Raw genomic sequence first — 55,219 nt, forward strand, 5'->3', positions numbered from 1 at the left:
TCGCCTGGGCCGCCATGATCGCCGCGTTCGGCTTCGAGAACGACGGCCCCGGCGGCCAGTACGGCCACAACGCCGGCGCCCTCCTCTTCCAGCTCGGCGTGCTCGCCCTGCTGCGGGTCCTGTGGCGCACCAACGCGATCGGCGACGGCAGGCTGGCGCGGTTCGTGCTGCGTGCCGAGACAGTGGCCCTGTCGGTCGCGATCGTCTCGACGCTGTCGGACTTCTTCGGCATCACGAACCTCGACAACCCGGTCTCGCTCGCGATCGACATGTTCTGGCCGCTGTCGATGCTCGGGATGTTCCTGATCGGCATCCGCATCGCGGTCGCCGGTCGGTGGAAGGGCCTGTCGCGGTTCTACCCGATGGTCGCCGAGAGCTGGGCGGTCGTCACCGTCCCGACCCTGGGCATCCTCGGCCCGGGCGTGGCCCGCTGGGTCGGTGCGGCGCACCTCCTCGTCGGGTATGCCGTGCTCGGCCGGATCGTGGCCCGCAAGACCGTGCCGGTCGACGGCACCGAGCCGGTCGAGGCCTGAGGCGGGGGCGGGCCCGGGCCGGGAACCCGCGCAGGAGAAAGGCATCGGGGCCGCGTGCGCAGCGCACGCGGCCCCGGTCCGTGTCGGGCGTCAGCCGACCGCGGTCACCACGAAGCTCACGTAGTGGTTGTCGCTGCCGTCGGCGCTGCGCACGTCCAGCCGGACGCTGCCGTCACCGGTGAGGGGCCCGCACAGGTTCTGGTCGATGATCATTGGCCCGCCGGGGACGAGCGCCTGCACCATCGGGATGGGACAGCCGTTGCCGACGCCTGCGCCCGACGGGAACGTGCCCGGCGGGATGGTGATCGACCAGCTGCCCGGCCCGTTGTGCGTGACCGTGAAGGTGCCGGTCCCGGACCAGATCGCCCCGGTCGAGCCGAGGAACTCACCGGCGAAGGTCTTCGGCGCGTCCTTGCCCGCCGGTCCCTGCGGGCCGGTGGCACCTGTGGCGCCGGCAGGTCCCGCCGGTCCCTGAGGCCCCGTGGCGCCCTGCGGCCCGGCCGGCCCCTGTGGTCCGGTCTGGTTCCAGGACAGGACCTTCTCGTGCGTGCGGCACTTCTGGCCCTGCGGCACGACGCGCAGGTTGCCGTTGGTGGAGTTGTAACAGGCGTTGATGACGCCGTCCGCGCCCGGGATGAGGCCGGCCGCCCAGGCCGTGCCTCCCGTGGCCCCGACGCCGACGACGACTGCGGCGGCCACTGCGGCGCCGCGCTTGCTGATCTGCATGACGAATCCTCCGAACTTCGTGGTACGGGTCGAGCTGGATCGGGCAGGAGCCGGCGCGCGCCGCCCGCAGAGGACCGCTCAGGGGTCGTGGTCCGTCAGGACGAACTCAGGATGGCGAGGACGACGCAGGCTGGTGGCAGGTTTGACGATTTCTTGACGTTTGCCGCGGCATGTCTCCGCAAAGGTCTCGTTGGTCTCGGTTCGCGGTGGTGTGCGGCTCCAGCCACCGGAACCGAGCGCCCGGGACCACCGTCGAGTAGACATGTCCGCATCGGGCGCGACGCGCCCACGGGAGGTCTCCGCATGATCGCCACACTGACCGGCGCCGGGCTGTCGGCCGCTGCCGGGCTCAACGCCTACATCCCGTTCCTGATCGTCGCCCTCGTCGCGCGCTTCACCGACGTGATCACGCTGCCGCAGTCGTACGCGTGGATCGAGTCGTGGTGGGCCATCGGCATCGGCGCGGTGCTGCTGCTCGCCGAGGTGGTGCTCGACAAGGTCCCGGCGGTCGACTCGGTCAACGACGCCATCCAGACCTTCATCCGGCCGAGCATGGGCGGCCTCATCTTCGCCGCGACCTCGGCCGCCTCGGACCTCGACCACTCCACCTGGATGGCCGACCACCCGTTCGTGGGGGTGGTCCTGGGGATCCTGGTCTCCGGCCTCGTCCACACCGGGAAGATGGCCGCGCGCCCGGCGATCAACGCGGGCACCCTCGGCTTCGGCGCGCCCGTCGTCTCGACGGTGGAGGACGGCGCGTCGGTCGGCATCAGCCTGGTGGCGGTGTTCCTGCCGGTCCTCGTGGTGCTCGTGCTCGTAGCCCTGGGGTGGCTGCTCATCTGGCTCTGGCTGAAGGTCCGCCGCTGGCGGCGGCGCCGTCGCGGACCGGCCCTCGCCTCCTGACGAGCGGCGCGGCGACGCTCAGAGCGCCTCGACCCGCACCTGCCCGTCCGCGACGAGCCAGCGGTGGGTCGGCTCCAGCGACTCGACCAGCTCGACGTCGTGGCTCACCACGACGAGCGTGCCGGTGAACGCCTCCAGCGCGTCCTGCAGCTGCTCGATCGCCACCACGTCGAGGTGGTTGGTCGGCTCGTCGAGCACCACGGTGTTGACCTCCCGGCCCTGGAAGACCGCCATCAGCGCCCGGGTCCGCTCCCCCATCGACAGGCTCCGCGACGGGCGACCGACGTGCTGCGGTCCCAGCCCGAACTTCGCCAGCAGCGTGCGGACCTCCCCCGGCTCCCGCTCGCGCCCGGTCCGCCGGTCGGGGGCGAGGGCGGCTCGCACCACGTCGACGACGCCGGTGTCGCTGTCGAGCAGCGAGCGGCCCTGGTCGAGCACCCCGAGCTGCACCCGCGCCCCGAGGGACTGCCTCCCTGCAGTGAGCGGCAGCTCACCGAAGAGCGCGGAGAGCATCGTGGTCTTCCCGCTGCCGTTGTCACCGGTCACGGCGACGCGGTCGCCCCGGCCGAGCGACAGGTCCACCGGCCCGAGCCGGAACCCCTCTCGCTCGACCACCGCGCCCGCCAGGCTCGCGACGACGTCCGACGACGGCGGCCCCTCGGTCAGCGCGTAGCGCAGCTGCCACTCCTTGCGCGGCTGCTCCACCACGTCGAGCCGCTCGACCGCCCGGGTGGCCCGGGCAGCCTTGGCCAGCTGGCGGTCGGCCCGGGCCCGGTGCTTCTCCCGGATGAACTTGTCGGCCTCGCTGCGCGTCACGGTCGCCCGCGTGACCGAGGCGCGCCCCCGGTCGGCCCAGCCCTGCCGCTGGCGCGCCTGGGCGAGCAGGCCGTCCCGGGCACCGGCGTACTCCTCGTACTCCTGCCAGGCCTGCCGCCGGGCGAGGTCGCGCTGGCGTACGTAGTCGGTCCAGCCCCCGGCGTACCGGTTCACCCGCTGCTGGTGCAGGTCGAGCTCGAGGACGTCGGTGGCGACGTCGTCGAGGAAGGCGCGGTCGTGGCTGGCGACCAGGACCGGGCCGCCGTGCCCGAGGACGAAGTCGGTCATGAGCTCGGTCCCGCGGCGGTCGAGGTCGTTCGTCGGCTCGTCGAGCAGCAGCACGTCGTACCGGCTGAGCAGCACCGCGACCAGCGACGCCCGGGCCGCCTGCCCACCCGACAGGCTGCCCAGGGCGCGCCCGGGGTCGACGGCGAGGCCGACGCGCTCCGCGACCTCCGGCAGGCGCTCGTCGAGGTCCGCGGCGCCGAGGGCCAGCCAGCGCTCGAGCGCCACGGCATACCGGTCGTCCGCGCCCGGCGCGCCGGTCGCCATCGCGGCAGCTGCCGACTCGAGCTCGCGGTCGGCCGCCGCCACACCGGTGCGGCGCCGCGCGTAGGCCAGGAGCGTCTCGGTCGGGTCGGGCAGCACCTGGGGCAGCCAGGCGATCGTCGCGTCGCCGGGCGCGAGGCGGACGCTGCCTCGCTCGACCGGCAGCTCGCCGACGAGCACGCGCAGCAGGGTCGACTTGCCCGAGCCGTTGGGCCCGACGACGGCGGTGACGTCCCCGTCGGCGACGACGAGGTCGAGTCCGGAGAACAGCGGACGGGCACCGAAGGCCACGTCGAGGTCGGAGACGGTGAGGGTGGTGGACATGCACATCCTGAGGTCGAGGGAGGACCCGGCGCGGGGGTCAGGGGCTCGGCTGCTCAGGAGAGGTCCACGGCGGCAACGGTAGACAGGTGGCCGCGCGCGGGTCCACCGGATTTCCGCGGGTTACCCTCCCGCTGTGACCGTGGACGCTGCAGGGACCCGCGCCAGGCCGCGCACGCTCGTCACCGAGACCGTGCTCGTGCTCGGGGTCAGCCTCGGGGCCTCCGCGGTGTGGTCGCTGCTGTCGCTGGTCGACAAGCTCACCCAGCACAAGGCGCTCAACCAGCAGACGACCGCCATGAACTCCTCGGTGACCCCGGACCGGCCATGGCTCGACCTGACCTACCAGCTCGTCGGCATCGTCGTCGCGCTCGTGCCGGTCGTCCTCGCCCTGCACCTGCTCACCCGCGACCGCGCCGACGCGCGGCACGCCATCGGGTTCGACCTGCGCGAGCCCGCCCGCGACCTGTGGCGCGGTGCGGCGCTCGCGGCCGTGGTCGGCATACCCGGTCTGGGCCTGTACGCCGCGGCGAAGGCGCTGGGGTTCAACACGACCGTCGCCGCCGCCAACCTGTCGGACCACTGGTGGACGGTGCCCGTGCTCGTCCTCGCCGCGGCGCAGAACGCGGTGCTGGAGGAGGTCGTGATGATCGGCTACCTCTACACGCGGTGGCTGCGGGCGGGGTGGTCGCTGCCGGTGGTGATGCTCGTGTCAGCCGTGGTGCGTGGCTCGTACCACCTGTACCAGGGCTTCGGCGGGTTCGTCGGCAACCTCGTGATGGGGCTGCTGTTCGGGTTCGTCTACACCCGCACCCGGCGCGTGGGACCGCTCGTCGTCGCGCACACCCTGCTCGACGTGGTGGCCTTCGTGGGCTACGCCCTTCTGAAGGACCACCTCGGCTTCCTCACCTGACGGCAGCGTCGTAGAGCGCCTTCTTCGACAGTCCGGTGGCTGCCGCGACGTCGGCGCACACGTCCTTGAGCCGTTCCCCCGCCTCCACGCGTGCCCGTATGCCGGGCAGCGCCTCCTCGACGCTGGTCGCCGCCGCGGTCGCGCCGCCGACGACGACGGTGATCTCGCCGCGGACACCCTCGGCCGCCCACTCGGCGAGCTCGGCGAGGCCGCCGCGGCGGACCTCCTCGTAGGTCTTGGTCAGCTCGCGGCAGACCGCGGCCGGACGGTCGGCGCCGAACGCCTCGGCCATCGCCGCCAGCGTCGCGTCGATCCGGTGCGGCGCCTCGAAGAACACCATCGTGCGCCGCTCGTCGGCGAGGCCCGCGAGCGTGCGCCCGCGCTCCCCCGCCTTGCGCGGCAGGAACCCCTCGAAGCAGAACCGGTCCACCGGCAGCCCCGACACCGCGAGCGCCATGAGCACCGCGCTCGGCCCGGGCACGCAGGTGACCCGCACGCCGGCAGCCACCGCGGCGCCCACGAGCCGGTACCCGGGGTCGGATACGGACGGCATACCGGCGTCGGTCACGACGACCACGCGCTCGCCGGCGACGAGCCGCTCGACCAGCTCGGGCGTGCGGGACGCCTCGTTGTGCTCGTGGTAGCTGAGGACCGCCCCGCCGGGCGACACGCCCAGCTCGGCGCAGAGCCGGCGCAGCCGGCGGGTGTCCTCCGCGGCGACGACGTCGGCCCCGGCCAGCTCCTGCGCCAGGCGCGGTGCCGCGTCGCGGGGGTCGCCGATCGGGGTCGCGGCGAGGACGAGGACGCCGGGGTCGGGGCTCACCCGGCCATCCTGTCAGGGTGGGCCGGGACCCGTTGCATACGATGACGCGCATGACCCGGGTGGACCAGCTGCGATCCCGCCTGCTCGGGTTCCGGCCCACCGACACCCTCTGGGGGTGGCTCGGGCCGCTGTTCTTCGCCGTCGTGGGTGGCATCCTGCGGTTCTGGTCGCTCGACCGGCCGCACCAGCTGGTCTTCGACGAGACGTACTACGTGAAGCAGGGCGTCTCGATGCTGGAGTACGGCGTCGAGATGCGCGTGCCCGACACGATCAAGAAGCCGGACGAGCTCTTCACCAACGGCACGCCCGACGTCTTCGGCACCCAGGGCGACCTCGTCGTCCACCCGCCCGTCGGCAAGTGGATCATCGCCGTGGGCGAACAGCTGTTCGGCCAGACCTCCTCGTGGGGCTGGCGGTTCTCGGTCTGCGTGCTGGGGACGCTGTCGATCCTCATGGTCGGGCGCGCGGCGCGACGGCTGTTCGGGTCCTCGCTGCTGGGCACGATCGCGGCGTTCCTCGTGGCCTTCGAGGGCCACCACTTCGTGCAGTCGCGCACCGGGCTGCTCGACCTCATCGTCATGTTCTGGGCGCTGGCGGCGTTCTGCGCGCTGCTCATCGACCGCGACCGCTCCCGGGCGATCCTCGCCGAGAAGGTCGCGGGCATGTCGGTGCGCGAGCTGGCGACCGGTCAGGGGCCGTGGCTCGGCTGGCGGCCGTGGCGCTGGGTGGCCGGCATCAGCCTGGGCCTGTGCGCCGGCACCAAGTGGTCCGGGCTGTTCTTCCTCGTCGCCTTCGGCCTGATGACGGTGTTCTGGGACCTGGGGGCCCGGCGGGCCGCCGGGGTGCGGCACTGGTTCGCGGGCGCGGTCGTGCGCGACGGCCTGTACGCCGCGGTCGTGATGTGCGGTTCCGCGGTGGCGACCTACCTCGTGTCCTGGGTCGGCTGGTTCCGCTCCTCGGGCGGCTACGACCGGCAGTGGGCCGTGCAGAACCCGGGCCAGGGCGTGCAGTGGATGCCGCCGGCGCTGCGCTCGCTGTGGCAGTACCACCAGGAGATCTACACCTTCCACGTCAACCTGCACGACAACCACCCGTACAAGACCAACCCGTGGTCGTGGGTCGTCCAGGGCCGGCCGACGTCCTTCTTCTACGAGGGGCCGAAGCAGGGGCAGGACGGGTGCGCGGTCGCCCAGTGCAGCAAGGCGATCACGTCCATCGGGACCGTGTCGGTGTGGTGGCTGGGCGCGGTCGCCATCGTGGTCCTGCTCTTCTACTGGCTGTTCCACCGCGACTGGCGGGCGGGCGCGATCCTCGCGGGCCTGGCCGGTGGCTACCTGCCGTGGTTCGGCCTCGAGGAGCGGACCATCTACTCCTTCTACACGGTCGCGTTCGAGCCGTGGATCATCTTCGGGGTCGTCTTCGTCCTCGGCCTCGTCCTGGGCAGGCGCACCGACTCGTGGCGGCGGCGGGAGGTCGGCCTCTACCTCGTGGGTGCCTACTGCCTGCTGACCTTGGCGCTGTTCGCGTTCTTCTGGCCGATCTACACCGCGCAGGTCATCCCGCAGAGCCAGTGGTCGCTGCGCATGTGGTTCCCGAGCTGGGTCTGACCGGGCTGCCGTGACGCGCTTCGAGTTCGCCCCCGGGAGCGCGCCGATGATGCTCGAGGACGAGGACGTCGCGCGGCTCGACGCCGCCAACGCGACGCTGCGGGCCGTCCTGCGCGAGGTGCGCGACACGATGGCCGGTGTGCCGCCAGAGCAGGTGTATGCCGCGCTGCGGGCCGGCATCGCGGCCCGCGAGGCCGAGGGCTTCGTCGTCGACGAGCGCAGCCTTCGCGCCGACGCGGAGGCGATCAGCGAGGGCACCCTCTTCGGCTGACGCCGACGGGCGCGCCCGGCCCACCGCACCCCGGCATCCGGCCCCGGTGGACCGACTCGGAGCCTTCCCGGGGGCGAAACCGCAGGTCAGCGGGGGTGCGAATTCCGCGCAGGGGCGTAGGGTCGCGACGTGGCCACGGCCGAGGCGGCACCACCGCCGCAGGACGAGGGAGGCGCGGGCGACGTCGCGGGCCTCATCCCGATGGTGCGCCGAATCGTCCGGGCCAGGGTCGGCGCCCACCCGCAGGCGGACGACCTCGTCCAGGAGGTCCTCGTCCGCGTGCTGGCCGCCGAGGACCGGATCGAGCCGGGGATGCTCGAGCCCTACGCCATCGCCACCGCACGCAACGTCGTCGCGTCGATGTGGCGCCAGGACGACCGGGCCGCCCGCAACCGGCACCGCGTGCACGACCCCACCGAGCCCGACGCCCCCGACGAGCTGGTCGTCGCCTCCGAGGAGCAGGAGGCCGTCAACGTCGCGCTGGAGCGGCTCACCGCGCGCGAGCGCCAGGTGCTGCTCGCCCACGAGGTCTCCGGCCAGGACACGCACAGCCTGGCCGAGGAGTCCGGCTCGACCGCGGGCGCGGTGGCCGCGCAGCTCAAGCGGACCAGGGCGCGGCTGCGGGTCGAGTACCTCCTGGCGCTCGAGCACACCGAGCCGCCGACCGAGCAGTGCCGCCCCGTCCTGCTCTCGCTGTCGGGGGCGGACCGTCGCCGGCAGCGCGAGGTCGACGCGGCACGGCACCTGCTCGAGTGCGAGCTGTGCGCCCGGCTCAGCCAGCCCCTGCTCGGGCGGGGACCGGCCCGCGACGACGAGGTGCGCGTGCCCATCGGGGCCGACCCCGACGTCGTCGCGGCACGCCAGGCGGCCCGTGAGCTCGCCGCACGGGCCGGCTTCACCGGGTCCGACCTCACCGTCCTGGCGACGGCGGTCTCGGAGATCGCCCGCAACATCGTCCGGTTCACCGACGGCGGCGAGATCGTCGTCGAGCTGCTCGACTCGCCCCGGCGCGGCATCCGGGTCGTGGCGCGCGACACCGGTCCGGGCATCAGCGACGTCGAGCAGGCCCTGGCCGACGGCTACAGCACCTACGACGGCCTCGGCCTGGGGCTGCCGGGGGCCCGCAGGCTGATGGACGAGTTCAGCATCGCCAGCGAGCCGGGGCGTGGCACGACCGTGAGCATGACCAAGTGGTTCGAGAGAGGATGACGATGGACACCGAGAGGGACACCGGGCGCGACCGGCGCGACGAGGACCGGCAGGTCGGCGACGGCGAGCACGGGGACGGCACGCAGCTGCTGCCCCAGCTCGTGGCGCACCTGCGCGAGCACCGGGCGAAGCTGCGCGACGAGTGGGCGTCCCGGATCCGCGAGGCCCACCTCCTCGAGGCGATGACCCCGCAGGAGATGGCGGCCGAGACCACGTCGGTCTACGACAACTACGTCGAGGTGCTCGAGACGGGAAGCGTGGAGGCCCTGCAGCACTACGCGCGTGACCTGTCCGAGCGGATCATCCCCCGGGGCGTGGAGACGCACGAGGTCGTCGGAATCGTGCTGCTCCTGCGCGACGTGCTGGCCCGGTCGCTGTTCGAGAAGTACCAGCGCGACTTCGGGCTCCTGAACTCGGTCCTCGACGCGTACGAGCCGGCCGCGAACCGCATCGCCAACACGGTGGCGGTGAGCTTCGTGGAGGAGCGTGAGCGCGTCATCCGGCAGCAGCAGGACGCGATCCGCGAGCTGTCGACCCCGGTGCTCCCGGTCCGCGAGCGCCTGCTGATCCTGCCCATCATCGGGGTCCTGGACCAGCAGCGGGCCCGCCAGCTCACCGAGCAGCTGCTCGCCGGCATACGCACGCACCGCGCCAAGGTCGTCGTCATCGACATCACCGGCGCCCCGGACGTCGACCACACCGTGGCGAACCACCTCGTGCAGACGGTCGACGCGTCACGGCTCATGGGCGCGAGCGTCATCATCACGGGACTGTCGCCGACGATCGCGCAGACGCTCGTGACGCTCGGCGTGGACCTCAGCAAGATGAACACCATCGGTGACCTGCAAGGAGGGCTCGAGGAGGCAGAGCGGCTGCTCGGGTACTCCGTGACGCGGAAGGACGTGACAACGGGCTCGTGAGCTCCGGACCGGCACTCGTCTCGATCCTGCGACAGGGACACACCCTGGTCGCGTCGATCCACACTGCCCTGGACGACACCGAGATGCTCCGGTTCCGGTCCGACCTCATCGCCGCGATCGGGGAGCACCGGTCCCGCGGCGTCATCATCGACGTGGCCGCCCTGGACGTGCTCGACAGCTTCGGCGCCCGGACCCTGCGCACCATCGCGGAGATGGCGCGCCTGCGAGGCGCGGTCACCGTCATCGTCGGGATCCAGCCGGACGTGGCGTTCGCCATGGTCCAGCTCGGCATGGGCACGGGGAACGTCCCGACGGCCCTCGACCTCGAGGAGGGCCTGGCCTACCTGGCCGAGGCCACCGGGCGTCCCGTGCCCACCGCCGTGCGCGACGACGGGGCGTGAGCGCGTGTATGCCGAGTCGCTGGCCCGCGACTACCGCGCCGCGTTCCTGCGGTACCTGCCGCGCCGCAGCGAGGCGGCGCTCGCAGCCGGGTACGAGCTCGGGCACCGGGCGGTCGAGGACGGGGTCAGCGTGCTCGACCTGGCCCACGTCCACCACGACGTGCTCACCGAGGTGCTCGAGCAGTCCCCCGGCGGGGAGGTCCGCAGCATCGCCACGGCCGCGTCGGAGTTCCTCCTCGAGGTGCTGGCCACGGTGGACCTGGTGCAGCGGGCCCGCACGGGCGGCGCACCTCCCGGCCAGCCTGCCGAGCACGCCGACGGCCCGGACGCCGATCCCCCCGGCGCATGACGCGGGCCGGGCGCGTCGATTTCCGAGGCGCCCACTGGTGCGGAGCCTGACCCGCGCCGGGACCTCCGCGTCACGTCACGGCTGCCGCGGACTCATCACCCTCGTACGGCCCACACGATGGGCTTCCCAGCACGAGGAGTGAGACCCGCATGATGCTACGAACCAAGCTCGTCGGAACCAGCACCGCCGTCGTCCTCGCCGGGGCGTTGGGCCTCGTCCCCGCCGCCACCGCGAACGCCGCCCCCGCACCGCAGGCCGCCTCCGCAGCCGTCCCGGCGGCGACCACGCTCCCGGTGACAGGCACCCTCGCCGACGGCACGGCCTTCACCGGCCAGCTGAGCAACCTGTCGACCAGCGTCGTCAACGGCGTCCTCATGATGAGCGGCACCATCACGGGCACCGGCATCCCGGCAGGGGGCACCACCTTCACCGCACCGGTGCAGAACCTGGCGACCACGAACGGGTGCTCGATCCTGACGCTCGACCTCGGGGCCATCCACCTCGACCTGCTCGGCCTGGTCGTCGACCTCGCGCCGGTGAACCTCGACGTCACCGCGGTCCCGGGTGCCGGCAACCTCCTGGGCAACCTGCTGTGCGCCGTGGCGGGGCTGCTGGACAACAACGGCCCCCTCACCGGGATCTCCGCCCTGCTGAACCGCCTCCTCACGGGCCTGGGCCTCTGAGGTAGGCCGCGGATGCGCCACGGTCCGCTGTTGCCGGGGGGCCGGCGGACCGTGGCCCCGGGCCGGGCAGGCGCCGCCATCCCCTCACCGCGGCGCCTGTCCTCGGCCACCCTGCTGCCACCGCTGGTTCCGCCCTGGCCGCCCCGCTCTGCTCCTTCCACCCTGGTGCGTGCCCGATGATCTTCGTGACCCTGACGCTCCCGTTGGGAGCCCTCCTGCTCATGCACGCCCTGCAGCTCCTGGAGACCTGGGCCCTCCACGAGGCGCCACGCTCGAACGCCGGCCCCCTGGCGACCGCCAGGTCGACCGGCGAGGGAGCCGACCTGCGCCATGGCTGACCCCACGCCCGGCCGCCCGGACGTCGCGGACCCACGTCCACCACTCCCCCACGACCCGCCACCGCCTCCCGGCTGGGTCGACCCCCTCGCGGAGGACAGCGTCCTGTCCGACCTGACGCGGGCCGACGAGACCACCCGGCCGGGGTCGGACGGCGCCGCCGCGGGTGGTTCCACGGCGGCGCCGCGGGCCACGACCCCGTAGACCGATCGAGGATTCGCGCAGGCCGCAGACCTCGGCCGCGGCCCCCGGCAGGCATCGGCCCGGGGGGAGGGAGGAACCTGGCCGAGGGCCGCGACCCCCGGTCCCTGCCCAGCGGTCCAGGAGCTCAAACATCCAGGTCACCCACCCCGCGGGCCTGGGTCGACGGACGTGCGACGTCGTCCCGACCGCCCCAGAATGGGAGGAACGACCGTTCCGGTCGTGACCGCGTCCGGGGTGCCGCAGAAGAGGCCCGACGGAGGATGGCAGCACACCGGCCGCGGCTGATGACACGGCTTCGTCCGACCGCGCGGGCAGGCTCCTCCAGGAGGTCCCACGTGAACGAACTGCCCCCGCCGGCCGTCCCGGCGCCCTCGCCGGCCCCCGGTGCCGCGCCCTCGCCGCCCCCCGGCGCCGCGACCGCGCAGGGCACGCCGCTGGCCCCGTCGGACCGGGTGGGCTGATGGGCAGCTTCGTCCACCACATCCTGGACGCCCCGACGTGGGTGGTCCTGGCGATCGCCGCTGCGGTGGTGTTCGCCGAGGACGCGCTGTTCGTCGGGTTCGTGCTGCCCGGTGAGACCGCCGCGGTGCTGGCCGGCGTCGCCGCCCGCCTGGGCCACGCGCCGCTCGCCGCCGTGGTGGTGACGGTGGTGCTGGCAGCCATCGTGGGCGACAGCGTCGGCTACGAGGTGGGTCGGCAGGTCGGGCCGCGCATCCTGCGCTGGTCGGTGCTCGACAAGCGACGCCAGCGGCTCGACGACGCCCAGGACTTCCTCGCCCGCCGCGGTGGCTCGGCCGTCTTCCTGGGCCGCTGGGTGGCGTTCTTCCGTGCCGTCATGCCCGCCCTCGCCGGCACCGCCCGTATGCCGTACCGCCGGTTCCTCCTCTTCAACGCCGCCGGTGGGCTCGCCTGGGGGGTCGCGGTGGTCGTGGCGGGGTACCTCGCCGGCGCGTCGTACGCCAAGGTCGAGTCGACCATGGGCAACGACGGCGCCCTCGTCGTGCTGGCGCTCGCGCTCGCGGCATACGCGGTGCACCTGGTGCGCAAGCGCCGCAGCGAGTCCCGGCAGGAGCCCGGGGAGCCGGCATGAGGAACGCCGTGGCGACGTCGGGCACCGGGCGCGGCAGCGGCGCTGACGAGGTCGACCGGCAGCTGGCACTGCGCGCGGCGACAGCAGGGCTCTCCGTCGCGGTCGGCTCGCTGCCGGTCCTGCTCCTGCTGCTGTGGGTCGAGACGAAGTGGTCGCCACTGCTGGAGCTGGACGACGGGGCACGCGACGGGCTGCACCGCTTCGCCCTCGGGCACCCGGCGTTCACGTCCGTCATGGAGGCCGTGAGCGCCGTCGCCGGCGGACTCGGCTGGCAGGTCGTCTCTGTCGTGCTCGTCGTGTGGCTGCTGTGGCGGCGCCGCGTGCGGGTCGCCGTGTTCGTCCTCGTCGCCAACGCCGGGTCCTCACTGCTCAACACGGCCCTCAAGGACGTCGTCCACCGCCACCGGCCAGTGGTCGCGCACCCCTTCATCCACCCGCCGGGGCAGAGCTTCCCCAGCGGCCACGCGCAGGCAGCCGCGACCGGCTTCACCGTGCTGCTGTTCGTGCTGTGGCCTCACCTGCGCGCCGGCTGGCAGCGCCGGGCGGCAGTCGTGGTGGCGGTCGGGGCGACCCTGCTCATCGGCTTCTCCCGCGTCGCGCTGGCGGCCCACTTCGTCTCCGACGTCGTGGCCGGGTATGCCGTGGGGGTCACCTGGACCCTCGTCCTCGCCGCCGCCTTCCACGTCTGGCGACCGCCGGCGGCACGCGCGCACAGCGCTCCCCGTTCGCGAGGCGTTTCCCGACAAGGGGATTGACGGCGTCGACCGGACACGCGCACGCTACTCGTGCGGCGACGAGGGACGCCGGTCACCGTGCTGCAGCGAAGGGGCCGCCATGTCCGAGTCCTCACCGTCCTCCCTGCCCGGGTCGTCCGAGGCGCCGCCCGGCCTGGTCCCCGGGCTGACACCCGAGCTGCGCCGACGGCTCGGCTGGGCCGGGGTGGTCGTCGGCGTGTGCAGCGTCGTCCTGGGGGTCGCGGCCATCGCCTGGCCGGGGGTGACCTTGGTCGTCGTGGCGGTGCTCTTCGGGGCCCAGCTGCTCGTCACCGGGATCCGGCGGATCCTGCTGGGGGTGGCGGCGCCGGGGCTGGAGACGTGGGTGCGGGCCCTGCTCGTGGTCCTCGGGGTGATGGTGACGATCGCGGGGCTCATCTGCATGCGCAACCCGTTCACCTCCCTGGCCGTCATCGTGGTGCTCGTGAGCGTGAGCTGGCTGCTCGACGGTGCCGGGGACCTCGTCAGCGCCTTCTCCGGCGGGCGGGAGCCGGGCCAGCGGGCGCTGCTCGCCGTGGGCGGGGTGCTCTCGGTCGTCGGGGCGCTGGTCATCCTGTTCTGGCCCGCCCTGGCGCTGCTCACGCTCACCCGGGTCGGGGGCTGGATCCTCGTGATCCTCGGCGTGGCGCAGGTGGCCACCGCAGCCCGCGCGGTGCGCAGCGGCCACGCCGCGCCGCCCGCGACCGCGGCCACCCCACCGGCCGCGCCCGCCTAGTCGCGCGTCACCCAGGACTCCGCGACGCGCGGTCGCGGCACCTGCGCCCAGGCCTGTCGGAACCGGGCCTGGGAGTCGGCGGCCGCGAGACGCTCCAGCCCGTGCAGCAGTCCGAAGGTGAAGCCGTTCTCGCCCTCGAGGAACGCCTGGGCCCCGAGCCGGCGCAGCACCTCCCGCGCCATGACCGAGTCCTGGTGCCGGCCCAGCTCCTCCTGCACCCGCTTGGCGCGCCGCACCAGCTTCCCGGCGCGGGCCGAGCCGGCGGGGCGAGCCAGCTCCGCCGCGTACCGGAGCCGCTTGGCCTTCTTGCGGGCCTCGTGCAGGGCGGCGTCGCGCTGGTCCGCAGCGGCACGGTCCACCGCCCGCACGGCCCGCCGCAGCCTGCGCGCGTCCCGGCGCACGAGGACCGGCAGGACGCGGCGGGGCGCGCCCTCGGCGGCGGGTGACAGCGGCACGTCCGCGACGAGGTCGTCGAGGCGGTCCAGCAGGCGGTAGTACCGCTCGGAGCGCAGGGCGAGGCGGGCCGCAGCCAGGGCGTCCCGCTCCTGCCTGCGCAGCTCGACGTCGAGACGACGGCGGACCGGACCCAGGACGAGGTCCGGCGGGAGGGTGTCGAGGGAGGCGCGGAGGCGTTCGCGCAGGACCTGGGCGTCGCGCACCGGGCCCAGGACCTGGCCGAACCACCGCAGCTCCTCGCGGAGGTCGTCCAGCGCCACCGCGAGGACCGGCTCGCACGTCGTCAGGGCTGCGCGGATGCGCCGCGCCGCGATGCGCAGCCGGTGCACGGCAGCGGGGTCGCCGGCACGCAGGGCGGCGTCCTGCTGGTGGAGCACCGAGACCTGGTCGGCCAGCCTGCCCCGGACGACGTCGCGTGCCGTTCGTGGCCGTTTCGTCGTGGGGGGACCGAGGTCGGCGGACAGACCCAGCGCACGGTGGACCTTGGAGAAGTCCTCGGACCGCCGGGCCCCGGCGCCGCGCAGGTGGGGGTGCACGGACTTCAGGACCTGCTTGGGCTGCAGGGCGTCCTCGGCGACCTCGAGCTCCCACTCGCGCCAGGTGGTGCGTCCGCCCCCGCCGTGGGCGGAGTCGGCCGTCACCCGGTCGTCGCAGAGCGTGGCCACCACGCCCAGGTCCGTGACGAGCGCGTACTCGGTGCGGTGCGTGGTGACCGTCGCGACGGGCGCGAGGGCGCGGTCGCGGACGATGGCGCGCACCTCGTCGACGACCGCCGACGGGACCGACCGGACCGCCCGTCCGAGCGGGTGCCTCAGCTCGGTCCGGTCTCCCTGCGCCCGGGGCACCTTGACGTGCCACCCCGCGTCCTCGCCGCCGGTGCGCCGTCGCAGCGTGACACCCCGCCGGAGCAGGTCGAGGTCGGGGGTGTCGAAGTAGACCGCCTCCAGCCGCACCTCGACCGGACCTGTCCACCGGGTCCCTGCCGGCGCCCCGTCCACCGGGACGGCGGTCTCGTCGTCGACGACGTACTTCCGCTCGACCTCCCGGTGCCTGCTGCCGTCCATGGCTCATGGTCTCGCCGTCCGCGGCGGCACGCCACGCCGGCTGGGTGCCGGCACGGCATACGCGGTGGGTGCCGGCACGGCACACGCGGTGGGGTCGGCCGGCACGGCACACGCGTCGACGAGCCGGGACGAGCGCGGCCCCGACCCCATCGGGGTCGAGGCCGCGCCGCTGGGACGGTCGGGCGGTCAGCGCCGCTCGGCGCCGCCCGTCACCTCCCAGGTGACGTTGTCGCCGTGCTGCTGGGTCCAGAAGACCCGCCACGTGCCGTCGAAGGGGTGCGGCAGCTTCGCGCCGAGCAGGCCACCGACGCCGGGGTCGCCGTCGGAGACGTGGATGCCGGTGATCTCGTTGTCGCCGTCGTTGTAGCCGGGCGAGGTGGTCGCGTCGTACAGGGCGGAGGCGTCACGGCCCTCGGCCAGCCAGCGGGTCATGCGAGCACCCTTCTTGTCGCCCTGCGCCGCACGCCGCAGGTCGATGCGGTACCCGGAGTCCAGCGCGTTCCGCTGCTGGTGCATCCCGTCGCCGGCGTCCTCGACGACGAGGAGGTCGTCACGGCCGGCGAACGCGATGTTGTCCAGGCCGCTGTGCGCCTTGTCGCCGACCGCCACGATGGACACCCGGCCGGTGTCGGCCGACGGCGAGGACTGGGCGATGCGGAAGACGCCGCCGTTGGCACCGGGCAGGGTGCTGCTGGTGCTCGTGTCGCCCGTCTCGGTGAAGTAGAACTCGCCGAAGCCGGTGCCGGGACGGAAGACGCCGTTCTCGGGTCGCTTGAACGGCGTGGCGTCGGCGGCCGCGGCCGACGCGGTGGCGTCGAAGGCAGCGGTGCCACTGTGGACGTCGACCCACTTCGTGGCGAACGAGCGGCGCGGGTCGTGCAGGGCCACGATGTCGCTCGACGCGGGGTCGGCGGCGAGCTGCGCGGCAGTGATCGGCGAGCCGTCGTGGCGCTGCACCTGCAGCGCCTGCAGGGTGCCGCCGGCGGTCAGGTCGGCCTTGTCGGTCGGCACGAAGCGGTAGACGAAGCTGTTGGGCTTCTTGCCGCCGGACACCGACGCGCCGCCGATGTCCTCCACCAGCCAGACGTTGCCGGCCGAGTCGTTCTGGATGCCCTCGTAGCCGCCGGACCCGAGCGCCGGGAGCCCGACGGCCTTGCCGGTCACGGGGTTGCCGCTGTCGTCGAGGGACAGGGCCCAGACACCGCCGTGGGGCGCCTTGGCCTCGGCCGTGAGCATGAGCTGGCGCGTGAACGGGTTCCAGGTGATGCCGTCGAAGGTGGGCAGCGTGCCGCCGGACGTGTCGCTGTCGCTCATGAGCGCGACCCGCTTGGCCGGGTCGGCCTGGTCGAGGTCGATCCGGGTGACGTAGCCGCGCGGGCCGCCCTCGTGGCCCTGGTACAGGTAGTGGTGACCGGCGAAGGTCAGGTAGACGTTCTTGTCGGGCTCGGTCTTGAACGCCTCCTTCTGGTCCTGCGTGAGCGGGCCGCCGTTCGCCGTGTCGTAGCCGTAGTGGGTGATCCCGGCCGCGGTGTCCGCGTTGGTCAGCCCGAGGGCGCCCCACGCGACCGGCGTGGTGCGGAGCCCGGGGGCCAGGACGTTGTTCTGCACGCCGACTCGCGCGTTGGGCGCGGGCACGTCGCCGCCGACCCAGGTCGACGACTCGGCCGTGGCCGAGCCGGACCCGAGCGCGAGGACGGCGCCGACGATGGCGGTGCCCGCGACCGCGGCGGTGGATGCCTTGGTGATGGTCTTCATGAAGTCCTCCGGTTTTCTGGGCCCCGGAAGGGGCGACGAGAGGACCCAACCGAGCCCCCGCGACGTCCGGGTGACGTCGAGGCGAACTCCCGGCGAAGGGCTGCGGAGCGGTTCCACCGGAGCGGCTCCGCGCGGATGGTTTCGCGGCGCATCCAATCCGCTTCCGAGGGGGTGAACGAACACCCCTGCGTCAGCACCACATTCGACGCGCGGTCGTGGACGGCCGCATCCGACAAAGGAGTCCTGCATGCGCACCACCTCCAAGCTGGCCGGCATCGCGTTCGGCGCGGCCGCCCTCGTCCCCTTCCTCGGCGCCGGCGTCGCCCACGCGGCCGACGGCACCACCACGGCCACCCTGCGCCCGGTCGCGCTCAACGGCGTCCAGGGCAGCGGCACCGCCATGGTCACCGTCACCGGCACCCGGATCGACGTCACCATGCGCGCCAACGGCCTGCTGCCGGACAACCCGCACGCGGCGCACATCCACTTCGGCGCGGACGCCCGGCACGAGTGCCCGACCGCGAGCGACGACAAGGACGGCAACGGCCACCTCAACACCACCGAGGGCGGCCCGGCATACGGACCCGTCGTGGTGTCCCTGACCAAGACCGGTGACACGTCGCCCAAGAGCACGCTGGCGGTCGACCGCTACGACACCGCGCCCGGCGGCAACCTCAGCTACGAGCGCGGCTCGATCAACGTCTCCCCCGACGTCGCGCAGGCGATCGTCGACGGCAAGGCGGTCGTGGTCGTCCACGGTGTCGACTACAACAAGGACGGCAAGTACGACGGCACCGCCAAGAGCGACCTCGACCCCAGCCTGCCGACCGAGGCCACCGACCCGGCCATCTGCGGCACCCTGCTGGCCGCGCCGGCCGGCGGCATGCAGACCGGCGGCGGCGGCACCTCCGGGTCGACCGGCGACGAGCTGATGCTGCTCGGTGGTGGGCTCCTGATCGCCGCGGCGGGCACCGGCACCCTCGCCGCCCGCAAGGTCCGCAACCGGGCCTGACGTCCCCCGCCTGACGTCCCTCGCCTGATGTCACTCATGCGCAGGATCGGTGACCACCACGGCCGCACGGCCGTGGTGGTCACCGCGCTGCTCGCACTCGCCGGCGGTGCGCTGGTCCTGCGGGGGCTGACCGCCCCTGGCCCGCCGCCGCAACCCAGCCGAGCCGCCGCCGTGGCGTCCACCGCCACGTCCCCGGCGAGCACTCCCTCGACGAGCACCGCCTCGGCGGACCCCAGCACCAGGGCCACGGCAGCGGACACCGGTGGCGCGGCCTCGGTGCAGGACGGCTCTCTCGGGCCGATCCTGCGCCCCAGCCCGCCGGTGGCGCTGTCGATCCCCTCCATCGGGGTCCGGACTCGCGGCATCGTCGACCTCCACCGCGACTCCCGCGGGGAGCTCGAGGCGCCTACGGACTTCGACCGCGCCGGCTGGTATGCCGATGGCCCCACCCCGGGCGAGTTCGGGCCCTCGGTCATCGGCGCCCACGTCGACAGCAAGGCCGGGCCTGCCGTGTTCTACCGGCTGGGATCCCTGCAGAAGGGCGCGACCGTGGTCGTGACCCGCAAGGACGGCAGCACCGCCCGGTTCGTCGTCGACAAGGTGGCCCGCTACGCCAAGAAGGACTTCCCCACTGCCGTCGTCTACGGCGACACCAAGGGCCGCGCCGAGCTCCGGCTCATCACCTGCGGCGGGGCCTTCGACCAGAGCACCGGCCACTACGTGGACAACATCGTCGCGTTCGCCCACCTGGTCGCCTGAGGGCGCAGCCACCGCCGTCGGGAGGCGTCGGGCGACAGCAGCCGGCCCTCAGGCCCACACCAGCTCGGTGCCGACACCCTCGGCACGGGCGCGGTCGATCACGAGCCGGGCGGTGACGAGGTCCTGCAGGCCCAGGCCGACGGAGTCGAACAGCGTGATGTCGCCCGGGGACCGCCGTCCCGGCGCCGTGCCCGTGACCACCTCGCCGAGCTCGGTGCTGCAGTGGTCCGCGCTGACGGCGCCCTCGGCGATCGGGATCAGCACGTCGCCCGACTCCTCCAGCGCCACCGCGCGACTGTCCACGACCACCCGGCTCCGGCGGATGCCCTCGGTGTCGACCTCACGGTGGTCGGGTCGCGGCGGCGCACCCACGACGTTGACGTGCTGGCCGGGGTGGAACCACGCGCCACGCACGTGCGCGTCCCGGGACGGGGTGAGCGTGCACACGATGTCCGCCTCCCTGACCACCTGCTCCTCGCCGGCGCACACCTCCACCTGTACACCCTCGGCGCGCAGCTCGCGGGCCAGCCCCTCGGCACGTGCCCGCGTGCGGGACCACACGAGGACCCGCTCGATGGGTCGCACCTCCCGGATCGCCCGGACGTGGGCGAGGGCCAGCCCACCGGCGCCGACCACACCGAGGGTCCGGGCGCCGGGCAGGGAGAGGTGACGGGTCGCCACCGCCGACGCGGCCGCAGTCCGTATGCGCGTGATGGCGCCCCCGTCGAGGATCGCCTCGTGGTGGCCGCGCTCGCCGTCGACGACGACGATCAGCGACTGCTGCACGGGCAGGCCCTTCGCCCGGTTGGCCGGGGTGTCGGTCATGACCTTGACGGCGGCACTGACCGGGGAGGCTGCCACCATCGGCACGAGCAGGGCCTGGCCGCCGGGCACCGCGACCGTCTCGCGCGACGGGTGGACGGCACGACCGGCGGACAGGTCGGCGTGCCCCTGCTCGACGGCGTCGATGACCTCGGCCATGACCAGCAGCGGGAGGATGTCGTCCCGGGTCAGCAGCAGCGTCACGTGACCGCCTCGCGCTCCCGCAGCCCACCGAGCGCGGACCCCGCGGCCTCCCACGACCCCGAGTCCAGGACCTCCGCCAGGGCGTCGACCGCGTCCCACACGTCGACGTGGCGCAGGTACAGCGGGGTGAGGCCGAAGCGCATGAGCTCGGGCTCCCGGTAGTCGCCGACGACCCCGCGAGCGGCGAGGGCTCGCACCACGGCATACGCGTGCGGGTGCCGGAAGCTCACGTGGCTGCCGCGCCGTCTGTGGTCGCGGGGGGTCACGAGGGTCAGGGGGTGCCTCCCGCACCGCTGCTCGACGAGCGAGATGAACAGGTCGCCCAGCGCGAGGGACTTGGCGCGCACGTGTCCCGGGTCAGCCCGCAGGTGCGCGTCGAGGCCCGTCTCGACCAGGCTCAGGCTGGCGATCGGCTGCGTGCCGCACAGGAAGCGTCCGATCCCGCCGGCCGGCTCGTATGCCGGTTCCATCGCGAACGGGCGCGCGTGCCCCCACCACCCCGACAGGGGCTGGGTGAACCGGTCCTGGTGGCGGTGTGCCACCCAGATGAACGCCGGAGCGCCCGGGCCTGCGTTGAGGTACTTGTACGTGCAGCCCACGGCCATGTCGGCCCCGGACCGGCTCAGCGAGAGCGGGACGGCACCGGCGGAGTGGGAGAGGTCCCAGACCATCAGCGCACCGGCGGCGTGCACCGCACGCGTGACGGACTCGAGGTCGAGCAGCCGTCCGGACCGGTAGCTCACGTGGCTGAGCGTGACGACGGCCACCGTGTCGTCGAGCGCCCCGGCCAGGTCTCGGGCGGCGTCGTCGACGAGCCGCAGCGTCCAGCCCCGGTCGAGGAGGTCGGCCAGGCCCTGGGCGACGTAGAGGTCCGTCGGGAAGTTGTCCCGTTCGGAGACGATGACGCGCCGTCCGGGCCTGTCCTCCTCCTGGATGCGCACCGCGGCGGCCAGGGCCTTGAAGAGGTTGACGGACGTGCTGTCCGTGACGACCGTCGTGCCCTCCCCTGCGTCGAGCAGCCGGCCCACCTGCTCACCGAGGCGACGCGGGGGGTCGAACCAGCCCGCGGTGTTCCAGCTCCGCACGAGCCCGTCGCCCCACTCGCCGGTCACGACCTCACGGGCTCGCTGCACCGCAGCCCGCGGCAGGACGCCGAGGGAGTTCCCGTTGAGGTAGACGAGCCCGTCGGGGACCGCGAACTCGTCCCGGAAGCCGCGCAGCGGGTCCTCGGCGTCGAGCGCGGCACACGCCGCCCGCGTCACGGCCACGCTCCCCATCCCGGCCGTCACCTGACCCGTCGCAGGAAGTCGACGGTGCGCTGGTGCCGGGGGTGGTCGAGCACCTCGAGCGCCGGGCCGTCCTCGACGACGCGGCCCTGGTCCATGAAGACCACGCGGTCGGCGACCTCCCGGGCGAAGGCGATCTCGTGCGTGACGACGACCATCGTCATCCCCTCCTGCGCCACCTGCTTCATCACGGAGAGGACCTCACCCACGAGCTCGGGGTCGAGGGCGCTGGTGGGCTCGTCGAACATCATGAGCTGGGGCTCCATGGCCAGGGCGCGGGCGATCGCGACCCGCTGCTGCTGCCCACCCGACAGCTGCGAGGGGTACGCCCCGGCCTTGTCGAGCATTCCGACCTTGCGCAGCAGCTCCTCCGCGCGCCGGGTGCTCTCGGCCCGGCCGTGCCGCAGGATGCGGACCGGCCCGTAGGTGACGTTCTGCAGCACCGTCATGTGCCCGAACAGGTTGAAGTGCTGGAAGACCATGCCGATCCGCTGGCGCGCCCTGGCCACGTCCCGCTCGCGCTGCTCGTACAGCTCCTGGCCACGCAGCTCGTAGCCGACCCGGGCGCCGCCGACCTCCACGACGCCGCCGTCGACGGGGTCGAGGTGGTTGATGCACCGCAGGAGCGTGCTCTTGCCGGACCCCGAGGGCCCGAGGACACAGACGATCTCGCCGGCGCGGACCTCGAGGGACACGCCACGCAGGACGTGGTTCTCGCCCAGCCACTTGTGCACGCCGTCCACCCGCAGCATCGTCGCCGCCGGGGTCGTCCGCTGGGTCGGCGTGGGCTCGGTCGGCGTGGGCTCGGTCATGGTGCTCACGGTGTGCCTCCTTGCTGGGCACCGGCGCGCAGGACGGGAAGGAACCGGCGCGGGTGGCGTGCACCCCGCACGGTCGCAGCCCGACGGCCGCGTTGCGATGCGTTGAAGTGCCGCTCGAGGAAGTGCTGGCCGATGCTGGCGACGGTGACCAGCAGCAGGTACCACAGGGTCGCCACGACGAGCAGCGGCAGGATCTTGAAGTTCTGCCCGTAGATGAGCTGGGTCTTGGTGAGCAGGTCGCTGCCACCGATCACCGAGACGAGCGAGCTGGCCTTGAGCATCCCGATGAACTGGTTGCCGGTCGGCGGGATGATCACGCGGATGCTCTGGGGAAGGACGATCCGACGCAGCGCCTGGCCGCGGGTGAGCCCGAGGCTGACACCGGCGTCGGTCTGACCCGGCGGCACGGACAGCATGCCGCCCCGGATGATCTCGGCCATGTAGCCCGACTCCGCGAGGGACAGCGCGCACAGGCCGGCGGTGAAGCCCGAGATCAGGGTGTTGGTGTCCCGCCCCAGGATCGTCGGGAAGAGGACGGCGAGGTTGTACCAGAGGAGCACCTGCACGAGCATCGGCACGCCACGGAAGAACCAGACGTAGAGGCGGCCGAGCAGGGCCGCGACGCGGTTCTCGCTCTGCGTCATCAGCGCCACGACGAAGGCGAGCGCGATCGAGATCAGCATGCTGAGCACCGACAGCTGCAGGGTGACGCCCACCCCGCGCAGGATCGTGGGGTGGAACATGAACTGGCCGGTCACCGACCAGTCCATGTTCGGGTTGCTGCGTTGGGAGTCGACGAGCAGGGCCAGCACGACGACGGTCACGGCTGCCGTGGCGACCTGCCCGTAGCGCCGTCGCTTGCGCGCCCTCACGGGGACGGCTGCCCCCGGGTCATCGAGGGGAGCCCCCGGGTCGGTGAGGGGAAGTGCGCTCGAGGATGCCACCGCGTCCTTCTCTCTGGCGGTCTGCAGGTCGCTACCCATGACGGCGACTCAGAGCGTGGCGAGGTTGATGCCGGGGGTGGGGAGGTTGATGACCTCGACGTCCCACTTCTTCAGGATGCTGTCGTAGGTGCCGTCGGCGTGGATGGCCTTGAGCGCCTCGAGGAAGGCGTCGCGCAGGGCGGTGTCCTTCTTGTTGAAGGTCATTCCCAGGAAGACCTTGTCCTCGAAGTTCACCGGGAGTGACTCGAGCTTGTTGCCAGTCTCCCGCTGGATCACCGACACCGCCATGTCCGGCCAGAAGATCGCGTCGACCCGGCCCGAGGTCAGCGCGAGGTTCTTGTCGCTGCTGTTCGGGAACGAGATGAGCTGGGTCGGCGGCTTGCCCTCCTTGGTGCAGGCGGCAGCCATGAGGTCGACCAGCCGCTTGGCGTCGCTGCCCTTGACGTCGCCGATCTTGATGCCGCATCCCCCGTCGACCTCGCTGGTGACCCCCTTGGGGTTGCCCTTGGCGACCATGAAGACCGTGCCGGCGTACTGGTAGTCGATGAAGTCGACCTGCTCCTGCCGCGTCTTGCGGTCGGTCATGCCGGCGATCGCGACGTCGAACTTCTTGCTCTGCATCCCGATGAGCAGCTGGTCGAAGGGCACCTTCTGCCAGACCACCTTGACGCCGAGCTTCGCGGCCATGGCGTTCATGAGGTCGACGTTGTAGCCCTTGATGTCCGTCTCACCGACCGGCGTGAAGTTGGCGGGCTCGAAGTCGGGCTGCGTGCCGACCACCACCTCACCCTTGTCGCGGTACTGCTGCGGCAGCTTGGACGCCAGGGGGGCCTTGGCGTCGTATCCGGCGGGGGCGACGGCGGCGGTCGACGTGGTGGGCTCGTTCACCCCGCAGGCGGCGGTGGCGAGCGCGGCCAGGGCGCAGGTGGCACCGATGGCCAGGACGCGGCGGCGGGTGTTCCCGGTGGTACGGAGGGTCATGACGTGTTCGCTTTCGATCGGCGGCCGGCCGGTGGCTGACCGTGGGGGGCACAGCGGGGAGGGTGGAGGTGGAGCGGATCGGTTGCGGGCAGGGGGACTGACGAGTGGATGTGCGGGCAGTCAGCCACAGAGCGCGGCGGGGACGAGGTCCTCGGTGGGCTGGTCCATGAAGGCGTCGGCAGCGTCCATGGCGTCCCACATGCGGGCGACCACGGCACCGGCGCGGCGCAGCAGCTGCGCTTCGTCGACGTCCATGACGACGCCGTCGCGGACCTGCCAGTGGCCGTCGGTCATGACGTTGCGCACCGAGCTGCCGTGCGCGTACAGGAGGTGGTTCAGCGGTTCGCGCGGGACCGTGCCGACACCGACGAGCGGTCCGGTGACGTCGATGCTGGTGAAGTCCGCCTTGGCCCCCACCTCGATGCGCCCGAGGTCGGGACGCCCGAGGCCGCGAGCCGCGGACAAGGTGGCCGCCTCGACAGCGGTCCACACCGACGGCCGCACGAGGGGCACGGGCGTGGTGTCGCCCAGGAAGTCGGCCCTGATCCGTCCGTAGATGACGGCCAGCTTGAGGTTCTCGACGTAGTCGTTCGAGTGTGTGTCGAGCCCGATCCCGGAGTTCACGCCGGCGCCGAGCGCCTCCGGCCACGGCCACTGGGCGGGGGTGACCCCGGCTCCCGTCCCGGACGGGCAGTTGGCGAAGGTGAAGTGGTCGCCGGCGAGGATGGGCAGGTCACGGGCGAAGTCGATGCCGAGGAGGTGCGCGCCGAAGACCCGCACCGAACCGTCGAAGATCCCGAGGCTGTCCAGCCACGGCACCTCGTCCAGGCCCCAGAGGCGGTTGAGGGCGACCGTGTCGGGCTGGGGCGCACGGCCGTAGCCGGCCTGCAGGTGGATATGCAGCCCGTGCAGGGCGCCGGCCGCCTCCTTCATCGCGGCATACGTCTCGGGCGTGTGCACCGCGTTGGTGGCAGGCGCCATCATCGGCAGGATGCGACCGTCGTCCACGCCGTCGACGGTCCGGGCGTACGCCAGGTTCTCGGCGATCTCCGCGAGCGTCTCGTCGACGGAGTCGAACAGCACCGTGTCGTCCTCGCCGCGCTTCCAGATCGGAAGGATGCGCTTCATCCCGGGCACGGCTCCGGACGGGTAGCCCCGGACCCCCAGCTCGCGCGCCACCCGCACGTAGGACTGCATCTGCTTGAGGCTCTTGGACATCTCGACCTGGGTCGTGCACCCGCCGCGCAGGATCTCGACCAGGTTGAGGCCGGTCATGACGTCGAGGTCCTCGCTGTCCAGGTCGTCCAGCATCACCATGGCGTGCAGGAACTGCCTGCCCTGGCGGAGCTCTGCGCCCCGGCTCATCGGCGTGAGGTTGCCCTCCACGTAGCCGCGCGTGGCCGTCCCGCCCGCGACGTGGCTGTGCATCGAGATCAGACCCGGCAGCAGCAGCTGGCCGCCGAGGTCGACCCGCTGGTCGACAGAGCCGGTCTGGGGCCGCACGGCGTCGATGGTGCCGTCGACCACGACCACCTCGTGGTCGCGCAGGAGGGCCAGGCCGCCGGAGGGAGTGGTGGTGACCATCCAGCTGGGGGCGAGGACGAGCGGCTGGCCCGCGCGCGGCCGGTCGGTGGGGCGTCGCAGGCTCCGCAGGGCTGCTGAGCGCTCCTGCGTCCACGCCTCCAGGACCGCGGTCTTCTCGTCGATCGACATGGGAGCCCTTTCGCTCACCGGCCTCGTTGCCGGTCTGCAGTCTATGGTCGACCATTTACCAAAAGCAAGAGTCCACGACTCGCGATCGCGACCTACCGGCCGGGAGCGGCCGGCTCCGCACCCCCGGCGTCGGTCGCGGCGTGGCCGGCGGCAGCGACCGGGACGGCGCCCATGCCCGCACGTGCCACCACCCGCCCGCCCTTGACGACGAGCCGCCTCGGCGGGCGCACGGCGACCGCCTCGGCCACCCCGCTGGCGTCCACCAGGACGAGGTCGGCCGCGCCCCCCACGGACACCCGCCCCTCGGGACGGCCGAGCACCCGGGCGCCGCCGCGGACCACCGCGTCCAGGGCCGCCTCGATCTCGTCGTCCCGGCGAAAGCCGTTGCGGTAGGCCATGAGGAACGCACGCTCGAGCATGTCCCCCGTGCCGTAGGGACCCCAGAGGTCACGGATCCCGTCGTTGCCGGCGGCCACCGTGACGCCATGACCCGCGAGCCAGCCCAGGGGCAGGACGGGCGTGTTGTAGACGGTCGCGGTGACGAGTGCGATGTCGTGCTCGGCCAGGCCGGCGGCCAGCCGATCGCCATGAGGTCGCTCGACGTCGACGATGGCCACGGCGTGCGAGAGGGCCACCCGGCCCTGCAGGCCGTGTCGCTCCGTCCGCTCGATGACGAGCTCCATGGTGTGCGCCCCGAGCGTCCCACGTTCGTGCAGGTGGATGTCGAGACGGGCTCCGTGCTCCGCGGCCAGCCCGAAGACGAGGTCCAGGTGGCGGACCGCGTCGCGGTCCACCGCCGCCGGGTCCAGCCCACCCACGCAGTCGGCCAGGCCGGTCGCCAGCGCCTCCCTCAACAGCTCGGAGGTTCCCGGCCGCATGAGCAGCCCACCCTGGGGGAAGGCCACCTGCTGGACGTCGATCGCCCCGCCCATCCCTGCTGCCGCCTCGGCAACTGCCTCCAGACCGGCCAGCCCCACCTGGGGGTCGACGTCGGTGTGGGTGCGGATGGCGGTCGTGCCCTGCGCCACCATCTGGGCGAGGAGGGCCTGCGCACTCGCCGGGTCCGGCAGGCCCAGCTCCGCCCGGCGCGACTCACCGTTGGCGATGCGGTCGGCCAGGGCCGGGCCAGCGGAGTGCGGCACCCATGGGCGCCCCCACAGCGACTTGTCGACGTGGCAGTGCGCGTCGACCAACGCAGGGAGGACCAGGGCGCCGCCACCGTCCTCCACCACGACCCCCTCGGCTGCCACGCCGGTCCCGGCCGGGACCAGGTCGGCCACCGCGCCGTCCGCGACGACCAGGTCGACCGGCGCCGCCCCCCAGGCGGTGCGCACGTTCCTCAGCAGGAGGGGGGCTGGTTTGGGCGCTTTCATGCGGTCCTCCGGTTCGTCATGGTCTATGGTCGACCATCAAAGCATCCTGCCGCCCCATTCCTCATTAGGAGTCACGTGATGGTCTCCCCCGCGGGCTCGTCCCTCGGTTCGCGTTTCCGTTCCCTGCGGGACGAGGTCGCCGACAACCTGCGTGAACGCATCGTCGAGGGGGAGCTCCCGGCGGGTCACCGGCTCGTGGAACGCGACCTCGCCGACGAGCTCGAGGTCTCGCGGATCACCCTTCGCGAGGCACTGCAGCTGCTCACCTCCGAGGGGCTCGTCACCCTGCTCCCCCGGCGCGGGGCGGTAGTCACCGCCTTCGGCGCCGACGAGGTGAGGCACCTCCTCGAGCTGCGGCTCGCCCTCGAGTCGCTCGCGGCGCGGCTGGCCGCGACCCGGCACACGGACGACGAGACCAGGGCCCTGCGCGAGACGGTGAGCCGCGCACGGGCGGCCATGGAGGCGAAGGATCCCCGAGCGGCCTCGACCGCCAACCTCGACTTTCACGAGGTCGTCGCGCAGGCCAGCGGGAACCCCCTCCTGCGAGCTCACATCGGCAGCCTGCACAGCCAGCTGCGTCGTCTGTTCCGGATGACGCAGCAGCTCCAGGGCGACCACGTGGAGGACCACGACCGCATCCTCGAGGCCATCCTCGCCGGGGACGCCGAGCGCGCCGAGCAGCTCTCCCTCGACCACCTGCGCGCGGCCATGGACCAGACCCTCCAGCAGCTGGCCGAGGAGACGGGCGGGGCGCCGAGCGCAGCCCGGTGATGAGCGTGCAGCGCGCGGTCTCCGCACGCGACGGTCAATGCACTCGGCAACTGCACCCGGTGGGCACTGGATGCGGGGATGGGGCGCGCGCGGGCTAGAGTCCCGAGGTGCTCGCCGTGCTGCTCTTCGTCGTGGCAGCCCTGCTCGTGGGCTTCGCCAAGACGGCAATCGGCGGCCTGGGGAGTGTGGCGGTGGCGATCTTCGCCAGCCTCATGCCTGCTCGCGAGTCCACGGCCGCGATCCTCGTGCTGCTGCTCGTGGGCGACGTGGTCGCGGTGTGGCACTACCACCGTGACGCCGACCTGGGCCTGCTGCGCCGGCTGATCCCGGCGGTCCTGCCCGGCCTCGCCGTCGGGGCGCTGTTCCTCGCGGTGGTCGACGACACCGTGCTGCGTCGCAGCATCGGCGTGCTGCTGCTCCTGCTCGCGGCGATGCAGCTCGTGCTGGCGCGCCGCTCCTCCGCGGCCCCACCCATCGGCCACTCCACGGCTGCCGGGCTCGGCACGGGCCTGGCCGCCGGCTTCGTGACGATGACCGCGAACGCCGCCGGAGCGGTCATGACCCTCTACCTCGTCGCCCGGGGCGTGGAGAAGAAGCGGTTCCTCGGCACGAGCGCCGTCTTCTTCTTCGGCGTCAACCTGTGCAAGGTGCCCTTCAGCGCCGCACTCGGGCTGTTCTCGACCGCGACGCTGGCGCGCACCGCCCTGCTGGCACCGGTCGTCGTGCTCGGCGCGTGGGCCGGGCTGCACTCTGCGCGCCGGCTGAGCCAGGCCCGCTTCGACCAGGCGGTCCTCGCCGCCACGGTGGTCTCCGCGCTCGCCCTGGTCGTGCGCTGACCGGCCGGCCCGCGCGGCATACCGACAAGCGGGTATGCCGCCACGGTCGCCCGCGCGTGCGGTAACGTCCGCCGCGGTGGAGGGGAGTACTCCCTGACCCGGACGTCGTCAACACGGTCAGCACGGCTGACCCGGTGCCCGGGGCCGCGACGTGCGGCGGAGGAGACCTCCGGAGATCCGTTGTGCCTCCGGAGGTTTCGTCATGGTCAGTTCCGTGCCCGCGTACGCCTGGGCGTTCACCCTCGCCCTGCTCACCCTGGTCGTCGTCGTCGACCTGCGCGTCATCGCCCGACGCGGCGGTGAGGTCGGCATGGCCCAGTCCGTCCGCTGGGTCACCTTCTACGTGGCGCTCGCCGTGGCGTTCGGGGTGGTGGTCGCCCTGACGGTTGGCGGTCGCACCGGCGCGGAGTTCTTCTCCGGCTACATCACGGAGTACAGCCTGTCCGTGGACAACCTCTTCGTCTTCGTCATCATCATGACGAAGTTCGCGGTCCCCCGCGCCGCCCAGGACAAGGTCCTGTACCTCGGCATCGTGCTGTCGATGCTCCTGCGCGCGGTGTTCATCTTCGCCGGAGCGGCTCTCATCGCGGCGGCGTCGTGGACCTTCTACCTCTTCGGGCTGCTGCTGATCTACACGGCCGTGACGCTGCTGCGCGAGGACGACGACCCGGACTTCGAGGAGTACCGCCTCCTGCGGGTCCTGCGCCGCGTGCTGCCCATGACGCCGCACTACCACGGCGACCGCCTCGCGGTGCACCACGAGGGACGGCGGCACTGGACGCCGCTGGTCATCGCGATCAGCGCCATCGGGCTGGCGAACGTCGTCTTCGCCCTCGACTCGATCCCCGCGATCTTCGGCCTCACCCAGGACGCGTTCGTGATCGTGGCGGCCAACGCCTTCGCGCTCATGGGCCTGCGCCAGCTGTACTTCCTCGTGGGCGGGCTGCTCGAGCGGCTGATCTACCTCAACATCGGGCTGTCGGCGATCCTCGCGTTCATCGGCGCCAAGCTCATCATCGAGGCGCTGCACGGGTCGCACATCGACCACCTGGGCTCGATCCCGTTGCCGCAGATCGGCATCCTCACCTCGCTCGGCTTCATCGTCGTCGTGCTGGTGACGGCCGCCCTGGCCAGCCTCGCCAAGAACTGGCTGGACCAGCGCAGCACCTCCGCCTGAACAGGTCGAGCGTCCGGTCCGTGGCCACGACTGGACAGGCCGGCGCCCCATCACCATCATCTGAGCATGCGTTCAGATGAGAAGGTGGTCGCCCTCGAGGCCTGCGCGGACCGGTGCGTCCACCCGGACAAGGTGGAGATGGTCCGCCGAGCCGCGCTGTCGACGGAGGCGCTCACCCGGTCCGCATCGTTGTTCAAGCTCTTGGGCGACCCGACACGGGCACGGTTGCTGTACGCGCTCCTGGAGGCCGGAGAGCTGTGCGTGTGCGACCTCGCCGCGGCCACCGACCAGCAGGAGACGACCGTGTCGCAGTCGTTGCGGATGCTGCGGGCCTCGGGCGTCGTGACGGGACGGCGGCAGGGGCGGCTGGTCTACTACCGGCTCGCCGACGCGCACGTGCGGATGCTCCTGGACCTCACGCGCGAGCACGTGCACCACGAGCAGGCACGATGAGCGGGCACTCGCACGGGCACAGCCACGGGCACGCCGGCGCCACGCACCGGTGGCGCCTGCAGCTCGCGTTCGTCCTGATCGCCGCCTTCTTCGTCGTCGAGCTGGTCACGGCGCTGACGTCCGGCTCGCTGGCGTTGCTGTCCGACGCCGGGCACATGGCGGCGGACGTCGTGGCGCTCGGCGCGGCACTGGTGGCCACGCGGATCGCCACCCGTCCGGACAGCACCGGACTGCGCACCTTCGGCTCCTACCGGGCCGAGGTCTTCGCCTCCGGCCTCGCGGTCCTGCTCATGATCGGGGTGTCGGTGTACATCGCCGTCGAGGCGATCGGGCGCATCGGGTCGACGCCGGAGATCGCGTCCGGCGCGATGCTGGTCGTCGGCGCCATCGGGCTCGTGGTCAACGTGGCGGCCCTTCTGCTGCTGCGCGGCGGGGCGAGCGAGTCGCTCAACGTCAAGGGCGCCTACCTCGAGGTCGTCGCGGACACCGTCGGCTCCCTCGGCGTGATCGTCGCCGGAACGCTGGTCCGCACCACCGGGAACCCGTGGTGGGACACCGGGATCGCTCTGGCCATCGCGGCATTCGTCGCCGTGCGGGCCGTCATGCTCGGCCGGGAGGTGCTGCTCGTCCTGGGCCAGCACGCCCCTTCGGACACCCCGCCCGAGACCGTCGCAGACGCGCTGGCCGCGGTGCCGGGCGTGACCGACGTGCACGACCTGCACCTGTGGACCCTGACGTCCGGCATGAACGTCGCGACCGCCCACCTGATGACCGATGCCAGCGCCGACCCGCACACCGTCCTCGACGAGGCGAGCCAGGTCATGCGGACGCGGTTCGGCGTCGAGCACGCCACCCTCCAGGTCGAGCCCGACACCCACACCGGGTGCAAGGAGGTCGCCTGGTGAGCACCACCGCGGCCACCCACCCGTGAGCCGTGGCCGCGGGGTGCGCCCGGCCAGGTGGTCACGCGGCATACCCCCGCGGCCTCTCGGACGAACCCCTTGACAGCCCGGCACGGCCCCTCCATTGTTGGTATACCGCATACCAGTGTTCCGCCCATCCCCGCGGAACGGGATCAGTCAGCACCCCGCAGTGATCCACCCCTGGAGTTCCCATGCCGAACGTCCCCCACCCCCACCTGGCGGCGCTCGACCCCGAAGGTCGGCTCTACAACGAGGACCTCGCGCCCTCGACCGAACGTCACTGGCACTCGTACAACTACTTCGCCGTCTGGATGTCCGCCATCCACAACATCGGCACCTACACCTTCGTGGCGGGGATGTTCGCCCTCGGCCTGACGGCCTGGCAGGTGCTCCTCTCCCTCGCCATCGGCATCACGGTCCTGTACTTCGGGCTCCTGCTCGCCGGACGCATGGGCGTCGAGACCGGCGTCCCCTTCCCCGTCATGGCACGACTCAGCTTCGGCATCTGGGGGGCGAACCTGCCGGCGCTCGTCAGGGCCGTCATCGCGATCGCCTGGTACGGCATCCAGACCTACCTGGCGTCCCTGGCCGTCGTCGTGCTGCTGCTGCGGATCGACCCGGGGCTGAGCGCGTGGCAGGAGCGCTCGTTCCTCGGCCTCTCGCTGCTCGGCTGGGCGTGCTTCCTCCTGCTGTGGCTGCTCCAGATGTTCGTCGTGACGCGAGGGATGGAGGCCGTCCGCCGGTTCCAGGACTGGGCCGGCCCGCTGATCTGGGTGGTCATGCTGGGCATGGCGGTCTGGCTCTTCTCCCAGGCGAACTGGCACCTGCCGATGAACCGGTCCGTGCAGCCGGTCAAGGGTGGGGCTCCCCTGGCCGTGATCGGCGGGGCATTCCTCCTCGTCGCCACCTACGCGACGATGATGCTCAACTACTGCGACTTCACCCGTTTCGGCAAGGACAAGAAGGCCGTTCGCTTCGGGACCTTCTGGGGGATCCCGGTCAACTTCGTCGCCTTCGCCGCCGTCAGCGTGGCGACGACGGTCGGCGCCCTCACGGTGTTCGGGGAGACCATCACGGACCCCGCGCTGATCATCGCCAAGGTGCCCAACACCGCCGTCCTCGTCGTCGGCGCCGTCATGTTCATCATCGCCACGGTCGGCGTGAACGTCGTGCTGAACTTCGTCTCCCCGGCATACGACCTGGCCAACATCTGGCCCAAGAAGATCACCTTCAAGCGTGGCGGCCTCATCAGTGCCGTGCTCGCCCTGGTCGTCATGCCGTGGAAGCTGTACTCCAGCCCGGTGGTCGTCAACTACTTCCTCGGCGGGCTCGGCGCCCTCCTCGGGCCGCTCTTCGGGATCCTGGCCGTCGACTACTTCCTCGTCCGCCGCGGCCACATCGTCCTCGACGACCTGTACCGGGTCGACGAGGGCGGCGCGTACCACTACTCCCGCGGTGTGAACCGCACCGCCATCGCGGTCTTCGTGCCCACCGCGACGGTCTCGGCGATCATCGCCCTCGTGCCGGCCTTCTCCTCGGCCGCACCCTTCTCCTGGCCCCTCGGTGTCGTGCTCTCCGGGGTCGCGTACCACTGGGCCATGCGCCGGTCGGCCGCCTCCACCCGTCAGGTGGCGGTGTCCAGGACCATCGCACCGCAGACCGTCGACGCGCTCGACTGAGAGAGGGACGAACCATGAGCAAGGACATCAAGATCTGTCTCGGTGTGGACGTCGACGCAGTCGCGGGCTGGCTGGGGTCCTACGGCGGGCAGGACTCGCCGAACGACATCCAGCGTGGGGTCTTCGCAGGGGAGGTGGGCTCTCCCCGGCTGTTGCGGCTGTTCGAGAGGTACGAGCTGCAGACCACCTGGTTCATCCCGGGGCACTCCATCGAGTCCTTCCCCGCGCAGATGCAGGCGGTGGCCGATGCCGGCCACGAGATCGGCGCCCACGGGTACTGCCACGAGAACCCGGTGGCGATGAGCCTCGAGCAGGAGCGGGAGGTGCTGCTCCACAGCATCGAGCTGGTGCACAAGCTGTCCGGCCAGGCCCCACGCGGGTACGTCGCCCCCTGGTGGGAGATGAGCGAGCACACGGCGGCGCTGCTCCTGGAGAACGGCTTCACCTACGACCACTCGCAGAACTACAACGACTTCGTCCCGTTCTACGCACGCGTCGGCGACGACTGGACGAAGATCGACTTCTCCGCCAAGGCCGACGCCTGGATGAAGCCGATGGGCCACGGCAGCGAGGTGGACCTCGTCGAGTTCTGCGGCAACTGGTACGTCGACGACCTGCCTCCGATGATGTTCAACAAGCACGCCAGCAACAGCCACGGCTACGTGAGTCCCCATGACATCGAGCGCCTGTGGAACGACCAGTTCGACTGGGTCTACCGCGAGCTCGACTACGCGGTGTTCCCGGTGACGCTGCACCCGGACGTCTCGGGGCGGCCGCAGGTCCTGCTCATGCTCGAGCGGCTGATCGAGTACTGGCGCTCACACGAGGGCGTCACGTTCACCACCTTCGACACCGCAGCAGCCGACTTCCGGCAGCGATTCCCCTTCGCGCAACCGGAACGACCAGACTGCGTCGGACGCTGACCCGACGCACCACCGGCTGCCCGCCAGACCGTCACCCCGGCGCGGCGGGCAGCCGGCAACCACGACCGGAGGAGACCCGAATGCAGAGTCCAGCCGAACGAGCGCCGCTCGGGATGCTCCACACCCCGCTGCGCGACCAGGTCCGTGACGAGCTCCGGCGCAGGATCGCCGACGGTCGGCTGCAGCCGGGCAGCAAGATGGTCGAGCGCGAGCTCGCCGAGGAGTTCGGCGTCTCGCGGGTCCCCGTCCGGGAGGCGCTGCGGACCCTCGAGACCGAGGGCTTCGTGCAGGTCGTCCCCCGCAAGGGCGTCGTCGTCCGCCACCTGTCCCGGCGCGACGTGGAGGAGCTCTTCGACGTCCGCGAGGCCCTCGAGTTCCTGGCCACGCGCCTGGCCACGGAACAGGCCACGAACGAGGAGCTGGCGGCGCTGCGACACGTACTGGCCGAGGGTGAGGCAGCCCTGGCCCGAGGCGACGCCGCCGGTGCACAGGAGTCCAACGAGGCCTTCCACGACGCGATCGTCCGGTTCGCCCACAACGACCTCCTCGCCAGCCTCCTCGAACCGCTCCAGGGGCGCCTGCACTGGCTGTTCCGCCAGAACGAGGACGTCTCCGAGCTGCTGCACGAGCACGAGGGCCTGTTCGCCGCGATGGCGTCCCGCGACTCCGAGCACGCGGCCACGCTCGCCCTCGAGCACGTCCGCGTCAACCGGCAGATCGCCCTGCGAATCCTCTTCGGTACCAAAGACGGCGAGGCCGCCGAGCAGGGCGCCTGACCAGCACCGGGCACCAGGCGCCGATGTCGGTGTCGGTGTCGGTGTCGATCGAATGGTCCAGGCCCACCGTCTCCGCAGCGTGGGGTGTTCAGTCGTGACGGCTCCGCGCCCGCCACACGGCTCGGTCCTCCCTGGGGGGCCCTCAGCAGGGGACGGTCGACGGAGCGACTGCGGTCGCGCCGAGGTTGCGGCAGACGCCGAGTCCACGGGCGTTGAGGCCTGCCTTGATCTGCGCAATGGCGTTGCCGTTGAACGCATGCCAGCCCATGTGCATGAGGACGGTGCTTCCCGCGCGGGCGTACGTCACGGCATACGACACGACTGCGGACTGGGACTTCCCCGTCCAGTCGCGGGTGTCGACGTTCCAGGTCCACACGCGCATCGCCTTCACCGCGTAGGCGTTCAGGACGGTCAGCGTGTTGTAGTTGCCACCCGGCGGCCGGCCGAAGGTCGTCACGACACCGGGCGGACCGAGCTGCTTCAGGACGCCGGCGTAGGTGAGGGTGGTGAGGTTCGGGTGGGTGATCGTGTGGTTGAAGACCCAGTGGCCGTGGCTGCGCGCGTATGCCGGGCTGAACTTCCCGGACGCGATGCACGTGCCGGTCGGGAACAGCACGAGCGCGATGCCGAGCCTCTGGGCTGCGAGGACCGTGCTCTGGAATGCCGCGAGGCTCGTCGGGCAGTCGTCGTAGCTCAGGACGACCCGGCTCGACCGGTTCGGGCCGGTGCTCCGCGCGTACCGCGTGCCACCGTTGATGAGCGTCCGCCAGGTCTGCTGACCGACGATGCCGTCGATGGTCACGCCGACGTAGTCGGACTGGAAGCGCCGCACCGCGAGGTAGGTCGCGTTGCCGAAGGCCCCGTCGGCACCCCACACGCCGACGGAGTAGCCCTTGGCGACCAGGGACCGCTGCAGGACCTTGACGCAGCTTCCCGTGTCCCCGATCCGCAGGGTTGGCCGGTAGGCGACGGGCGTCGTGGACGAGCACGACCGGACTGCAGCCCGGGCAGGCGGAGCAATGCCTTGCGGCGCCAGGGCCGGGGCGAGCACGAGGCCGAGCGTGAGGGCCAACGTACCTGCCAGGATCGAGATGCGGTGTCGCCGAGCTGGGCGGGTCCCGGACATGGTCGCCTCCGAGGTGCGCCTGTGTGCAACGTTGGCGCTGCCCCGAGAGGCGGGCGGGAACGTCTCCCTCACCCTGCACCCGTGACGGTGAGGACAAGTTCAACTCTCGTTCCGCTGGGATGGGGTGGACAGGGACCATCGGCCCCCGCGCTAGCGAGGATCTCGGTCTCCCTTGAGGCTCACGGGTTTCCGGTACCCCTGTGCAGTGCCACGATGAGGGCATGACCGCAGAGCTGACCGTGCTGACGGCGGGCTACGCCGGCGACCGGGTCGCCAGCACCGTGGTGCTCGTCCGCGAGCCCGGCCACACCGTCGTCGTCGACCCCGGCATGGTCGCGAACCGCGCCATGATCCTCGACCCCCTGTCGTCCCTCGGCCTCGACCCCACGGACGTCGCCGACGTGGTCTTCAGCCACCACCACCCCGACCACACCCTCAACGCCGCCCTCTTCACGAAGGCCCGGTTCCACGACTTCTGGGCGATCTACCAGGACGACACCTGGGTCGACCGGCCGGCCGACGGGTTCGAGCTGTCGCCCTCGGTGCGCCTGATGGCCACCCCCGGGCACACCGCCCAGGACATCACCACGCTGGTCGACACCGCCGACGGCCTCGTCGCCTGCACCCACCTGTGGTGGTCGCAGGACGGCCCGGTCGTCGACCCGCTGGCGGAGGACCAGCAGGCGTTGGAGCGCTCACGCGCCGCCCTCCTGGCCCTCGAACCCGTGCTGATCGTGCCGGGCCACGGTGCCCCCTTCCGCCCCGAACAGCTCGCAGAGGGCTGACGCAACACAGTCGGGCACAACGTGGACGCTGCTTCGACCGGGAGCGCTCGTGACGAGCGCGCAGCACCCGTGATTCGGCGAGGCAAACCCCATGGGGTCGACGTGGTCCGATGACCGTCCACGTGGACAGCTCTTGCGCTGACCGGGCGCAACACGTTGACTGGCGTCACATTGTCGACAATCGGACGGTTGAATCATGACGAGTGGCGAAGACGCGAAGAAGCGCCTGCTGCCCGAGTTGACCGGGCTACGTCATGAGTTGCACGCCATCCCGGAGCTCGGGCTGGAGCTGCCGGCCACCCAGGGCCTGATCCTCGACGCCCTGTCAGGTCTCGATCTCGAGGTGCGGACTGGCACACGCTGCTCGTCGATCACCGCGGTGCTGCATGGTTCGGGGACGACCCACGGGGAACGCCCGGTCACGCTCTTGCGCGCGGACATGGACGGACTTCCCATCGAGGAGCGGGCCGAGGTCGACTACCGCAGCCGTCACCGGGGTCGCATGCACGCCTGCGGCCATGACCTGCACATGGCGATGCTCGTCGGTGCGGCGAAGACGCTCTGCTCGCGTCGAGAAGAGGTGAAGGGGGACGTCATCTTCGCGTTCCAGCCGGGCGAGGAGGAGGGCGGCGGCGCGGAGGTGATGCTCAGTGAGGGACTTCTTCAGGTGGCAGGTCGAAGGCCGGATGTCGCATGGGCCCTGCACGTCCTCAGTGGGACCGTGCCCCGCGGTCAGGTCCTTTCCCGCCAAGGGCCCTTGATGGCGGCGAGCAACCAGCTGCACGTGACCGTCCGCGGGATGGGTGGGCACGGGTCCGCGCCGCATCGCGCCAAGGACCCGGTGCCGGTGGCGGCCGCGATGGTCGGCGGCCTGCAGACCATCATGACGCGGACGGTGTCAGCCTTCGCCCCAGCCGTTCTCACCGTAGGGAGGTTCAACGCCGGCAACGCCGCCTACATCATCCCCGAGTCGGCGTCCTTCGCCGCCACGATCCGATGCTTCGACTCCGAGGTGCTTGACGGTCTTGAACACGACGTCGTGCGCTTTTGTCGTGGTGTCGCGGACTCTCACGGGCTGGACGCCGACGTCCGCTTCGAGCGGCACTACCCGGTGACCGTGAACGCCGGCGGCGCCGTCACCGTCGCCGAGGAGGTCGTCGGCACGGTTCTCGGGCAGCGTCGCTGGGAGTGGATGCCGGACCCGACGATGTTGGCCGAGGACTTCTCCAGGATCCTGGAGAGGGTCCCGGGCGCGATGCTCCTACTCGGCGCGTCCACAGGCGGCGAGGCGTGGCAGACCTCCGCTGACAACCACTCCCCCTACGCGACCTTCTCCGACGAGGTCCTCGCAGACGGAGCGGCGTTGCACGCGGCTCTCGCCGTGCGGTCCCTCTCCGACATGGTGTCGTCGCGAGCCTGACTGGCCCCTGCGAGACTCGGCGTCTCGAACAGGGCCACGAAGCCGGGTGGTCCCCGGCGCACCTCGTGTGCTGATACTGGCCTCCGCGATCGGCGACTGCGCCGACACTGGACCTCGACAGCAGAAGGAGTTGGTGGACGGGTGGCCAGCGCTGAGTCTCTCGGGGGACCGGAACTCGGTGAGCGCCCCCCACCTGCTCGAGTCGCGTGCCGCCACCCGTCGTCGGAGCACCTCCATGAACACGCCTGAACCGCTCTCCCCCCAGACGCTCCGAAACCAGAACCTGTCGCTGCTGCTGCGCGCCCTCCTGCGTCGTGACGAGGTGACTCGCAAGCAGCTGGAGGAGGAGACAGCGCTCAGCAAGGCCACGGTCTGGCGACTCGTCGACGACCTGCTCGACGTGGGCGCAGTGGTGATGGAAACGTCCGAACCGGTCGACCCTTCCGCGCGCGGGCGCCGCCCGGGGTCGCTCCGCGCCACGAGTGCGCTCGGCGCGAGCGCCGGCCTCAGCCTCGGGCTGCGGAGCTCGAGGGTTCTGGTGACCGACCTGCTCGGAACCGAGCTCGCCCAGGAGCAGCTCCAGACGCCCACCTGGAGGGACCTCGGCGATGCTGTGGACTGGGCTGCCGGCGTCGTGACGGCGGCACTGGAGCGCGTGCACCCGAGGTTGAGGCGTCTCGTCGTGGCGGTCCCGGCCCGAGCCATCAACGGCCAGGTCGGGGCCCGCCTGCCCTTGTTCATGGGCGTCATCGAGGGTCCCGAGTTCGGGCGGCTGCTCGCGGACAGGCTCGGCTGCCCTGTCCGGATCGAGACCGATGCCGCGATGATCCTTGCCGGGCTCGAGGCGCTGAGGCTCCTTGATCGCGAGGCCTTCCCCGTGCTGCTGAACTTCGGCTCGGTCCTGACGATGTCCCTGCGGCGAGCCGACGGGACCATCGCGGAGGGCAGGAGCTCGTCCTTCGGCGACTTCGGCCTCATCCCCGTGGAGACCGAGCTGGGGCGCCTCCGGATCGGCGACCTGCTCGGCGCGCACGGGCTTTTCGAGGCTTCCAGGCGGCTGGGACGCGAGCTGCCCGCGATGGAGGACCTGTGGCAGACGGACTCGGAGGAGGTCAAGCGCTTGGGCCGCGCCTTCGCGGTCGCCCTCGAGCACGCCCTGCGCGCCATCGTCGTGATGTCGGATCCCAAGGAGATCGTCTTCACCGGCAGACTCGCGCCCCTCGTCGAGCGGAGCCTCGCCGAGGTGGAGCGGCACCTGGCGGACGAGGTCGCCGAGCCTCCCCGGCTTCGCGTGGTCGACTACACAGAGGAAGGCCACGCGGCAGCCGTCGGCGCTGCCGAGGAGGCCCGCTGGGGCGCCACCATCGAGCTCCTTGATCGCGTCGCCAGACAGGGCGTCGAAGCGCTCCGGTGACTGCGCGAGGTGTGCTCAACCCGCCGTGTAGCCCCCATCGATGGGCAGGACGACGCCCGTGACGTACGAGGAAGCCGGCGAGGCGAGGAAGTAGATGGGCTCGGCGATCTCGCTGGGCTCGGCAAGACGTCGCAGTGGGATCGTCGAGGCCCGCTGCGCGGTGTAATCCGCTGGGTCGTCCTTCCGCGCGAAGCTGGTCCGTATCGCCGGCGTCAGTGTCAGGCCGGGAGCTGCGACGTTGACGCGGATGCCCTGCGGGGCCAGCTCGATCGCGGCGGCCCTCGCGAACATGATGAGGCCGCCCTTGGCGGCCGAGTAGAGCACCTGGCCGGCCATCCCCACCATCCCCAGCCGAGAGCTCACGCAGACGATGGACCCTCGTTCGCGGCTCATGTGCGGTATCGCGTGCTTCACGACCGTGAAGACGCTGAGGAGGTTGGCGTCGATGACCTCAGCAGCGTCCTCGACCGCCATCTCGGTCAGCCCGGCGTCTCGCTGCAACCCGTGGCAGAGAACAAGGCTGTCGATCTCACCGAACCGTGCGACCGCTTCGCCCAGGATGTGCCTGGCCTGGGACTCATCACCGAGATCAGCGGGGATGTACTGGTCGCGGGGTCCCAGTCCGGATGGCGACTGTGTTCGACGCCCGGTCAGCAGGAGCTCGGCGCCATCCCTGCGGAACCGTTCGGCCACGGCCTCACCGATGCCACTGGAGGCGCCCGTGATGACCACGCGCAGGGGCCTGCTCATGAACCGGCCTCCGTCTGGCATGCGTTGCGGATGTCGCTGTACTGGCAGCCAGCTCGCGCTCGAGGGGACGGGAGACAGCCCTGCCCGGGCATCACTGCGCGACCTCGACGACCAGCTGGACCTCCACGGGGCTGGTCCGCGGGAGGGCAGCGACACCGATCGCGGTCCGTGCATGCCGCCCGCGCTCACCGAGGACCTCGACGAGCAGCTCGCTGCCTGCGTCCGCGACGTTCGACTGACCGCCGAACCCTGGTGCGCTGGCGACGAGTGCGAGCATCTGCACGATCCGGAGTCGTCCGATGCCTCCCGTGGCCTGAGACGCCACGGCCAAGGCGTTGACCGTCGCGGTACGCATCAGGTCCCGGGCCGTCTCCACGTCCACATCGTCTCCGACGGCCCCTGTCCGGGGCAGGACCCCGTCCCGGTAGGGCAGCTGTCCGGCGACGAAGATGAGGCCGGCGGCGGAGGCGCGCCAGCTGGTGTACTTGGGGTCCTCGGCCACCACCGGGAGTGTGATGCCGAGCTCCCGCAGTGCCTCTTCAGGCGTTCTGTCCGTCACAGCGCATCCTTACTGGTCGATTGAGGTGTTTTGTCGATCGAGGTGTGTCTCGTCCGACGTATGGAGGTGCGGTGGCTCAGCTGAGCTGGCCTTGGGCGTCGACTCGCCAACGGTCCAGGAGGCTGCCGGCGCTGTCGGTGACCAGGAGCTCGTCGAAGCTGTTGACGACCGGGCAGACGTGGTGGGGCACGACCGCGATCCGCTCCCCGACCCGGGGCCTAGCGCCTCCCGGGGGCAGGCGCAGGAAGCCGTGGTACTCGTTGAGCTTCGCCAGGTAGCCGCCGTAGCTCGGGACCTGGCCGTAGCCCCGGTCAGGATTGCCCTCACGCGCGAGGGCCTTCGTGCCCGCATCGAGGATCACGTGCTCATGACCTTGGTCGCTCACGACCGTGCTGGCAAGGAACAGACCGACATCCTGGGTCGCGCAGTCACCGAGCCGGAAGTTGTCGTAGTCGTTGAAGACGTACTCCCCGGGCCGGATCTCGGAGATGACCGGGTCGATGCTGAACTCCGCGGTCGGCGTCGACCCCGCGCTCACGACCTCCGCCTCGATGCCGTTCTCGGTCAGAGCGTCCACGGCCTCACGCAGCGCCGCAGCCTGGTCGCGTGCGGCGTCCTCTCGCGCACCCACGGTGCCGCCATGGCCCGGGTAGGTGAACACGCCCCGAGCGTGGAGACCGCGTGACCTCGCGTATGCCGCGAGCGCGCCCGCCGCGTCCGGGCGCACACCCGAACGCCTGGCGCCACAGTCGACCTCGACGACGACTCCCAGTCGGCTGCGAAGGGTTCCCATCGCGTCGGCGAGCGCGTCGACGGCCTCACGGCTCTCGATGCCGACGCTGAGGTCCGTGCGTTGCACCAGGCGCTGGAGCCGTTCGCCCTTCGACCCGGCCGGCCACACCGGGTACGCCAGCAAGATGCTGTCGCACCCGGCTCCGGCGAAGATCTCCGCCTCGCTGAGGGTGCCGGCAGTCAGCCCGCAGGCACCTGCCGACAGCTGCAGACGCCCGATCTCGAGGCTCTTGTGGGTCTTGACGTGGGGGCGCAGCTGCTTGCCGTGGGTCTGCGCAAAGGCCTGCATCCTGTTGATGTTCTCCTCCACGACGTCGATGAGGACGATGGGAGCCGGCGTGCTGACGCGGTCGCCGAGGGACGCGATGACCGATGGGAACTGGTGCACGAGAGGCCGTCCGCGTCTCTAGGCGCCGACCAGGTCCGCCACGCCTGCGAGCGTGGTGCGTCGGACGCCGGCGTAGTCGAGGGGCTCGTCACCGTGGTCGATGTACGCGATCTCCTTGATCCCCATCGCGGTGGCTGGGATGACGTCGTACCAGATGTGCGCCGACACGTGCAGCAGGTCGGCCGGGTCGGCGTCCAGCTCGTCGAGCATGTACTCGAACGCACGAAGGCGTGGCTTGTAGGCCCCCGCCTGCTCGGCTGTGAACACCCGGTAGAACTCCACGCCGAGCTTCTCGACGTTGCCGTTGACGAGGTGGTCGGAGTGGTTCGTCAGGATCACCAGGGGGTACTTCTTCGCAAGCCGCTGCAGCGGCTCCACGACGTCCGGGTGCGGCCCCCAGGTCGGGATGGCGTCGACCATCTGGTCGACGTCGGACTGGCGGAACTCGATCTTCCACCGCTTGCACGTCCGCTCCCAGGAGTCACGGATGACCTGGGGGTAGGGCTTGTACTCGCCCAGCACCTCGTCCTCGCGGTAGCTGCTGAAGTGGTCCCGAAGGAGGGAGTGGTCATCAGGCGGCACGACCCCGTCGAGAACGGAGGTGACGATCGGAGCGAGCTGGAAGTTCGTGAGCGTGCCCAGCATGTCGAAGGTGATGAACCTGGGGGTGAGGATGTCGCTCATTGGTCGGTGCCTCCATCGGCAGTCAGCTGTCTCGGGATGTGGTGCTGCGAGCGTACACATTAGATTCATGTTGAATCAATTGTTTCCAGCGATCATTCTCGGTTTTCTGCGTCGCCAGCGGCTGCACCCAATTGCGTTGGAGCACAACGACATACAAGTTGATGCCGCCCTCCTCGTGTGCCGGTGCTGCACCACTCGCCGGCCCCACCACCGCCGCCCGGGGTGGGGCGCTCGCGGCCGTCCTCAGGCCGGCACCCTCCGGGCCGCAGCGACGCGTCTGAGCTCTGCGAGACATCGCCGGGTCACCTGCTCGGGGGTCCCGCGCCCGTCCACCACGGCGAGGAGGCCCCGGGCCTGGAACCAGGACAGCAACGGCCCGACCGTGTCGTCGAAGCCCACGACCCGTCGCCTCAGCCGGTCGCCATCGGCCGGGAGCCGGCGCAGTGCCTCCTGGTGCGGTACGCCCAGCAGGATGGCCAGGTCGAGCGTCTGCCCGCAGTCCGTGCACCATCGCTCGAGGTGCTGGGCCTGCTCAGGGGTGCGGGGGAACCCGTGCAGCAACCAGCCTCGTCGGGTGTCACGGTGGGACAGCCGCTCGCGGACCAGGGCCACGCAGTCGACGTCCGTGGGTTCCATCCCCGCGGCGAGTGCCGCCCGCACTCGCGCTCCGAGGGGTGTGCCCGCCGCGTGGACGCGCAGGACGTGGTCGCCACCGACAGCGGGCAGCCCCAGCGACTCGGACAGGAGGCCGGCCTGGGTGGCTGCTCCCGCGCCCGGCGCTCCCAGGAGCACGACCCTCACGACGTCGCTCGACCATCGGCCGTGACCGCGGGCGGCGGTTGCCGGCGCACCGCGACGATCTTGGGTTCGGTCAGCTCGCGAACGACCAGCTCGGGCCCCTCCCGTCCGATCCCCGAACGCTTGAAACCGCCGAACGGCATGGCGTCCACGCGGAAGTCGGAGCTCTCGTTGATCATCACCGCCCCTACTCGCAGGTCCGCGGCGACGGAAAGGGCCACGTCGAGGTCGCGGGTGAAGACACCGGCCTGCAAACCTGTCTCGACCGCGTTGGCGGATGCCACGGCCTCGGTCAGGTCCTCGAACGGCTCCAGGGACACCACCGGTCCGAAGACCTCCTCGAGGCGGAGCCTCGCGTCCTCGGGCACGCCGGTCAGGACGGCAGGCGTCAGGAAGGCTCCGGTGCGCACGCCACCGGTGTGCAGTGTCGCCCCGGCCCGGACCGCCTCGTCCACCCAGCTGCTGACCCGGGTCGCCTCCTCCACCGAGATGAGCGGACCCACATCCGTGTCCTCGCTCCGTTTGCTCCCGACCCTCAGTGCCTGCGCCCCGGCCACGACTCGGTCGAGCACGGCATCGAAGAGCTCGGCCGCGATGAAGACGCGCTGCACCGACAGGCAGTTCTGCCCCGCGACACCGAAGGCACCCTGGACGACCGCGTCGGCCACCTGGCCGGGGTCTGCGTCCGCACATGCGATCAGGGCGTTGTTACCGCCCAGCTCCATCAACAGCTTTCGAGCCGGGCCGCCGGCCGCGATGCGGTCGGCCGTGCGCGGCCCCCCGGTGAAGGAGATGACCTCCACCCGGCGGTCGGCGACGAGCGCCGGCCCGGCGTCCGCGCCGCTCACCACCGCCAGGAACGATCCCGGCACCCCGCACTCCAGGAGGAGGTCGACCAGCGCGTACGCCGACAGCGGGGTGGGGGCGGCGGGCTTGAGGACCACGGGGTTCCCGGCGATCAGAGCCGGACCGAGCTTGTGGGCCACGAGGTTGAGCGGGTCGTTGAAGGGAGTGATGGCCCCCACCACGCCGATGGGTTCACGGGTGTACCAGCCGAGCCACCCAGTCCCGCGAGCTGTGTCGTCGAAGGGCACCGTGCCGCCTGCCAGCTCGCCTGCCGCTCGCGCCGAGACCCGCAGGGTGTCCGTCGCCCGCAGGACCTCGCTCCGCGCCTGGGCGAGTGTCTTACACCCCTCCGCGGCGATGAGATGGGCGAAGCGCTCGACGAGGTGCGTCAGCCGGTGCGCGGCACTCTCCAAGGTCTCTCGGCGCTGCCACAGCGGCCACGAGGTGGACTGCCAGTTGCGAGCGAGGTAATCCACCGCACGCCGAACCTCGTCCTCCGTGGCGTCCATGACGCGCCCGAGCTCCGCACCGTCCTCCGGGTCGTGGACGCTCAGCCAGCGGGCACCGTCCTGCCAGCGACCCTCCCAGAAGCCACCAGCAAGTGGCTGCCACACCTCGACCTCGGACGAGGTGCGCGTGCCTTCCTCCACCGGGCTCATGCGTTCGCCTCCTCTTCGTGCACCAGGAGCTGTCGCGACTCCTCCCATCGGTGGCACCTGACCTGGTGCCCGTCCCCGACCTCGCGGAGCTCCGGCATCACCGTGCGGCACGTGTCGGTCGCCAGGGGACACCGCGTGTTGAACCGGCATCCGGAAGGGGGGTTGATGGGTGACGGGGGCTCGCCGGCGACGACCGTGTCGCCGGCCGTGACGGAAGCCGACAGGAGGGCGATCGTGTACGGGTGGAGGGCTCCTTCGAACAGGTCCTCCCGCGGCGCCGTCTCCACGATCTGGCCGAGGTACATGACGGCAACGCGGTCACTCACGAACCGGACCACGCGCAGGTCGTGCGAGATCACGATCATCGAGAGGTGGTGGTCTCGGCGCAGCCGGTTGAGCAGGTTCAGCACCTTGGCCTGCACGGAGGCGTCCAGGGCCGACGTGGGCTCGTCACAGACCAGCAGCTTGGGGCTGGTGAGCAGCGCCCTTGCGATCACGACCCGCTGGAGCTGGCCACCCGAGCACTCGCCGGGATACCTGTCCACATAGGTCGGGTCCAGGCCCACCTCCTCCAGGGCTGCCACGACCCGGTCACGACGATCCGCCCTCGTCCCGATCGCGTGGGTGGCCAGGACGGCCGCCAGGCTCGCCCCGAGCGTCATCCGCGGGTCCATGGCCGCATGCGGGTCCTGGAAGACCAGCTGGGCCTTGGTTCGCAGTTCCCTGACCGTCGCGCCGGAGCCCCTCGTGACGTCGGTGCCGTCGACCGAGACCACTCCCGAGTCGATCCGCAGCAGGCGCAGGACCACCCGGGCCAAGGTGCTCTTGCCCGAGCCCGACTCGCCGACCAGTCCCAGCACCTCGCCCTGCCCCACCCGCAGGGACACGCCATCGACGGAGTGCACGACGTCGGGCTTGCCCAGGAGGTGACGACGACCCACGCGGAAGTGCTTGACGACGTCGCGCAGGACGACGATGTCCTCCGCGGTCGGCTGGACGGTCGGCGTCGACGGGGCCGCTTCCACCATGCTCATCCCGCCTTCTCCGTCACTGCCGTGGCCCAGCACCGTGCCGTGTGCTGCACCGAGCCACAGTCCGCCAGCGCCGGCTCCTGGGTCTCGCACTTGACCTCGATGTGCTCTGCCGTGCACACCAGGCACCGTGGGCGGAAACGACACCCGTCACCGACCGCCCGTGCCGTGTTCGCGTCACCGGGGATCATGAAGAGGTCGCCGTCTCGCTGCGGCTCCAACAGGGAGCACTGGATCAGGGCCTTGGTGTACGGGTGCTGCGGCGCCTTCAGGATCTCCTGCGCAGGCCCGGTCTCGACGATGCGCCCGGCATACATGACCGCGATCCGGTCCGCGATCGAGGAGACGACGCCGAGGTCGTGGGACACGAAGAGGACGGACATCCCCGTCTCGGCCTGCTTCGCCTTGATGAGCCTCAGTATCTGCACCTCAACCGTGACGTCGAGGGCTGTTGTCGGCTCGTCGGCGATCAGGACGTCCGGCTGGCCGGCCAGCGCCATGGCGATCATCACCCGTTGCGCGATCCCGCCCGAGAGCTGGTGGGCGTAGGAGCGCGCCCGGCGCTCCGGTTCGGCGATGCCCACGTCCGCCAGCAGCTCGACGACGCGCGCGTGGGCCTGGCGCCGGCTCAGCCCGGCGTGCCGACGAAGGGGCTCGGCGACCTGGGCCGCGACGGTCGAGGTGGGATCGAGCATGCGCTTGGGTTGCTGGAACAGCATGCTGATGCGCCCGCCACGGACCTCGTTCATGGCACGTTCGCTGGCGTTGAGGACATCCACGTCCCCGAGGCGCAACGTCTCGGCGCTCATGCGGGCCCCAGGAGGGAGCAGCCGCATGATCGACAGGGCCGTCATGCTCTTGCCGGACCCCGACTCCCCCACCAGGGCCAGCACCTCCCCCGGAGCCGTGGACAGCGACACGCCGTCGAGGACCGGGGCCGAGTCCTGTCGGCCCAGCCTGACGGTGAGCCCCTCGACGGTCAGCGCGTCACCCATGGCCGTCTCCCGCGTGAACCACCCCGGTGCCGTCACCCGGGGCGATGGTCATGAGCGTGTTCAGCCCGGTCTGCAGGTGGCCCTCGAGCTCCTTGATCAGCGCCTCCCTGTCCCCGGCCACGAGGTGCTGGAAGATCTGCTGGTGCTCCTCCACGTAGTCCGTCCGCCCCTCGATCGTCGACAACAGCAGGTTGATTCCGAGCCGGGACTCCCCCAGCAACGTGGCATACATGCGGGAGAGCCGCGGTGACCCTGCGGCCTCCACGACCACCTCGTGGAACCGGAGGTCCGCGGCTGCCACGGCTCTCCAGTCCTCGTCCCTGATCCCCGCCGCCATCTGGCCTAGCGCCTGCTCGAGGGCTGCGATGTCAGCCGCCTTGAGGCCGGACTCGACGATCCGGATCATGGCTGCGCGCTCGATGGCGGCCCGTGCGAAGTAGACGTCCTTGAGGTCCTCCTCCGTGAGGACCGGCACGAACACCCCACGGTGGGGCTCGCTGATCAGGAGTCCCTCCTGGACCAGGCGTTGCAGGCCCTCGCGCAGCGGTCCCCGGCTCGTCGCGAACTGCGTGGCGAGGTCGACCTCGTTGAGCTGCATCCCCGGCGGGTAGGTGCCGTCAAGGATCCGCCGTCGGACCTGGGAGGTGATGACGGACGACAGCGTCCGCTTCCGCACGTCCGGTTGCCCCTGCTGCCGCCTGCTGCTCACTGGTACTCCTGTCCGGTCACTCTCGCCAAAACCTCGCCTCATGATGGCCTCATTCCTGCCGCCGTCGTCGCACGTCGATCCCCTGGCCGATCAGGGTCACCGAGAGGGCCGTCAGGAAGATGGCCAGTCCCGGGAAGACGACCGGTCCCGCCGATCGGCTCATGTAGGGGAGCCCGGCTGCGAGCATGGATCCCCAGTCCGCCGCCGGCGGTTGCACTCCCAGGCCGAGGAAGGACAGGGCGCCCACGGTGATGAGCATGTGCCCGAACCTGAGCGAGGCGTGCGCCAGCAAGGGACCCGAGGCGTTGGGCAGCACGTGCCGCAGCACGATGAACCGCCGGGAGAAGCCCAGGCTCTCGGCCGCCTCGATGAAGTCGCGAGAGCTGATCTCGAGCGCAAGCCCGCGCGCGAGCCGGGCGAAGGGTGTCCAGCCCCCCACGACCAACGCGATGACCAGCGTGCCGTAGCCCGGGCTCAGGATCGCCACCAGGAACATGGCGACGATCATCTCGGGGAAGGCGAGCAGGACGTCTGACACCCGCATCACGAACTCGTCGAACGCTCCCCTGACCCGGGCGCAGACGATTCCCAGAAGCGTGCCGAGGACGGCGGAGATGACGAGCGTGACAGCGGCTATCGAGACCGAGAACCGCCCTCCCCACATGATGCGGCTCAGCACGTCACGGCCCAGCTGGTCGGTGCCGAGCCAGTTCCGGGCACTCGGCGGCTGCAACCGACGCGCCAGGTCCTGGGCCGCGGGGTCGTGGGGAGCGATCCACGGCGTCAGCAGCAGGACCACGACCACGAGCCCCAGGCCGACGAGTCCGACCCGCAGGCTCCATGGCCAGGTGCCGACCTGGCGCCACCCCCTCGACATCGCACCGCCTCCCATGGGGACCACGTCATGGGTGCCGTCCAGGGCCGGGGAGGCAGGGTTGTCAACGAGCGACATGCGAGGACCTCACCGTCGGGTTGATGAGCGCGTAGAGCACGTCGGTGAGGGTGGTGATCAGCACTGTCAGCCCCACGATGCAGACGATGGCCGCCTGGATGACCGGGATGTCGCCGTTGGTCACGGACTCGTAGAGCAGCCGCCCCATACCGGGAACGGCGAAGATGACCTCGACGACCACGGACCCGCCGAGCAGACCAGCCAGCCACACCGAGAAGAGAGTCACGACCGGCAGCACGGCGTTCCGGAGCCCGTGCCTCACCATGGACTGGGCGAAGCTGAGGCCCCGGCTCCGTGCCGCTGTGATGTGGGGTGACTCGAGCACGTCAACCATCGACGCGCGGGTGACCTGCGTGAAGTAGCTCAACGGCCGCAGCGCCAGGGTCGCGCAGGGCAGGACCATCGAGGCAGGGTTCGTCCAACCGGCCGAGGGCAGCACCGCCAGGTTGAGCGCGAAGACCAGGACGAGCACCGGCGCCATCCAGTACTCGGGGATCGCCACGAATCCCTGCGTGACGGTGGTGATGGCGCGGTCGGTGACGGTTCCCCGCTTGACTGCCGCCAAGGACCCCAGTGGCAGCGCGACCAGCAGCGCGATGAGCAGTGCCACCGCCGCAAGGCTGGCCGTCACCGCCAGGGCGCTGCCGACCATCTGCACCACCTCGGTGCGACTGATGTAGGAGAGACCGAGGTTGCCGTGGAGGACGTTGTCGAGCCACGTCCAGTACTGGGCCAGCACCGGCTTGTCCAGGCCGTACTTGATCCGCGCGGCATCGACGGCGGCCGGGTCGAGGTTCGGGTCGCCCGTCCGCGCCCTGAGGATCTTGCGCGTGGGGTCCCCGGGCGTCACGTAGGGAAGCAGGAAGACCAGGAACGACACCGTCACCAGGGTCGCGAGCAGGACGCCGAGGCGTCTCAGGAAGAAGAACACGGTTCTCTCCTCAAGCGGTCGTGGGGCAGCGGGCTGAGGTCACTTCACAGCGTCGAGCACCTTGTAGTAGGCGCCGGCAGGCGGCAGGAACCAGGGCGGCCCGAAGTGACCCGGCACCGCCGGGAACGACAGGTTGCGCCAGGTGTTCGAGGACGAGTCTCCGGCGACCATCTCGGCGAGGACCTTCCCCATGTGCGTAGCCATCTGCACACCATGACCGCTGTACCCCACGGAGTACAGGACCCCGTCACGTTCGCCGGCATGCACCATCTGGTCGAGGGTCATGTCCACGAGGCCGCCCCAGCAGTAGTCGATGCGGGTGCCCCGCAGCTGGGGAAAGACCTTGGTCATGCCCCGCTGCAGGATCCGACCGCTCTTGACGTCGGACTCCTGGCTTGACATGGCGAAGCGGGCACGACCGCCGAAGAGCAGGCGGTTGTCCGGCGTGATGCGGAAGTAGTAGAGGAGGTTGTTGCTGTCGGACGCCATGCGACGGTGCGGGAGGAGCTCGTCCACCACCTCCTGGCTCAGCGGCTCGGTGACGATGATGAAGCTGCCGATCGGCACGACCCGTCGCCGCAGCCATGGAGTCACCGAACCGGTGTACCCGCTCGTGGCGACGACCACCTGGTCGGCCCGCACGACGCCCTGGGAGGTCTGCACGTCATGGACCCGGCCGCCTATCCGACGCAGCTCGCTCACCTCGCAGCTCTCGTGGATCGACACACCCCTCGCGTCGCCCGCCCGGGCCAGGCCTGCGCAGAGCTTGCCGACGTGGGCCCCGGCAGCCATCGGGTCCACCATGGCGCCGTGGTAGTGGTCGCTGCCGATCTCGCTGCGGATCGCCGAGCGCGGGACGAGCTCCACCGCGTGGCCCAGGTCCTGGTGCAGGAGTCTGGCCGAGGTCTCGAAGTGCTCGTAGTGCGACGGCTTGCACGCGAGGGTCAGCTTGCCGGTGCGGGCGAAGTCGCAGTCGATCCCCTCGTCCTGGACCACCTTCTCGACGGTGTCGATGGCGTCGTTGTATGCCGTGAACATGCGGGCGGCTTCCCGATGGCCGTAACGCTTCACGGCCTTGGGGTAGGAGATCGCCAGACCAGTGGTGGCCATGCCGCCGTTGCGCCCGGACGCGCCCCATCCGACCGTGTTCGCCTCGAGCAGCACCACCTCGGCTCCCGACCGGGCCAGGTGCAGTGCGGTCGACAGACCGGTGAGGCCGGCCCCAATCACCGCCACGTCTGCCCTGGAGGGCAGCTCCCGGCGGCGGAAGTCGCCGGCGGGCTCAGCGGTGTCGAGCCAGTACGAGCGCAGCTTCATGAGTCCCTACTTCCTTCGCCTACAGTCCCAGCAGCTTCGGGACGCCCGCCAGGTCCTCTGTCTCCGCGTAGCCGTAGTACGGGGTCGAGGGGTCGTAGCCGCGGTTCACGTAGACCTTGTGCTCGATGCGCAGCTCGTTGCAGGGGATGATGTCGTACCAGATGTGCGAGGAGACGTGGAGGATCTCGTCCCTTCCACACCCGAGCTGGTCGAGCATGTACTCGAAGGCCGCGTACCGCGGCTTGTACGCACGGGCCTGCTCCGCCGTGAACACGCGGTGGAAGTCGACTCCGAGCTTCTCCACGTTCCCCTCCAGCATCGCGTCGTCGGCGTTCGAGAGGATCACCAGCGGGTACTTCTCCGCGAGCCGGGCCAACGGTTCCGGGACGTCATCGTGCGGGCCCCACGAGCCAACGGCCTCGACGATGGCGTCGACGTCGCTCGACCGGTACTGCAGGCGCCAACGGTTGCAGGCACGCTGCCAGGAGTCCCGAAGGACCTGCCGGTAGGGCTTGTAGGCACCCAGCACCTCGTCGATGCGGTACGCCCTGAAGTCCTTGAGGAAGACCGCGGTGTGCTCCTCGGGCACGACGTCGGCGACGAGGGGGCGGACGGCCGCCTCCATCTGGTAGTTGGTCAACGTGCCGTAGCAGTCGAAGGTGATGTACTTCGGTTCGAATCCGTTGAGGTCCATGCGAATGCTCTCCTTGGTCGAGCGGGTGCGTCAGACGGTCACTTGCCCAGGGCAAGGGCCGAGGTGATGGCCACCCGTGAGAGGGGGTCGTTCTGGAAGTTCTTCACGGTGCTGCGGGTCGCCGTGATCGTCTGCGGGTGCACGAGGTAGACCGTCACGGCGTCGTCCTGCAGCTTCTGCGCGACCTTGGCGTAGACGGCATACCGGCTCTCCGCCTTGTCCATGGTCGCGGCGCCTGCCAGTTCCTGGTCGACCTGCGCGTCGCAGTAGTGGCTGATGTTGTAGGTCCCCTTGCAGGTGTAGTCGGCCGTGAGGGCACCGATCGGGTCCGGGATGTCGATGGTGTAGTTCCGCGACAGCAGGCTCATGTCGTAGTTGCCGGAAAGAAGATCGGGCTCGATGGCGGCGTAGCTCGTGGACTTCACCTTCACGGTGATGCCGATCTTCGCCAGGTCGGACTGGATGACGGTCGCGAGGTCGGCGAACTCCGGCTGGTCCGTGTAGGCGAGCAGCGTGAAGGTGCGCTTCTTGGGGTCCACCCCCGACGCGGCCAGGAGGGACTTCGCCTTCGCGAGGTCCTGCTTCACCGGGTCTCCCTTGGGCGACCAGGGCTGGTTGGCCGAGAAGGGACCGATCGCCGGCTGGGCTGTCCCGTCGTAGACCTGGGAGGCGATGCTCGACGTGTCGATCGCGGACTGGATGGCCTGACGCAGTGCCTTGTTGTTGAAGGGCGCCTTGGACACGTTGAAGTACAACGCGTTCGTCCGGGTGGACTCCGCCTTGCTCACCACCACGCTCTTGTCGGCCGTCAGGTCCGTCAGGCTGGCGGCGGGGATGCCCATGGCGATGTCGGACTCACCCGTGCGGACCTGCGTGGCCCGCGTGGCGCCGTCAGGGACGAACTTGGCGGTCACCGAGGAAATCGCGGCCTTGGGGCCCCAGTAGCTGTCGTTGCGGACCAGCGACATGGTCTGTCCGGGGGTGTACGAGGTGGGCTTGAACGGGCCTGTGCACATGCCGATGGGGTTGACCCCAGTGCCCTTGAACGCCTCGGGGGCGAGGATCCCGGTGTTCACACTCGACAAGCGGGCTGGGATGAGGGGGCTCGGGCTGGGGGTCGTGATGCGGACCGTCTTGTCGTCGGGTGCCGTCACGGAGGAGATGAAAGCCGGCTTGAACGCCTTCGCGGGGGTCTCGACCTTGAGCGCGCGGGTGAGGTCGTCGACGACCACCTGCGCGGTGAGCTTGGTGCCGTTCTGGAAGGTGACTCCAGGCCGGAGGGTGAAGTCCCACTGCTGGGGCGAGGTCTGCTTCCACTCCGTCGCCAAGGACGGCTCCAGCTTGCCCGCCTGGCTGTCGTAGCGAACCAGCGTCTCCAGGCACCCGACCTGGCTGAGGACGAATGCATCGTCCGTCTCGAGGGCGAAGTTGGCCCGCGGGCTGAACTGCATGCTGATGTTGAGTCCGTGCCCGTCCGCGGCCGAGGCGCTGGAACCAGCGCCCCCCGAGAACGAACACGCACTCAGGCCGACGGCCAGGAGGAGGGGGCCAGCGCCGACGAGGACTGTCTTGTTGCTTCGCATTTCGGGACCGCCTTGTTCACGGGGGTTCGGCTCCACGGCCGACCAGGGCTGCCGTTCAGGCTGACAGCGGTCCCCGTCATTGTCAACAATTTCTCCCATCACATTTTCTTGACGACAAGAGCGCCTGGCGGCCGCCTGCCCCGACCACGGTCCGTGGGTGCCGGCTGGCCTCGGCACAGCGGCCGAGGTAAGCCTTCCCTCACTTAAAGTGAGCACGGATTGACCTCGCTTGCTGCCCACGCTCTTCCCGCGACCAGACCCCGGCGCCTGTCTGCCGAACCGCCAGGCTCGCCTGACGAACAATTGTCGACAATGTGTTGACCCCTGTGCGGTTGGTGTCATACGGTCCCCCTGCACGAGCGACCCAGCGCCCCATGCCGGGCACCGCCAAGAGGGGACTGTCGATGAGCCAGCAGACGAGCGTCGGTTACCAGGTCACCGAGCTGCGCCCGGAGGACGTGGAGCAGGCACGCGAGGTCATGTTCCGGTCGATCGCCGAGGACTTCGGGTCCGACTACGACCCGGTGGTGCACGCGGACATCGACGACCTCGAGGGTTGGTACTCGAAGCCGCAGGGGCCCTTCATGCTGGTCGTCCGGGACGACGCCACGGGGCGCGTGATCGCGACCGGCGGCATCCGCGGAGGCGAGCTCAAGGAAGGGCGGAGCCCGCAGCACCTCGTGGACCGCTACCGCGACCGACGGACCGGACAGGTCGTGCGGGTGTATGTCCTGCGCGAGGAACGGCGTCGCGGGATCGCTCGAGCGCTGGTGGGCGCGATCCTGGACCGGGCGCGGTCGGAGGGGCACTACGACCGCATCGTCCTGCACACCTACCTCCACTCGCCCGGGGCCGTCGCCTTCTGGACGTCGACGGGTGCCGTCCTCGTCGAGGACGACACCGAGGGGGTCTCGAACGCGATGTTCTACGAGTTCGACAGCTCCCCAGTCGCAGCACCCTGAGGGCTCCGGCCCCTGTCTCACCACCCCTTCGACCTGCCGGCAAACCCAACGAGAACAAGCAAAGGACGCACACCATGACCAAGCGCCGTGACCTCTTCATCTTCGTCGCCGACCCGGAGAAGGGCGACGAGGCCCGCGCCTACCTCAGCGACTGGCTGCGCGAGCTCGACGGGCACCCCGGCTACCTCGGAGGTGCGGTGCTCAGGGAGTCCGCAGGTGAGCTGTTCGACAACACCCTGGTCCTGGCCCTCGACTTCGAGTCGACCGAGGCCGCGCGCGCACTGTGGCCCAAGATCGAGAACACGGTGAACCCGCTCTACCCGGACGACAAGTCCGACAAGAGCCCCGACCAGGGCACCGCGTTCTACGACGGGACGGCCAAGGCCGTCGCCGAGGGCGCTCCCCTGCCGCTGAAGTTCACGCGTGGGAACGGCCTGCTTGCCCGGATGCTGCACATCCACGCCGAGGCCGTCGACGAGTTCGCCACCGCGTCCTGATCCGCCCGCCGGCTCACGCCGACGTCGCCGTCCCCTCCCCAAGCAGAGGAGCACGAAAGTGAAGCCCATCGGCACCCTGTGGCACCCGCAGACGTCCATGCCCAGCGCCGTGGAGCGCCGGCTCGTGATCACCTCCGGTGAGGGTGCGTGGGTCACCACCGAGGACGGGCAGCGCCTGCTCGACCTGCCTGCAGGTCTCTGGCACGCCAACGTTGGGCACGGCCGCCGTCGGCTGGCCGAGGTGGCGGCTCGTCAGCTGTCCACCCTGGAGACCTACCACCTGTTCGGGGCACACGCGAACCGCCCCGCACTGGAGCTCGCGGACCGCCTGTCGGACATGGTGCCCATCCAGGACGCCACGATCTTCTTCACCTCCGGCGGCTCGGACTCCATCGACACGGCCTGTAAGCTCGCCCGCCGCTACTGGCAGGCGGTGGGCGAGCCCGACCGGAAGGTC

58 protein-coding genes (2 of these 58 only partly in view) are annotated in these 55,219 nt (G+C 71.1%); 31 read left to right on the forward strand and 27 right to left on the reverse strand.

Translation table 11 applies throughout. The features are described 5' to 3' along the window. Positions 1-533, forward strand: the 3' portion of a protein-coding gene (locus RKE38_RS05020; RefSeq protein ID WP_316006346.1) for a hypothetical protein. Its footprint begins 124 nt before the window's first position; 533 of the gene's 657 nt are visible here — the last part of the coding sequence; its start codon lies beyond the left edge, outside the window; its stop codon occupies positions 531-533. Positions 534-623: 90 nt separating this feature from the next. On the opposite strand, the gene RKE38_RS05025 is transcribed toward RKE38_RS05020, so the two are convergent. Then, positions 624-1,259 (reverse strand): hypothetical protein, encoded by a 636-nt coding sequence (locus RKE38_RS05025; protein WP_316006347.1) that lies wholly within the window; start codon positions 1,257-1,259, stop codon positions 624-626. Between the two features lie 303 nt (positions 1,260-1,562). Here RKE38_RS05025 and RKE38_RS05030 point away from each other — a divergent pair, with 303 nt between their 5' ends. After that, positions 1,563-2,162, forward strand: a complete 600-nt coding sequence (locus tag RKE38_RS05030) for a DUF4126 domain-containing protein (protein WP_316006348.1) — start codon at positions 1,563-1,565, stop codon at positions 2,160-2,162. A gap of 18 nt (positions 2,163-2,180) precedes the next feature. Here the strand turns inward: RKE38_RS05030 and RKE38_RS05035 are convergent, their stop codons facing one another. Further along, complete coding sequence (locus RKE38_RS05035; RefSeq protein WP_316006349.1) at positions 2,181-3,851, reverse strand: ABC-F family ATP-binding cassette domain-containing protein; 1,671 nt, start codon at positions 3,849-3,851, stop codon at positions 2,181-2,183. Between the two features lie 133 nt (positions 3,852-3,984). Here RKE38_RS05035 and RKE38_RS05040 point away from each other — a divergent pair, with 133 nt between their 5' ends. Beyond that, complete coding sequence (locus tag RKE38_RS05040; protein WP_316006350.1) at positions 3,985-4,761, forward strand: CPBP family intramembrane glutamic endopeptidase; 777 nt, start codon at positions 3,985-3,987, stop codon at positions 4,759-4,761. Here RKE38_RS05040 and rsmI read toward each other — a convergent pair. Continuing rightward, positions 4,754-5,584, reverse strand: a complete 831-nt coding sequence (rsmI, locus tag RKE38_RS05045) for a 16S rRNA (cytidine(1402)-2'-O)-methyltransferase (RefSeq protein ID WP_316006351.1) — start codon at positions 5,582-5,584, stop codon at positions 4,754-4,756. The two genes, RKE38_RS05040 and rsmI, sit on opposite strands and share 8 nt — an antisense overlap. Positions 5,585-5,634: 50 nt before the next feature. Here rsmI and RKE38_RS05050 point away from each other — a divergent pair, with 50 nt between their 5' ends. The 12 genes from RKE38_RS05050 (at position 5,635) to RKE38_RS05105 (ending at position 14,142) form a co-directional block, all read left to right on the forward strand. Next, positions 5,635-7,191 (forward strand): dolichyl-phosphate-mannose--protein mannosyltransferase, encoded by a 1,557-nt coding sequence (locus tag RKE38_RS05050; protein ID WP_316006352.1) that lies wholly within the window; start codon positions 5,635-5,637, stop codon positions 7,189-7,191. 10 nt (positions 7,192-7,201) lie between these two features. Next, positions 7,202-7,462 (forward strand): hypothetical protein, encoded by a 261-nt coding sequence (locus RKE38_RS05055; protein ID WP_316006353.1) that lies wholly within the window; start codon positions 7,202-7,204, stop codon positions 7,460-7,462. Positions 7,463-7,591: 129 nt separating this feature from the next. Next, a complete protein-coding gene (locus tag RKE38_RS05060) occupies positions 7,592-8,671 on the forward strand; it encodes a sigma-70 family RNA polymerase sigma factor (protein WP_316006354.1) in 1,080 nt (359 codons plus the stop codon). A gap of 2 nt (positions 8,672-8,673) precedes the next feature. Beyond that, positions 8,674-9,591 (forward strand): STAS domain-containing protein, encoded by a 918-nt coding sequence (locus RKE38_RS05065; RefSeq protein WP_316006355.1) that lies wholly within the window; start codon positions 8,674-8,676, stop codon positions 9,589-9,591. Next, positions 9,588-9,992: an STAS domain-containing protein gene (locus RKE38_RS05070; protein ID WP_316006356.1), complete on the forward strand. Its 405-nt coding sequence runs from the start codon at positions 9,588-9,590 to the stop codon at positions 9,990-9,992. The genes RKE38_RS05065 and RKE38_RS05070 overlap by 4 nt, the downstream gene beginning before the upstream one ends. Positions 9,993-9,996: 4 nt before the next feature. After that, positions 9,997-10,341, forward strand: coding sequence for a phosphatase RsbU N-terminal domain-containing protein (locus RKE38_RS05075; protein WP_316006357.1), 345 nt, complete (start codon positions 9,997-9,999; stop codon positions 10,339-10,341). A gap of 149 nt (positions 10,342-10,490) precedes the next feature. Next, positions 10,491-11,024, forward strand: coding sequence for an ABC transporter substrate-binding protein (locus RKE38_RS05080; RefSeq protein WP_316006358.1), 534 nt, complete (start codon positions 10,491-10,493; stop codon positions 11,022-11,024). A gap of 176 nt (positions 11,025-11,200) precedes the next feature. Beyond that, entirely contained in the window at positions 11,201-11,362 is a 162-nt protein-coding gene (locus RKE38_RS05085; RefSeq protein ID WP_316006359.1) for a hypothetical protein, read from the forward strand. A gap of 537 nt (positions 11,363-11,899) precedes the next feature. After that, positions 11,900-12,025 (forward strand): hypothetical protein, encoded by a 126-nt coding sequence (locus RKE38_RS05090; RefSeq protein ID WP_316006360.1) that lies wholly within the window; start codon positions 11,900-11,902, stop codon positions 12,023-12,025. Beyond that, positions 12,025-12,654, forward strand: a complete 630-nt coding sequence (locus RKE38_RS05095) for a DedA family protein (protein ID WP_316006361.1) — start codon at positions 12,025-12,027, stop codon at positions 12,652-12,654. Before RKE38_RS05090 ends, RKE38_RS05095 begins: the two co-directional genes overlap by 1 nt. Then, on the forward strand, positions 12,651-13,409 hold the full coding sequence (locus RKE38_RS05100; RefSeq protein WP_316006362.1) for a phosphatase PAP2 family protein: 759 nt from the start codon (positions 12,651-12,653) through the stop codon (positions 13,407-13,409). Before RKE38_RS05095 ends, RKE38_RS05100 begins: the two co-directional genes overlap by 4 nt. Positions 13,410-13,488: 79 nt before the next feature. Further along, positions 13,489-14,142, forward strand: coding sequence for an HdeD family acid-resistance protein (locus RKE38_RS05105; RefSeq protein WP_316006363.1), 654 nt, complete (start codon positions 13,489-13,491; stop codon positions 14,140-14,142). Here RKE38_RS05105 and RKE38_RS05110 read toward each other — a convergent pair. Both RKE38_RS05110 and RKE38_RS05115 read right to left on the reverse strand, forming a co-directional pair. After that, a complete protein-coding gene (locus RKE38_RS05110) occupies positions 14,139-15,662 on the reverse strand; it encodes a CYTH and CHAD domain-containing protein (RefSeq protein ID WP_316006364.1) in 1,524 nt (507 codons plus the stop codon). The genes RKE38_RS05105 and RKE38_RS05110 overlap by 4 nt on opposite strands. Positions 15,663-15,848: 186 nt before the next feature. Further along, complete coding sequence (locus RKE38_RS05115) at positions 15,849-17,417, reverse strand: alkaline phosphatase PhoX (RefSeq protein ID WP_316006365.1); 1,569 nt, start codon at positions 17,415-17,417, stop codon at positions 15,849-15,851. Positions 17,418-17,664: 247 nt separating this feature from the next. Here RKE38_RS05115 and RKE38_RS05120 point away from each other — a divergent pair, with 247 nt between their 5' ends. Continuing rightward, positions 17,665-18,429 carry a CHRD domain-containing protein gene (locus tag RKE38_RS05120; RefSeq protein WP_316006366.1) on the forward strand — a complete coding sequence of 255 codons (765 nt, stop codon included), beginning with the start codon at positions 17,665-17,667 and terminating at the stop codon, positions 18,427-18,429. A 36-nt stretch (positions 18,430-18,465) separates the two neighbouring features. Continuing rightward, positions 18,466-19,188, forward strand: a complete 723-nt coding sequence (locus RKE38_RS05125; RefSeq protein ID WP_316006367.1) for a class F sortase — start codon at positions 18,466-18,468, stop codon at positions 19,186-19,188. A 48-nt stretch (positions 19,189-19,236) separates the two neighbouring features. Here the strand turns inward: RKE38_RS05125 and RKE38_RS05130 are convergent, their stop codons facing one another. The 7 genes from RKE38_RS05130 to RKE38_RS05160 all read right to left on the reverse strand — a co-directional run bounded on the left by RKE38_RS05130 (position 19,237) and on the right by RKE38_RS05160 (position 27,332). Beyond that, positions 19,237-20,214, reverse strand: a complete 978-nt coding sequence (locus RKE38_RS05130; RefSeq protein ID WP_316006368.1) for an ornithine cyclodeaminase family protein — start codon at positions 20,212-20,214, stop codon at positions 19,237-19,239. After that, positions 20,211-21,491 (reverse strand): kynureninase, encoded by a 1,281-nt coding sequence (kynU, locus tag RKE38_RS05135; protein ID WP_316006369.1) that lies wholly within the window; start codon positions 21,489-21,491, stop codon positions 20,211-20,213. Before kynU ends, RKE38_RS05130 begins: the two co-directional genes overlap by 4 nt. Before the next feature lie 8 nt (positions 21,492-21,499). Beyond that, the gene (locus RKE38_RS05140) at positions 21,500-22,312 is read right to left on the reverse strand and encodes an amino acid ABC transporter ATP-binding protein (protein WP_316007600.1); all 813 of its coding nucleotides are present in this window, start codon (positions 22,310-22,312) and stop codon (positions 21,500-21,502) included. Between the two features lie 5 nt (positions 22,313-22,317). Further along, on the reverse strand, positions 22,318-23,265 hold the full coding sequence (locus RKE38_RS05145) for an amino acid ABC transporter permease (protein ID WP_316006370.1): 948 nt from the start codon (positions 23,263-23,265) through the stop codon (positions 22,318-22,320). A 48-nt stretch (positions 23,266-23,313) separates the two neighbouring features. Continuing rightward, a complete protein-coding gene (locus RKE38_RS05150; protein ID WP_316006371.1) occupies positions 23,314-24,246 on the reverse strand; it encodes an ABC transporter substrate-binding protein in 933 nt (310 codons plus the stop codon). 120 nt (positions 24,247-24,366) lie between these two features. After that, positions 24,367-25,959 carry an amidohydrolase family protein gene (locus RKE38_RS05155; protein WP_316006372.1) on the reverse strand — a complete coding sequence of 531 codons (1,593 nt, stop codon included), beginning with the start codon at positions 25,957-25,959 and terminating at the stop codon, positions 24,367-24,369. Positions 25,960-26,051: 92 nt separating this feature from the next. Next, entirely contained in the window at positions 26,052-27,332 is a 1,281-nt protein-coding gene (locus RKE38_RS05160) for an amidohydrolase (RefSeq protein WP_316006373.1), read from the reverse strand. Between the two features lie 78 nt (positions 27,333-27,410). Between RKE38_RS05160 and RKE38_RS05165 the strand changes: the two genes are divergently transcribed. From RKE38_RS05165 to RKE38_RS05200, 8 genes are all read left to right on the forward strand, one after another. Next, positions 27,411-28,103 carry a GntR family transcriptional regulator gene (locus RKE38_RS05165; RefSeq protein WP_316006374.1) on the forward strand — a complete coding sequence of 231 codons (693 nt, stop codon included), beginning with the start codon at positions 27,411-27,413 and terminating at the stop codon, positions 28,101-28,103. 107 nt (positions 28,104-28,210) lie between these two features. Continuing rightward, positions 28,211-28,939, forward strand: a complete 729-nt coding sequence (locus tag RKE38_RS05170; RefSeq protein ID WP_316006375.1) for a sulfite exporter TauE/SafE family protein — start codon at positions 28,211-28,213, stop codon at positions 28,937-28,939. A gap of 202 nt (positions 28,940-29,141) precedes the next feature. After that, positions 29,142-30,116, forward strand: coding sequence for a TerC/Alx family metal homeostasis membrane protein (locus tag RKE38_RS05175; RefSeq protein ID WP_316006376.1), 975 nt, complete (start codon positions 29,142-29,144; stop codon positions 30,114-30,116). A gap of 66 nt (positions 30,117-30,182) precedes the next feature. Continuing rightward, complete coding sequence (locus tag RKE38_RS05180; protein ID WP_410055431.1) at positions 30,183-30,569, forward strand: ArsR/SmtB family transcription factor; 387 nt, start codon at positions 30,183-30,185, stop codon at positions 30,567-30,569. After that, positions 30,566-31,474 carry a cation diffusion facilitator family transporter gene (locus RKE38_RS05185; protein ID WP_316006377.1) on the forward strand — a complete coding sequence of 303 codons (909 nt, stop codon included), beginning with the start codon at positions 30,566-30,568 and terminating at the stop codon, positions 31,472-31,474. Before RKE38_RS05180 ends, RKE38_RS05185 begins: the two co-directional genes overlap by 4 nt. A 209-nt stretch (positions 31,475-31,683) precedes the next feature. Then, positions 31,684-33,171, forward strand: coding sequence for an NCS1 family nucleobase:cation symporter-1 (locus RKE38_RS05190; protein ID WP_316006378.1), 1,488 nt, complete (start codon positions 31,684-31,686; stop codon positions 33,169-33,171). 14 nt (positions 33,172-33,185) lie between these two features. Beyond that, positions 33,186-34,094: a polysaccharide deacetylase gene (locus RKE38_RS05195; RefSeq protein ID WP_316006379.1), complete on the forward strand. Its 909-nt coding sequence runs from the start codon at positions 33,186-33,188 to the stop codon at positions 34,092-34,094. 80 nt (positions 34,095-34,174) lie between these two features. Further along, a complete protein-coding gene (locus tag RKE38_RS05200) occupies positions 34,175-34,870 on the forward strand; it encodes a GntR family transcriptional regulator (protein WP_316006380.1) in 696 nt (231 codons plus the stop codon). Positions 34,871-35,012: 142 nt separating this feature from the next. On the opposite strand, the gene RKE38_RS05205 is transcribed toward RKE38_RS05200, so the two are convergent. Beyond that, a complete protein-coding gene (locus RKE38_RS05205; protein ID WP_316006381.1) occupies positions 35,013-35,996 on the reverse strand; it encodes a peptidoglycan-binding protein in 984 nt (327 codons plus the stop codon). A 221-nt stretch (positions 35,997-36,217) separates the two neighbouring features. Here RKE38_RS05205 and RKE38_RS05210 point away from each other — a divergent pair, with 221 nt between their 5' ends. The 3 genes from RKE38_RS05210 (at position 36,218) to RKE38_RS05220 (ending at position 39,615) form a co-directional block, all read left to right on the forward strand. Then, a complete protein-coding gene (locus RKE38_RS05210) occupies positions 36,218-36,781 on the forward strand; it encodes an MBL fold metallo-hydrolase (RefSeq protein ID WP_316006382.1) in 564 nt (187 codons plus the stop codon). Positions 36,782-36,977: 196 nt separating this feature from the next. Then, positions 36,978-38,201, forward strand: a complete 1,224-nt coding sequence (locus tag RKE38_RS05215) for a M20 family metallopeptidase (RefSeq protein ID WP_316006383.1) — start codon at positions 36,978-36,980, stop codon at positions 38,199-38,201. A gap of 235 nt (positions 38,202-38,436) precedes the next feature. Further along, positions 38,437-39,615, forward strand: a complete 1,179-nt coding sequence (locus RKE38_RS05220; protein WP_316006384.1) for a hypothetical protein — start codon at positions 38,437-38,439, stop codon at positions 39,613-39,615. Positions 39,616-39,630: 15 nt separating this feature from the next. Here the strand turns inward: RKE38_RS05220 and RKE38_RS05225 are convergent, their stop codons facing one another. From RKE38_RS05225 to RKE38_RS05290, 14 genes are all read right to left on the reverse strand, one after another. After that, the gene (locus RKE38_RS05225) at positions 39,631-40,365 is read right to left on the reverse strand and encodes an SDR family NAD(P)-dependent oxidoreductase (protein WP_316006385.1); all 735 of its coding nucleotides are present in this window, start codon (positions 40,363-40,365) and stop codon (positions 39,631-39,633) included. Positions 40,366-40,456: 91 nt separating this feature from the next. Next, on the reverse strand, positions 40,457-40,924 hold the full coding sequence (locus tag RKE38_RS05230; protein ID WP_316006386.1) for a RidA family protein: 468 nt from the start codon (positions 40,922-40,924) through the stop codon (positions 40,457-40,459). Between the two features lie 76 nt (positions 40,925-41,000). Then, entirely contained in the window at positions 41,001-42,104 is a 1,104-nt protein-coding gene (locus RKE38_RS05235; protein ID WP_316006387.1) for an alanine racemase, read from the reverse strand. Positions 42,105-42,122: 18 nt separating this feature from the next. Next, entirely contained in the window at positions 42,123-42,788 is a 666-nt protein-coding gene (locus tag RKE38_RS05240) for a haloacid dehalogenase type II (RefSeq protein ID WP_316006388.1), read from the reverse strand. Between the two features lie 243 nt (positions 42,789-43,031). Further along, entirely contained in the window at positions 43,032-43,589 is a 558-nt protein-coding gene (locus RKE38_RS05245) for an adenylate kinase family protein (RefSeq protein ID WP_316006389.1), read from the reverse strand. Further along, the gene (locus RKE38_RS05250) at positions 43,586-45,091 is read right to left on the reverse strand and encodes an aldehyde dehydrogenase family protein (protein WP_316006390.1); all 1,506 of its coding nucleotides are present in this window, start codon (positions 45,089-45,091) and stop codon (positions 43,586-43,588) included. Before RKE38_RS05250 ends, RKE38_RS05245 begins: the two co-directional genes overlap by 4 nt. After that, the gene (locus tag RKE38_RS05255; protein ID WP_316006391.1) at positions 45,088-46,125 is read right to left on the reverse strand and encodes an oligopeptide/dipeptide ABC transporter ATP-binding protein; all 1,038 of its coding nucleotides are present in this window, start codon (positions 46,123-46,125) and stop codon (positions 45,088-45,090) included. The genes RKE38_RS05250 and RKE38_RS05255 overlap by 4 nt, the downstream gene beginning before the upstream one ends. Further along, entirely contained in the window at positions 46,122-47,117 is a 996-nt protein-coding gene (locus RKE38_RS05260) for an ABC transporter ATP-binding protein (protein WP_316006392.1), read from the reverse strand. The genes RKE38_RS05255 and RKE38_RS05260 overlap by 4 nt, the downstream gene beginning before the upstream one ends. Further along, entirely contained in the window at positions 47,110-47,826 is a 717-nt protein-coding gene (locus RKE38_RS05265) for a GntR family transcriptional regulator (protein WP_316006393.1), read from the reverse strand. The genes RKE38_RS05260 and RKE38_RS05265 overlap by 8 nt, the downstream gene beginning before the upstream one ends. 49 nt (positions 47,827-47,875) lie before the next feature. Continuing rightward, a complete protein-coding gene (locus tag RKE38_RS05270) occupies positions 47,876-48,778 on the reverse strand; it encodes an ABC transporter permease (RefSeq protein ID WP_316006394.1) in 903 nt (300 codons plus the stop codon). Beyond that, a complete protein-coding gene (locus RKE38_RS05275) occupies positions 48,765-49,709 on the reverse strand; it encodes an ABC transporter permease (protein WP_316006395.1) in 945 nt (314 codons plus the stop codon). The genes RKE38_RS05270 and RKE38_RS05275 overlap by 14 nt, the downstream gene beginning before the upstream one ends. A gap of 39 nt (positions 49,710-49,748) precedes the next feature. Then, positions 49,749-51,026: an FAD-binding oxidoreductase gene (locus RKE38_RS05280; RefSeq protein WP_316006396.1), complete on the reverse strand. Its 1,278-nt coding sequence runs from the start codon at positions 51,024-51,026 to the stop codon at positions 49,749-49,751. Between the two features lie 19 nt (positions 51,027-51,045). Further along, complete coding sequence (locus RKE38_RS05285; protein ID WP_316006397.1) at positions 51,046-51,720, reverse strand: haloacid dehalogenase type II; 675 nt, start codon at positions 51,718-51,720, stop codon at positions 51,046-51,048. Positions 51,721-51,758: 38 nt separating this feature from the next. Further along, positions 51,759-53,171: an ABC transporter substrate-binding protein gene (locus tag RKE38_RS05290; protein ID WP_316006398.1), complete on the reverse strand. Its 1,413-nt coding sequence runs from the start codon at positions 53,169-53,171 to the stop codon at positions 51,759-51,761. Between the two features lie 536 nt (positions 53,172-53,707). Here RKE38_RS05290 and RKE38_RS05295 point away from each other — a divergent pair. The 3 genes from RKE38_RS05295 to RKE38_RS05305 all read left to right on the forward strand — a co-directional run. Then, positions 53,708-54,265: a GNAT family N-acetyltransferase gene (locus RKE38_RS05295; RefSeq protein WP_316006399.1), complete on the forward strand. Its 558-nt coding sequence runs from the start codon at positions 53,708-53,710 to the stop codon at positions 54,263-54,265. A gap of 74 nt (positions 54,266-54,339) precedes the next feature. Continuing rightward, positions 54,340-54,762, forward strand: a complete 423-nt coding sequence (locus tag RKE38_RS05300) for a hypothetical protein (protein ID WP_316006400.1) — start codon at positions 54,340-54,342, stop codon at positions 54,760-54,762. A gap of 58 nt (positions 54,763-54,820) precedes the next feature. Next, positions 54,821-55,219: the 5' portion of an aspartate aminotransferase family protein gene (locus RKE38_RS05305; RefSeq protein WP_316006401.1), read on the forward strand. Its footprint extends 855 nt past the window's final position; the window shows 399 of its 1,254 coding nt (coding positions 1-399); it begins with the start codon at positions 54,821-54,823; its stop codon lies beyond the right edge, outside the window.

The organism is Phycicoccus sp. M110.8, from assembly GCF_032464895.1.
In the GTDB taxonomy this organism is placed as follows: Bacteria; Actinomycetota; Actinomycetes; order Actinomycetales; family Dermatophilaceae; genus Pedococcus.

Excerpts from the sequence above, each read along its gene's own strand:
- RKE38_RS05025 (WP_316006347.1), bottom strand. The coding sequence starts at position 1,259 with ATGCAGATCAGCAAGCGCGGCGCCGCAGTGGCCGCCGCAGTCGTCGTC.
- RKE38_RS05030 (WP_316006348.1), top strand. The coding sequence starts at position 1,563 with ATGATCGCCACACTGACCGGCGCCGGGCTGTCGGCCGCTGCCGGGCTC.
- RKE38_RS05035 (WP_316006349.1), bottom strand. The coding sequence starts at position 3,851 with ATGTCCACCACCCTCACCGTCTCCGACCTCGACGTGGCCTTCGGTGCC.
- RKE38_RS05050 (WP_316006352.1), top strand. The coding sequence starts at position 5,635 with ATGACCCGGGTGGACCAGCTGCGATCCCGCCTGCTCGGGTTCCGGCCC.
- RKE38_RS05065 (WP_316006355.1), top strand. The coding sequence starts at position 8,674 with ATGGACACCGAGAGGGACACCGGGCGCGACCGGCGCGACGAGGACCGG.
- RKE38_RS05080 (WP_316006358.1), top strand. The coding sequence starts at position 10,491 with ATGATGCTACGAACCAAGCTCGTCGGAACCAGCACCGCCGTCGTCCTC.
- RKE38_RS05085 (WP_316006359.1), top strand. The coding sequence starts at position 11,201 with ATGATCTTCGTGACCCTGACGCTCCCGTTGGGAGCCCTCCTGCTCATG.
- RKE38_RS05095 (WP_316006361.1), top strand. The coding sequence starts at position 12,025 with ATGGGCAGCTTCGTCCACCACATCCTGGACGCCCCGACGTGGGTGGTC.
- RKE38_RS05100 (WP_316006362.1), top strand. The coding sequence starts at position 12,651 with ATGAGGAACGCCGTGGCGACGTCGGGCACCGGGCGCGGCAGCGGCGCT.
- RKE38_RS05105 (WP_316006363.1), top strand. The coding sequence starts at position 13,489 with ATGTCCGAGTCCTCACCGTCCTCCCTGCCCGGGTCGTCCGAGGCGCCG.
- RKE38_RS05110 (WP_316006364.1), bottom strand. The coding sequence starts at position 15,662 with ATGGACGGCAGCAGGCACCGGGAGGTCGAGCGGAAGTACGTCGTCGAC.
- RKE38_RS05115 (WP_316006365.1), bottom strand. The coding sequence starts at position 17,417 with ATGAAGACCATCACCAAGGCATCCACCGCCGCGGTCGCGGGCACCGCC.
- RKE38_RS05120 (WP_316006366.1), top strand. The coding sequence starts at position 17,665 with ATGCGCACCACCTCCAAGCTGGCCGGCATCGCGTTCGGCGCGGCCGCC.
- RKE38_RS05125 (WP_316006367.1), top strand. The coding sequence starts at position 18,466 with ATGCGCAGGATCGGTGACCACCACGGCCGCACGGCCGTGGTGGTCACC.
- kynU (WP_316006369.1), bottom strand. The coding sequence starts at position 21,491 with ATGGGGAGCGTGGCCGTGACGCGGGCGGCGTGTGCCGCGCTCGACGCC.
- RKE38_RS05140 (WP_316007600.1), bottom strand. The coding sequence starts at position 22,312 with ATGACCGAGCCCACGCCGACCGAGCCCACGCCGACCCAGCGGACGACC.
- RKE38_RS05150 (WP_316006371.1), bottom strand. The coding sequence starts at position 24,246 with ATGACCCTCCGTACCACCGGGAACACCCGCCGCCGCGTCCTGGCCATC.
- RKE38_RS05155 (WP_316006372.1), bottom strand. The coding sequence starts at position 25,959 with ATGTCGATCGACGAGAAGACCGCGGTCCTGGAGGCGTGGACGCAGGAG.
- RKE38_RS05160 (WP_316006373.1), bottom strand. The coding sequence starts at position 27,332 with ATGAAAGCGCCCAAACCAGCCCCCCTCCTGCTGAGGAACGTGCGCACC.
- RKE38_RS05165 (WP_316006374.1), top strand. The coding sequence starts at position 27,411 with ATGGTCTCCCCCGCGGGCTCGTCCCTCGGTTCGCGTTTCCGTTCCCTG.
- RKE38_RS05175 (WP_316006376.1), top strand. The coding sequence starts at position 29,142 with ATGGTCAGTTCCGTGCCCGCGTACGCCTGGGCGTTCACCCTCGCCCTG.
- RKE38_RS05180 (WP_410055431.1), top strand. The coding sequence starts at position 30,183 with ATGCGTTCAGATGAGAAGGTGGTCGCCCTCGAGGCCTGCGCGGACCGG.
- RKE38_RS05185 (WP_316006377.1), top strand. The coding sequence starts at position 30,566 with ATGAGCGGGCACTCGCACGGGCACAGCCACGGGCACGCCGGCGCCACG.
- RKE38_RS05190 (WP_316006378.1), top strand. The coding sequence starts at position 31,684 with ATGCCGAACGTCCCCCACCCCCACCTGGCGGCGCTCGACCCCGAAGGT.
- RKE38_RS05195 (WP_316006379.1), top strand. The coding sequence starts at position 33,186 with ATGAGCAAGGACATCAAGATCTGTCTCGGTGTGGACGTCGACGCAGTC.
- RKE38_RS05200 (WP_316006380.1), top strand. The coding sequence starts at position 34,175 with ATGCAGAGTCCAGCCGAACGAGCGCCGCTCGGGATGCTCCACACCCCG.
- RKE38_RS05205 (WP_316006381.1), bottom strand. The coding sequence starts at position 35,996 with ATGTCCGGGACCCGCCCAGCTCGGCGACACCGCATCTCGATCCTGGCA.
- RKE38_RS05210 (WP_316006382.1), top strand. The coding sequence starts at position 36,218 with ATGACCGCAGAGCTGACCGTGCTGACGGCGGGCTACGCCGGCGACCGG.
- RKE38_RS05215 (WP_316006383.1), top strand. The coding sequence starts at position 36,978 with ATGACGAGTGGCGAAGACGCGAAGAAGCGCCTGCTGCCCGAGTTGACC.
- RKE38_RS05220 (WP_316006384.1), top strand. The coding sequence starts at position 38,437 with ATGAACACGCCTGAACCGCTCTCCCCCCAGACGCTCCGAAACCAGAAC.
- RKE38_RS05225 (WP_316006385.1), bottom strand. The coding sequence starts at position 40,365 with ATGAGCAGGCCCCTGCGCGTGGTCATCACGGGCGCCTCCAGTGGCATC.
- RKE38_RS05240 (WP_316006388.1), bottom strand. The coding sequence starts at position 42,788 with ATGAGCGACATCCTCACCCCCAGGTTCATCACCTTCGACATGCTGGGC.
- RKE38_RS05250 (WP_316006390.1), bottom strand. The coding sequence starts at position 45,091 with ATGAGCCCGGTGGAGGAAGGCACGCGCACCTCGTCCGAGGTCGAGGTG.
- RKE38_RS05255 (WP_316006391.1), bottom strand. The coding sequence starts at position 46,125 with ATGAGCATGGTGGAAGCGGCCCCGTCGACGCCGACCGTCCAGCCGACC.
- RKE38_RS05260 (WP_316006392.1), bottom strand. The coding sequence starts at position 47,117 with ATGGGTGACGCGCTGACCGTCGAGGGGCTCACCGTCAGGCTGGGCCGA.
- RKE38_RS05270 (WP_316006394.1), bottom strand. The coding sequence starts at position 48,778 with ATGTCGCTCGTTGACAACCCTGCCTCCCCGGCCCTGGACGGCACCCAT.
- RKE38_RS05280 (WP_316006396.1), bottom strand. The coding sequence starts at position 51,026 with ATGAAGCTGCGCTCGTACTGGCTCGACACCGCTGAGCCCGCCGGCGAC.
- RKE38_RS05285 (WP_316006397.1), bottom strand. The coding sequence starts at position 51,720 with ATGGACCTCAACGGATTCGAACCGAAGTACATCACCTTCGACTGCTAC.
- RKE38_RS05290 (WP_316006398.1), bottom strand. The coding sequence starts at position 53,171 with ATGCAGTTCAGCCCGCGGGCCAACTTCGCCCTCGAGACGGACGATGCA.
- RKE38_RS05295 (WP_316006399.1), top strand. The coding sequence starts at position 53,708 with ATGAGCCAGCAGACGAGCGTCGGTTACCAGGTCACCGAGCTGCGCCCG.
- RKE38_RS05300 (WP_316006400.1), top strand. The coding sequence starts at position 54,340 with ATGACCAAGCGCCGTGACCTCTTCATCTTCGTCGCCGACCCGGAGAAG.